A 57,671-nucleotide genomic window follows, 5' to 3' on the forward strand; every position below is an offset into this window, starting at 1 on the left:
AGACCTCTTATAAGATCTCACGAATCATAGTCAAGAGACTTTGGTTTGCAAAATCTTCACGTAAAAAATCCAGTCGTTAAGGTTCTATTTTCATAGTTAAGACTTTTCTATCTGCAAGATTACCTTTATTCCCCAATTACACAACTTTTTTTGAAATATTTTAATGATTTATGCCACAAAACATATTTTAATAGAAATTTTGGTGCGGTTGCCCTGCTTTTTGTCTCCAAAAATAAGGCGTATCATGAAATTAACACTATTATTTACGCTGTTATGCATATTGCACATCTCTGCTAATACCTATGCACAAACCACTCAAGTATCGGTAGACGTACAAAATGGTACTTTCTATGATGTGGTGAAACAAATTGAAAAACAGTCGGAATATCTTTTTTTCTACAATAGTAAAGATATCCCGAATGATTTGCCGGTTAGTCTCCAAGAGACTAAATCCAATATCACTGTGATATTGGATCATCTGGTAAAGGAATATAATTTATCGTATAAGATAAATGACAGGCATATATTCCTTACCAGAAATACAGCAGTTCAACAACAGCAACAACAAGGAAAGCGAATAACGGGAACAGTAAAAGATCCGAATGGCGAACCGGTTATCGGTGCCAACGTCATGGAGAAAGGGACAACGAACGGAACGATAACGGATGTCGAAGGGAGGTTCTCCCTTAATGTAGCATCAAGTGATGCTACATTAATAATTACCTATATAGGATATGCTTCAACTGAAATTAGCAGTAAGAATGAATCTGTTATCAATGTGACGTTGAAGGAAGACAGTAAAGCTTTGGAAGAAGTGGTGGTTGTGGGATATGGAACACAGAAAAAAGCGACATTGACTGGCGCTGTTAGTAATATTGGTGGCGAAGAGTTAGTAAAAACTCGTAATGAGAATGTGAAGAATATGCTTTCTGGTAAAATACCGGGTGTCCGTGTCGTTCAGAAATCAGGGGAGCCGGGAAGTTATAACTCGGATTTGCAGATTCGTGGTATGGGGGCTCCATTGATTATTATTGATGGTGTTCCTCGTTCCAATATGGATCGTCTGGATCCGAATGAAATAGAATCATTCTCTGTTTTGAAAGATGCTTCGGCTGCTATTTATGGTGTGAAGGCAGCCAACGGTGTAATTATTATTACAACGAAACGAGGAAAAACGTCTAAACTGACTTTGGATTACAATGGATCGGTAGGATGGCAACAAGCATCCAATATTCCGGAGACATTGAATGCGGCTGAATGGATGGAACTGACCAACGAAAACTCCATCAACAAAGGTGGTAGTTTGATGTTCTCGGCTGAAGAGATTGATGCGTATCGTAAAGGTTTGAAGCCGGAGACCAAATGGTCGGATGTCGGATTTGACAAGATTGCACCTCAAACACAACACAGTATCAGCGCACAAGGTAAGTCTGAAAAGATTGATTATTTCATGAACTTTGGTTATCTGAAACAGGATGGTTTCTATTCCAGTGGCGATTTGAATTATGATCGTTACAATGTGCGTACGAATATCAATGGACAGATAACGAAAAACCTGAAAGTCGGTATGCAATTGAATGCTATGATGGGTACGAAGAATGAACCTATCATGGATGCTTGGGAAGTGTACAAAGCGGCATGGATGCATATTCCGACATTACCGGTTTATGCCAATAATAATCCGGCTTATTTGCAACAATTGCCGGGGGCTTATCATCCGATAGCTTTGACAACAGCTGATATTAGTGGATTTAGGAAAAATAAGCAATATTTATTTCAAGGTACATTTTCTGTAGATTATTCAGTGCCTTTCATTAAAGGGTTAAGTGCTGGTGCTATGTATAGCTATGATTACGATAACGCAGATAATCGTTATTCTAGAAAAGAGTATAGCTTGTATGAATATGAAGCAGCCTCTGATTCTTATCAAGCATTTAAGGCATATTCTCCTTCTTTAATTAGTCGTAGTTACGCCAAAAATGAAAAGACATTGTTACAGTTAAAATTGAATTATGAACGTACATTTAATGAAATTCATAATTTGAAAATATTGGCATTATACGAAGAGACAACCAATAAGGGTGACAATTTCGCCGCACAGAGGGAGTTGCCGATGGATGCCGTAAGTGAGATTTTTGCAGGAGCTACCAAAAATCAGCAAGCAACGTCCAATGCCGGAGGCTTGTATGATTTGGCAAATAAGGCATTCGTGGGACGTGTAAATTATGACTTCAAGTCGAAATATTTAGCAGAGTTCAGTTTTCGTTATGACGGTTCTTCTATGTTCGCTAAAGGTGCTCAATGGGGATTCTTCCCTTCTTTCTTAGGTGCATGGCGTATTTCAGAGGAAGATTTCTTTAAGAATTGCTCGGCATTGTCGTTTGTCAATAATTTGAAGATTCGAGGTACGTATGGTATCTTGGGAGATGATGCCGCTTCATCTTATCAGTTCTTATCTGGATATACCTATCCCAGTGGAGGGTATATGTTAGGTAGTTCTTTTATCAGCGGTTTAGGTTTCCGTGGCATGGCGAATCCGAACATCACTTGGTATGAAGCTCGTATGGCTGACTTAGGTTTGGATATCGATATGTGGAACGGGCTGTTGAGTTTCCAAGGAGATATCTTCGGACGTTACAGGACAAATCTGTTGTCTACACGAGTATTATCTGTTCCCGGTACATTAGGTGCTGCGTTGCCTCAGGAAAATTTGAATGGTGATTTGACGCGCGGTTTTGAAATCGGATTGTCTCATACGAATACAATTGGTGATTTCCATTATACAGTTTCCGGTAATGTCTCTTATACCCGATCGATGAACAAATACATTGAGCGTGCAGAGTCGAATAATTCTTATCGGAATTGGCGTGACAATTATAATGATCGTTATAGCGATTTCTATTGGGGATATGATTTCGTGGATTATTTCTATTCCATGGATCAGATCTGGAATGCCCCTGTTCAAGACAACAAAGGTAATTCAATCCTTCGTCCGGGTGATTATCAGTATGAAGACTGGAATGAAGATGGTATTATTGACGATAATGATGCCCGCCCGATTGATTTGTCAGGAGCTCCGCGCATTAACTTCGGTTTTACATTGGCAGGAACGTATAAAGGTTTTGATGTGAATTTATTATTCCAGGGAGCAGCCAAAGGTACTGTTATTAATCAAGTACAGATGGAAAGACCTTTGACTTGGGATAGAGGTGGACTTTCTATGTTTATGGATCGTTGGCATACAGCCGAGATGGGCGCAGATCCGAAAGATCCGAATACGATATGGGTACCGGGGTATTATCCATCTACGAATAATGGAGGTGAAACAACGAACTATTGGACCTCTTCCCGTAGTATCCAGAATGTCAATTACCTGCGTTTGAAAAGTGCAGAAGTAGGGTATACCATCCCGAAGCAATTGATTCAGAAAGTGGGTATTGAAAATTTGCGCGTTTACTTTAATGCCTATAATCTATTTACTCTTACAGGATTGAAATACATCGATCCGGAGCATCCAAGTGATTCATATAGTTGTTTGTATCCTATTACAAAGACCTATAATGTAGGAGTCAATGTCACATTTTAATCGGTAAATATCATGAAAAAGTTAATATCAATATTATTTAGTAGTATTCTGTTGGGAACCAGTTGTAATACATTGGATGTTCCCCCAATTAATATCATCCAGGATAAGGATATTTTTACATCCGAATCGGGTGTTACGGCGTATATATCGTCGCTATACAACGATATGCCCATACAAGACTTGCAAGCTACTGCCTGGGGATTTAAAAATTTTTGGAATTCTTGGCCACAAGGCGGTCACATGTCCGGTGAATTGGTAAATAATATGTTGTTTTTTGTCTGGGATTCACCCTCTGGGGGTATGTTCCAGTTTTGGGCGTATGACCGGGTAAGGAAAATAAACTATTTAATTGAGAATTTGCCTCAATATGCACCAAACTTCCCTGAAAGTTTGGTGAATACTTGGTTGGGAGAAGCCTATTTCTGTCGTGCTTATTACTATTTTGCCATGGTGAACCGATACGGTGCTGTCCCATTGGTGAAGGAGGTGAAGAATTACCCGGAAACCAGTATTGAGGAATTGCAAATTCCACGAAATACCCAGCAAGAGGGATGGGAATTTGTCGCTGAAGATTTGGATAAAGCGATTGAATTGTTACCAGAAACCAGTTTGGAACGTGGACGTATCAATAAGTATGTCGCTTATGGTTTAAAATCAAGAGCCATGCTTTATGCAGCATCTCTTTGTCAGTTTGATACTCCGGCCAGTGGATATGAAGAACTTTTAGGTATGCCAGCCTCTAAAGCTCAAAGTTATTATCAGGCAGCATACGATGCTGCTTCTAAATTGGAGGGTAAATACTCATTGTATAACAAGTACACGGATAAATTTGAAAACTATTGGAATTTGTTTTTGGATGAAGACAATCCGGAGGTGGTGTTTGCTGAATACTATCAATATCCGGAAAAGACTCATAGTTGGGATGTCCATCAAATACCATTTCAAATAAGAGGACCGGAAGGATATTCGGGTATTTTGAATCCGACTTTGGAAATCGTGGAACTGTTTGACGATGTAGAGGGTAATCCATTTATATTAAAGACGGTCGATGAAAAAGGTGAACCGATTCGTTATGACGATCCGTTCGACATCTTTAAAGGCGTGGAACCGCGTTTAAGAGCCAGTGTCATCTTACCGAACGATGAGTATAAAGGAGAAACGATTGAAATCCGAAAAGGTATTTGGACCAGCTATCCGGATGGCGAGTTGAAAACGACTTCTGACTTTTCAGTGATGTATAAGGATATGCCAGTGATGGGTAAAAGTGGAATGGGACATAATGAAACGACTACTACAGGATTTTTGGTTCGGAAGTATCAGAATCCGAATATGCCTAACAGTCAGGTTATCCATGGACGTTCTACCACTCAGTTTATCGAAATGCGCTATGCGGAAATTTTGTTGAACAGGGCAGAGGCCGCTTTCTATTTAGGTAAAAAGCAAGAGGCATTAGATTTGATTAATCAGGTCAGAGAGAGAGCCGGTGCTAAATTGTATACGTTGAACCAATTGACAGAAGACAATCTTCGTAAGGAAAGACGTATGGAGTTGGTGTTTGAAAATCATAGTTTTTGGGATTTGCGTAGATGGAGAATCGCGGATAAATTGATGAATAATAAGAAATATACCGCTTTGTATCCTTATTATGTGTATGATGAAGGCAAGTATATCTTTACAAAAGAAGAAGTAGGTACTACGTACACGTATGATGTCAAAGTCAATTATGCGAAAGTGCCGGCAGGTGAAATCTCCAAGAATCCGAATTTGTTACCAGACAATCCAGGTTATTAATTTAATAGTTATAACAAGATGAAAAAGAGAAGTATATTAGCGTGTATGTTGTTTGCTTTGGGCATGATCTCCTGTGGTGATATCGATAATATGGATGGTCCCAATGCTGCAATTGCAGGTAGTTTGATAGATGAAACAACGAATAAGCCTATCATATCTGAACAGCCGAATGGTTTCCGGATAAAGATGGTGGAGACGAGTTGGAGTGAATCGGCTACACCAGAATATTTCTGGGGAAAAGCGGATGGTACATTTAAGAACACGAAGATATTCAGTGCTACTTATGATGTACAACCGGTAGAAGGGGCTTTCTTTCCGGTAGAACCTGTATCTGTAACAATCAAGAAGTCTGAAAATATAGACTTTAAGGTTACTCCTTATTTATCGATTCACCCTAAAAAGGTAGAGATTATAGGAGATGCCATTGAGGTTGAATGGAATATTTCCCGAACTAAGGTTGGAGATAAAATTTTGGATACCCGTGTATTTGTTGTTCATGATAATCCGAATGTAGGTACGAATTATTTTACAACGGCACTGAGCCCGATGGTCGATTTGAGTAGTGTACCGGATGAGGTAGTTTTATCAACAACCTATAAACAGACGATAACAGGGCTGACTAAAGGAAAGACTTATTATGTGAAGATTGGTGCGCGAACGAATAATTCGAGCAAACGTTATAACTTTGCGGAAACGGTTAAGTTGGAATATTAATTGTTGTTTGCTCTAAGATAACGTGTGTATATTCAATTGTAACAACAGTTATTGACACAATGATAGCCAATAACTGTTGTTATTGTTTTAAAACGATAAATTAATATCATGAGAAAAATTCTGTATCTTATTCTAGTATCCAGCTTGTGTTGTAATATGTTGCAAGCAAGAGAGTATCATGTATCTCCCAAGGGGAGTGATAATAATGCCGGGACGGTGGAGGCTCCTTTCAAAACTATCAATCGGGCAGCTCGAAAGGCATTACCCGGCGATGTGGTGACGGTGCATGAAGGGGTGTATCGGGAATGGATAAAACCGATGTATGGCGGAACCAGCGACAATCGGCGGATTGTTTATCAGGCAGCCGAAGGGGAAAAGGTGGAGATTAAAGGTTCTGAAGTGATCAAAGGGTGGAAGAAAGAGGGAAAAGGCATTTGGAAGGTGGTGATTCCTAACACGCTATTCGGTGATTTCAATCCTTATAAAGAACTGTTTGATGGCGACTGGATTATCAATGATGGGCGTGTCACTCATTTGGGGGAAGTCTACTTGAATGGAGAGGCGTTCTATGAAGTAGATTCTTTGAGTAAATTACAAAATCCGAAGCCGCATATATGCAAGGCGGATTCGGAGGGAACGACCGACTTTTGGTATTGTGAAACGGATGACAAAAACACGACCATCTGGCTCGTTTCGGTACCGCAGACCCCAATAAGGAATGTGTCGAGGTGGTAGCCCGTCCGACCTGTTTCTATCCGGATAAGCAGCAATTGGATTATATCACCATCAAAGGGTTTGAAATGAGCCAGGCCGGAACGAAGTGGGCTTCGCCGACGAATGAACAGGTGGGGGTAATCGCTACGCACTGGTGTAAAGGTTGGATTATAGAAAATAATATCATCCACGATGCCAAGAGTACAGGCATTACGTTGGGCAAGGAGCGTACAACCGGCGACGGAGTACTTCCTGCTGATGATGCCGACGGCGTGAAGGATGGACATATCTCTTATATAGAAGTCGTATTCAACACGACACGCCATGGCTGGAACAAAGAAACGATAGGTTCTCACATTGTCCGTAACAATACGATCTATAATTGCGAACAAACGGCCATTTGTGGAACGATGGCTGCCTTTAGCGAAGTTTATGGCAATCATATCTACAATATTCACGTAAAGGATCAGTATAACGGGTATGAGATTGCCGGGATCAAGTTCCATGGGGCGATTGATGCCGTGATAAGGAACAACCGTATCCATGATTGTCCGTTGGGGATGTGGTTGGATTGGATGACGCAAGGAACACACGTGTCGAGCAATTTGATGTATAATAATGGAAATGATTTGTTCATAGAAGTGTCCCATGGCCCGTATATTGTGGACAATAACCTGTTCCTTTCCTCTCATTCACTTATGCAATCAACGGATGGGGGAGCTTACTTGAATAATCTTTTTGGGGGAAAGTTGACCTTGCAAGCAGACTATACCCGTTTTACCCCTTATCACTTGAACCATTCTACCGAGCTTAAAGGTGTAAGTCCGATAAAACATGGCGACCTGCGTTTTTATAACAATATTTTTGTAGGAAGGGGTGATAAAAAGTTGTATGGCTTGGATTTCTTGAATGAAGTGAAAGGACCTATTTATGCCGAAGACAATCTGTTCTGTAATGGTGCTTGTCCCATGAAGGAGAAAGAACAGGGTGTGGTAGAAGATGCGTTCAACCCCTCTTTCAAAGTGGAAGAGGTTGGGGATGAAGTGTATATAACATTCGAAGGGGAAACTAAATTGTCTCGGTTGAAAGGTAAACCGGTCAATACGGAACGTTTGGGAGTAGCCAAGTTGACAAGATACCCGTTCGAGAATCTCGATGGCACTCCGTTTGTATTGGATAAGGATTTCTTAGGGAAAGAACGGTCAACTGTTGCGCCTTCTATAGGCCCGTTTGAAACATTATCAGGTAATCGTATCAAAGTTTGGTGATGGTTGGCAAGCAATAATAATCCACTAAATAAGCAGCTATTTGCTATTTTTCATAGTGATAGCTGCTTTTATATTTGTAACTTGAAATGAAATATTCATGCCATGAAAAAATAAATCTATGTATATGAAGCGAATTGTATTATTTCTCCTGATTGCGTTGGGAGGATTTTTTCAACTCAAAGGACAGGAAGTAAATACCTCTGTCGAGAGAGTGTATGTTGTTTTCAAAACACATTTGGATGTCGGTTTTACCGATTTGAGTTCCGTGGTAACCCAGCGTTATATAACGGAATTTATACCGAAAGCATTGGACGTGTCGGAAAAGCTACGTGCAGAGAATGCTAGTGAAAAATATGTTTGGACAACAGGGGCGTGGCTGATCTGGAAATATCTCCATACGGTATCACCCCAGGATGTGAAACGCCTGGAAGCTGCTATCCGGCGAGGAGATATCGTTTGGAATTCGGTTCCCTATACGGTCGAATCGGAATCGATGAACCTGGATTTGTTTGAAACCTGCCTGCTATTGTCACATAAGCTGGATGAAAAATACGGAAAGAAAACGATTGCTGCTAAAATGACGGATGTGCCTGGACATACACGCAGTATTGTGGCCCCGATGAGCCGTGCCGGTATCCGTTTCCTGCATATAGGCGTGAATCCGGCTTGCCCGATTCCTTCCGTACCAGAATTTTGCCGTTGGAGGGATACGGATGGCAGTGAACTGATTTTGGTTTATCAGCAGGATTATGGCTCTGAGAATGTACTACCGGATGGAAAATCGGTAATCTCGATCAATTTTACCGGAGACAATCACGGTCCTCACTCCTATGAAAAGGTGAAGGCTATTTATGCCGATTTACATAAACGCTATCCGAAGGCTCGTCTGATAGCCTGCTCTTTCAATGAAATAGCGGAGGAACTAGTCGCCATGCAGGATCAGTTGCCGGTTGTTACTTCCGAGATAGGGGATACCTGGATTTACGGCTATGGAAGTGCCCCGGTGCGGATGGCGAAATTCAGGGCGTTGTCGGAACTCTATTCCCGGTGGTTGCGTGAAAAGAAAATAGATAAAAACAGTGATGCAGCACTCGATTTTGCATTGGAGCTGGGATTGATAGCCGAACATACGCAGGGGGTCGATGTGAAAACCCACCTTCAGAATTGGGACAAGTATGATATGGATCTTTTCCTTCCGGCACGCTCTACCGCGCCTTTCCAAAAGGCGGAGGCATCGTGGAAAGAATTGGATGACTATATTTATAACGCGATCCAGTATCTGCCTCAAAATTTGCAAGATGAGGCATTGGCTGAAATGAAAAAGATTGACTGGGTGGAAGCTCCTTCGTTCACGAAGAAAGCGAAAGCGACCTCTTCTACTCCTTGGCAGGCATCGGTTTTGAAAAACGGTGCGTTGAAGATCGAAGGATTGTCTTACCAGATGTGTGATGCCAATGATTATAAAAACTATCTGGACAACTACTTGCGTGCTCATTACGGATGGGCTTTGGCAGATATAGGCAAGCCGGGACTGGATAAATCGAAAGCCGTAAGCGTTTCTCTTCCCGCGCAGACTATCAAACAGGAGATCTGTAAAGATAAAAAAGGGATACGGACAGTCAGCGAACTTGTTTTCCCAGAGCATTCGGGTGTCGACCGGCGGGTATATCCGGAGAAGATGTATGTGGACGTATTGGAGTATAAGAACGGGAAAAAGGCAGAAGTCGCATTGACTATCCAAGGGAAACCCGCTGTCCGTTTGCCGGAAGCCTATTGGTTGTCTTTCAATACGGATGATATCCTTTCCATCGTGGCGGAAAAAGTCGGTGGGCGTGTCGATTTATTCGATGTGGTGGAAAAGGGGAATCGCCAGCAGCACGGAATCGACCGTTATGTGGATCTGGTGACTTCATCCGGAACCGTCCGTATATGGAGTGAAGCCGCTTTTCTTGTCAATGTAGGCGAAGCAAAGGGGATAAACTACTCATTGAAATATCCTGCCAAAGAGGGAGGCATTCATTTTAATCTGAGTAATAATCTTTGGAATACAAATTTCTGCATGTGGAACGAGGGTTCGTTGACTTATCGTTTCACAATCGAACAAATCGATTGATAATTGTCTTGTACTAGCTCCACCTGTTCCTTTTCGTTGAGGAACGTGTGGAGTTAAATTGAAAATATATAAACTTATGAAACTTGTAAAGAGGATAGAAATACTTTTTTTGTGTGTGATAAGTAGTTTAACCGGTTTTTCTCAAACGAAACCTGTTTATCAGGATGCAACCCGGCCGATGGAAGAACGTATCGAGGATGCTTTATCCCGTATGACGGTAGAGGAGAAGGTGAGACTGTTGCATGCCAATGGCGGATATCGTTCTTGGGGTGTTCCCCGTTTGGGAATACCGGATAATAACCCCACGGACGGACCGGTCGGATTGCGTCCGGAAATGGAGTGGAGCAACTGGAACAATGCCCATGCAAACAACGATTCCTGTACGGCTTTCCCTTCTACGATTTGCTTGGCTGCGACTTGGAATCCGGAAATGGGGGTATTGTTTGGCAAGGCATATAGCGAGGAAGCGTTATACCGGAACAAGAATATCATCTTGGGGCCGGGCGTGAATATTTTCCGTACGCCGATGAATGGCCGGAATTTCGAGTATATGGGAGAAGATCCTTATCTGGCTTCCAAGATGGGCGTTTCCTATATCCAGGGCGTTCAGTCGAACCATGTGGCTGCCTGTGTGAAGCATTTTGCGGTGAATAATCAGGAAACCAATCGCAATAGCATCAATACGCTTGTCGATGAAAGAGCGTTGCATGAAATCTATCTGCCTGCATTTAAGGCGGCGGTTCAGGAAGGAAAAGTCTGGACGGTGATGGGGGCTTACAACCAGTATAATGGGCAGCATTGTTGCCATAACAAATATCTGTTGGAGGACATTCTTCGTAAGGAATGGGGGTTTGATGGCGTGCTGTTGTCTGATTTTGGTGGGACGCATAATACGGAGGAAGCCATTTTCAATGGGTTGGATCTGGAGTATGGGACACGTTTGGGTTCTGCCGAAGCGTTTAACAAGTATTATTTGGCCGATCCTTATCTGAAACTGATCCGTGAGGGGAAAGTGGGAGAGAAGGAGCTGAATGAGAAAGTCAGACGTATCCTGCGCATGATGTACCGGACCAATATGTCGGCCGACCGTCCTTGGGGATCGTTGGCTTCGGCAGAGCATATCGAGGCGGCCCGTCGGATAGCCGAAGAGGGAATTGTCTTGTTGCAGAATAAAAAGAATATGCTTCCGTTAAATCCGGCGAACTTGAAGAAGATACTGGTTGTTGGCGAGAATGCCGTTCGGACAACTGCCAATGGCGGTGGTTCGTCTGAAGTGCAGGCTAAATATGAAGTAGTACCCTTGGAAGGTATTCGTAATTGGGTGGGCCGGCAAACGGAAATTGTGTATCAAGCTGGTTATTCTTCCCGGAAAGGGGTGTCGGCAGACAGCTTGAAGAGGGAAGCCGTTCAGGCGGCCAAAGAGGCTGATGCGGTCGTGTTTGTGGGTGGTCTGGCGAAAGAGGAAGGATTGGATAGCGAAGGGGCTGACCGGAAATCGTATGAACTACCTTATGGTCAAAATGACTTGATATCGGCATTGGCCGACGCTAATCCGAGGTTGGTGGCCGTAATGATTAGCGGGAATGCCTATGCAATGCCTTGGCTCAAGGAGGTACCGGCTATTCTTCAGGCTTGGTACGGTGGTACGGAGAGTGGTAATGCCATCGCTTCGGTTCTTTTTGGAAAGACGAATCCTTCCGGTAAATTACCTTTTACTTTCCCGGCTCGTTTGGAAGATAATGCCGCTCATGCCATGGGGGCTTATCCCGGGGATGGAAAGACGGTCGAGTATAAAGAGGGTATTTGGGTCGGTTATCGGTGGACTGAAAAAGAAAAGATCCAACCGCTTTTCGCGTTTGGCCATGGGTTGAGCTATACAACGTTCAAGTATGGGAAAATATCTCTAAGCAAGGAGGTTATGAATGAGTCTGACCAGCTGGTCGTGACAATTCCTGTGACCAATACCGGTTCTTGTGAGGGAGCGGAAACCGTTCAATTGTATATCAACGATCAAAAGGCATCCTTGCCTCGTCCGGTAAAAGAATTGAAAGGGTTTCGGAAAGTCAGGTTAACACCCGGTGAAACTTGTAATGTCTCTTTTGTCGTGGATAAGGAATCGTTGAGCTATTATGATCCGGTAAAACATGGCTGGGTGGCTGAACCGGGGAAATTCCAGGCATTGGTCGGTTCGGCTTCGGATGATATAAAAGCTAAAGTTATCTTTGAATTGAAATAGATATGAATGTAAAAAGCACATACGTAATGTTGTGTTGTATGCTTCCTTTTTGGGTGAAAAGTCAGCCTATGGAAGAATATAATACAAAGGTAAGAGAGGTCATTGTGATTTGTAAGACCCATTTTGATATTGGTTACACGCATCGGGTGAATGATGTGGTCAATTATTATCAGACAGAGATGATTGACAGGGCCTTTAAGGTGATGGATGCTTCCGGTGATTTGCCGAAAGAACAGCAATTTGCCTGGACACTTCCCGGGTGGGTTTTGTCAAAGACGATGGAGGATTGGAAGGGGCAAACCCCGGAACGCAGGCAAAAACTGGATAATAAACTAAAGTCCGGGCAGATTGTGCCTCATGCATTACCATTTACCATGATCTCTGATTTTTGTGGTCTAGAGGAAATGGCACGTGGATTGAATTTTTCATCGGCTTTATGTCGTAAATATAATTTGCCGTTATCCCATTCCGGCAAGATGACGGATGAACCTTCACACACGGGAGCCTTGGCGACAGTATTGGCTCATGCGGGTGTAAAGTTTTTACATATCGGTTGTAACTGGCCCAGCGGATTTGTGAAAACGCCGGGATTGTTCTGGTGGGAGGGACCAGACGGTTCAAGGGTCTTGACCTTGTATTCGGCCAGTTACGGAACAAACTGTGCAGTGTGTCCTAAAGGATGGCAAGGACCGAATGATCCGATGATGGGAGTAAACCTGATGCCGGCAAAAGATTGGCCTTATGCGGTTTGGCCGGCTATCTTGGTGACAGGTGATAACTCGGGACCTCCTACGGCAGAACGGATTAAAGAACTGTTTCAGGAGATAAAAGAGAAAATGCCGGATGTGAATGTGCATATGGGAACGATGGATGACTTTTATGAAGCCCTAATGAAAGATAATCCGCAATTGCCTGTCGTTAAATCCGCCATGCCGGATACATGGATACACGGTATAATGAGTGATCCGGGAGGAGTCCGTTTGTCGCGGGAAGTGCATCCGCTTATCAGTTCGGCTGAAGTATTGAATACTCAATTGGGTGTTTGGGGTGTTCCGGTTGCTTCTGTGTCGAAAGATATTGCAACGGCTTATGAGAAAATGGCGTTGTATGGGGAGCATACGTGGGGCGGCTCAAAATCCGTGAAGGCTTATGGCGAGGCTTTCGAAAAGTTACCTGCAGATGAATATAAGGATCTCGAAGCATCCTGGGAGGATAAGACCGGGTATATTCGTGATGCGTCGGATATCGTTCAGGGAATAACCCAGTCGAACCTGTATTCTTTAGCAACGAATGTTACATGTAAAAAGAATTCTTTTGTCGTGTATAATCCGTTACCGTGGAAACGTCGGGAGTGGTAGAAATAGATGGTAGGAAAATATATGTGAAGAACATCCCTTCCAGCGGTTATCAGGTTATTCCTGTAAAATCAATGGATAAGGGAGGGCATGGGCAATCGGGAAATTCGATAGAGAATGATTATTATAAAATAACTTTTGATCCTGCAAAAGGTTGTATAGTTTCTTTGTTTGATAAAAAGACGGGTCGGGAATGGGTTGACAAAAAGGCTGATCTTGGTTTCGGACAATATCTGAATGAACGATTTACATTTGAGCAGGCATTGGATTATACGCTGGCTTATCAGCAGGGACGTGCGGGGGATTGGCCTCATCCGGGAATACACAAGCCCGGAATGATATCGGAAAAAGAGGTCCCTTATCGTGCTGCGTCTCCGAAAGATGGTAATCTGAAAATATCGGGGGATAGTTATGTCCAAATGGCAGAATTATTGATGCCGTCAGATAAATCCCGTCATCTTCCGGCTTCTATACTTCGTATATCTTTATATAAAGATCAGCCTTACATGGATATGGAAGTTGTTATACAGGGAAAAGAAAAAGATAACTGGCCGGAGGCGGATTGGCTTTGTTTGCCTTTCCGGATCGATCGTCCGGAATTCAATGTGTACCGGCAGTTAGGTGTGATGAATCCGGCAACCGATATTCTTCCGGGAGCAAATCACCATTTATATACAGCAGAACATGGTGTAACCATTACCGGTACGGATGGAGCCGGTATTGCCGTATGTCCGCTAGATCATCCGTTGATCAGTTTGGGTGTTCCCGGATGCTGGAAATGTTCAGACGATTACGTACCGGAACAGCCGGTTGTTTATCTTAATTTATATAATAATCAGTGGAATACTAATTTTCGCTATTGGTATCCCGGCACGTGGAGTTCACGTGTTCGTATCTGGACGGTTGAAAAAGGCACTACTCCGGAAGAAAGATCCCGATTGTTTATGACTTCGGCATTGGAAGCACGTAATCCGTTACAAGCTATACCTGTAAAGGAAAAGAGAGGAAATCTGCCTGCTGTTCAATCGGGACTGGAAGTATCTCGCCCGGGAGTGACTGTCACTGCTTTTGGTGCGGATCCGGACGGGAATACTGGAACGTTGTTACGCGTTTGGGAACAGGCCGGAGTTTCGGGGAAACTGATGATAACATTGCCAAAAGGAATGAATACTTCAGTAGCAGTACCGGTAAATTTACGTGGGGAAAAGAAAGGAGAACCTATTCCCGTTAAATCCGGAAAGTTTGAATTGGAATTGGGTGCTTATGCGCCAGCCAGTTTTATATTGGAATAATGTTTCTGCGGCAGAGGCGGTTTTGTAACAGTCCATGCCAATAGTTTTACAGCCTGAAATTCTGCCTCCTGAACTCCAACGGCGAAAGCCCCATTACATTGGAGAATGTGCGGGAGAAATATTGGGACTCTTTAAAACCGAGCTTGTGAGCGATCTGATTCACCTTCATGTCTGTCTGGATCAGTAACTTGCAGGCTTTGTTTATTTTCATACGTGTGAAATAATCCATAGGGGAGTGGCCTGTCTCCTTAACGAATTTGCGGTAGAAGTATGATTCCGAATATCCGCAGAAATTAGCGAAATCGGCCAGCTTGAGGTTGTTTTCGATATTATCGTTCATGAAATGTACGACACGGTTCATCACATTTTCAGAATACTCTTTTGGGCGGAAGTTATTCCGGTAGACATCGATGAACAGGAAAGAACCCAGGAAATGGGCAAAACACAGATTGGCGTAATGCATATGATCCATAGAGGTACTTTCGTTCAGCGTAAAGAAAATCTCCTCAAACAGGTCGAGCCGTTCTTCAATGCGTGACTGGGCAGAAGGAGAGACCGTCGTCGGCTTATCGAAACGGCTGGAGAAAAGAGGGGCTTTGCTTCCCCGGAAATGAATCCAGTAGATCGTCCAGGGACTGGTCTCATCGGCTCCGTAAGCATGCGGGATATTCCGGGGCAGGATAATGAACTGGTTAGCCTCCAGATTTTGCCGTTTCCCGTACAGCTCTATCCAGCCGCATCCTTCCTTACAATAGATGAAAAGAAACTCATCGCACCCGGTTGGCCGGTTGATATAATGATGGGAAGCCCTTGAGAAGTATCCCATCGAATAAAGATACAAGTCACCTGTCAGTGGACTATCTTCCATCAGATTGATCATCGGGATAGGAAGATAGATGAAACGTTCACCGGAAAATCCTAGTTCTACTTTTGCCATTTTTCATGTATTTCGCTATTCACAGCCTAAAATAAGCAATAATAATCCACAAATAAGACAAGATTTTGCTATTTTTTATAGGTTGGTAGGACTTTACATTTGCGATTTACTTAAAGTGTGACCTACAATAAGGGGGGATCGTATTAGGCAACACTGAAGTAAATCCGATCAGAGAGGGGATATAGATAGGAGTGATACAATGTTTTTATGCTAGGAACGTGTAGCAAGAAATATTTTGTTTATCTTTATCATTTATTAGTGTATTATTATGAAGGAGAGCACCGAGATACAGACGTTTAACCATTTGTTTACTAACTACAAAGGGCGATTCACACACTTTGCGAGGACGTATGTGGATGATGAAATGACGGCGGAAGATATTGCTGTCGAGAGTTTAATGTATTACTGGGAAAACAGGAAGACATTGGATGATCATTCGAATATTCTGGCTTATATCCTGACGGTAGTTAAACACAAATGTCTGGATCATTTGCGCAGGATGCGTACCCGGGAGGATTTTGTAGAATACCTGCAGGAATATGAAACCCGCAGGCTGAATTTACGTATTGCTACCCTGGAAGCCTGCAATCCGGAAAGGATATTTTCCGACGAACTCCAGAGTCTTGTCGATAAGGCGCTGGCTTCACTTCCCGAACAGACACGCGATGTTTTTATCAGAAGCCGCTATAATAATCAAAGTCATAAAGAAATTGCCGAAGCGTTGGGTATCTCTACAAAAACAGTCGAGTTTCATATCACCAAGGCTTTGAAAGTACTGCGTGTCGCCTTGAAAGATTATCTGCCCGTATTTTTGTATTTACTGATGAAATAAAAGACTAATCAGGTTTATTTGAAGTATTTTGCAAAATAAATCACTTTTCCACTAGGGATATCTTCCAGCTAAACGCTTAATAAATAGAAAGGCGAAAAAATGGAGAAAAAAACATTATATAGATATTTTGAAGGTATAGCTTCCCGTGAAGAAGAGGAGGCTGTCTACCGCTGGTTGGATGCCACTCCTGCCAATGAGAAGGAATTACTCAGGGAACGTGAGTTCTTTGATGCAATGATTCTGGCAGGAAGTGCTGAAGACGTTAAAGGAAAGGAGGAAGGGGAACAGAAACGAAAACGTTCCGGATTCCGGATACATTCTTTCGTGCGTGAAATGTTGAAGGTGGCTGCTGTGGTAGCCATAACGGTCGCTTGCGGGCTGTATTTCTATGTATCTGAAAAGAAAGGACTGCTGGCTGCTATGAATACGATAACTGTTCCGGCGGGACAACGGGTGAATTTGACATTATCGGATGGAACGACAGTTTGGTTGAATGCCCGTTCGGAGATGGTTTATCCGGCCATTTTCTCCGGAGCGAAACGTGAAGTGAAGTTGGATGGAGAAGGTTACTTTGAAGTGAAGCATGACAAGACATCTCCTTTCGTGGTCCATACCCGGAAATGTGATATAGAAGTATTAGGTACAAAGTTCAACGTGGAGGCCTATTCGGATACGGAGGAATTTTCAACATCCTTGATGGAAGGTTCCGTGAAAGTTACGGATAATTCAGCCGTTTCGGTTCCTGTCCTTTTGAAACCGAACCAGGAAGTTCATCTGAAAGACGGCCGGTTGTTGGTTTCATCTATCGATGATTACGACCACTTCCGTTGGCGTGACGGATTGGTTTGTTTTACCGATATCGCTTTTCATGAGTTGATGAAACGTTTCGAAAAATGTTACGGTATATCCATTATGGTTGAAAATAAGAATCTGGAAGAATATTCGTGCAGCGGTAAATTCCGTATTTCCGACGGTTTGGATAATGCATTGCGTATTTTACAACGAAATGCTAAATATACTTTTGAAAGGAATGAGGACAACACGATTGTCTATATAAAATAAGTCTAACTAAAAAATGAAACAGCCTATGAAACAAACATGAAAAGCAAAGTTAATCTTAAATGAAATGCCGATAAGTGTCCCCACACTCACCGGCATCCAATTAACACAATTAAAAATAACTGTATTAATCAATTAGCAACAACAAAGATATGAATAAAAAATTCTTATCGTGGGTTTTCTATGACAAAACCCAACGGTGTAAACACTTTTTTAGAATCATGAAGCTAACCACAGTGTGTTCATTTGCATTGGCGTTCAGTCTGTATGCAGGAAATTCCAATTCCCAGAATATCAAGGTTACTGTAAAACAAAATAATGCAGAACTGCGGGATGTCTTGAATACCATCGAAAAACAGACTGATTATTTATTTGTATATGACAAATATGTAGATGTAAACCGTAAAGTATCGGTCAATTCCAAAAAACGTCCCTTGGAAGAGGTTTTAGGAGAGTTGTTTGGTGAAACTGGTATTAAGTATACGGTGGACGGGGCTTATATTGTTTTGTCATCAAAAGAGAAATTAGCCAACGTCATGAATCCGGTAATCCAGCAAGAAAAAAAGATCACAGGTGTTGTGAAGGACATCAATGGAGACCCGGTTATTGGGGCGAATGTTGTGGATAAAGGCAACAATACTAATGGGGTTATAACTGATATTGATGGACAATTTTCCATCAATGTTGCACCGGGTGCAACATTGATGATATCCTATATAGGATATGTTCCGGTAGAAGTATCGATAAAAAATAAAAACTCCGTAGAGGTTACATTGATGGAGAATAGTGAATTATTGAATGAGGTTGTGGTAGTCGGGTATGGTACACAAAAGAAGGTGAACCTGACTGCTGCGGTAGCTACGGTTGATACAAAGGCTTTGGAAAACCGTCCTTCAATTTCATTGAACAAGTCTCTTCAAGGGGTTGTTCCGGGTTTGAATATCACATCGGGCAATGGTAAGTTGAACTCCAATCCGTCTATGAACATTCGCGGCATGGGATCCATCAACTCGGGTGCCGAACCGCTTATTTTAGTGGATGGCGCTGCTATAGATGCTGCGGATTTGGCTAATATGAACCAGCAAGATGTAGAGTCTATCTCTGTATTGAAAGATGCTTCGGCTGCTTCCATTTATGGAGCCCGTGCAGCATTTGGTGTTGTTTTGATTACAACAAAAAGAGGTAAGGAAGGTGCATTAAACATTAATTATAATAACAATTTCGAGTTTGATATGCCTATCAGGTGGTATGATCAATTGAATAGTTATGATTTTGTGAATTACCGAAATGAAGTATCGCTGCGTAATGGTGGAAATATTGAGTATGGTGCGGAACAAGTAGAGCGTATTCGCCAATTTGTGAATGGTGAGTTACCTTTATCTCCGTCCGGTCATCCGGATACGACTGTACCGCAGGATCTGTTGATAAAATGGACGAACAATCCTTCCATAACATGGCAAAATGCTTACACAGCGGCAGGTGTTGGTAATACCAACTGGTATAGGGAGATTTATAAAAGCCATTCCTTCTCGCAAACGCATAACATCAGTGTCAGTGGCGGTTCTGATAAATTTAAGTTATATGCTTCCGGAGCGTACAAGAAAAATGATGGACTTATTGCATTTGGTGAAGATAAGATGAACAAATATAATACCAGTGTCCGTATGGATGCCCAGATTACCGATTGGATGTCTTTCTCATTCGGTACACGTTGGCAACGTCAGGATTATGACCGCCCGACAGAATTAGAGATAAATTCGGCTGGAGGTATTTTTGGTTCTATGGCTACTTATGAAGTTGCTCCCAATTTCCCGATTTATGACCGTAATGGTTATCTGATTGCATGGCCATCTTCTCCATTAGGATTGGCAGAAGGAGGAACAACCCGGTCGGTTGTCGATAACCTTTATCAACATGGGGAAATGATTATTACGCCATTGAAAGGTTGGAGGGTTGTCGGTAATTTTACGTATGCAACGGATATGTATAATAGTAATGAAGAAGGTAAGGTGGTTTATAACCATGATTTCGATGGAAAGCCGTGGGCTTATACACGTTACCGTTCGAATTCTTATATCCAAGAGGTTAATTCGAAGACTAACTTCATGACCACCAACTTGTATACGGACTATGAGAATACGATCCAAAAGCATCATTTTAAAATATTAGCCGGTGTACAGACTGAAAATAAAAGATTGAGAAGCTATAATGCCTATCGTAATGGCATTTTGGTTGATGGTTATAGGGTTTTGGACACAACGACTGGTGTAGGGTTGAATGGATCTGTTATTCCTCCATCTGTCAGTGGTAATCTGAATGCATGGTCTACTGCCGGTTTCTTTGGTCGTGTGAACTACGATTTTGATAGCCGTTATTTGTTTGAAGTGAGTATGCGTTATGATGGATCTTCCCGTTTCCGTAAAGGTAGCAGATGGTGTTTCTCTCCTTCATTTTCTGCCGGTTGGAATGTATCAAATGAAAAATTCTGGGAACCACTGGCTGATTATGTGAATACTTTCAAACTGAGGGCTTCTTATGGACAGTTGGGTAATCAGAATGTGACAGATGATAATGGAAATCCCATTTATTATCCTACTTATGTGAATTTACCGATAGGTATAAATAATGGTATGATTGTTAACGGATTGAGAGTAAATACGGTCGGAATGCCGGGACTAGTATCTTCCTCTTTGACATGGGAAACAGTTAAATCGGTAAATGGTGCGTTTGATTTTGGCATATTGGACAATCGTTTAACTGGTTCGTTTGATTATTTCGTTCGAAATACGGAAGATATGCGAGGACCGGCTCAAGAATTGCCTAATATATTAGGAACAGCAAATCCAAAAGAAAATAATACATCTTTGCGTACAAAAGGATTTGAATTGAGTATTAACTGGAGAGATCGTTTGGAATGCGGGCTTTCTTACGGCGTAGGTTTGGTTTTATCCAATTCGAAGACGAAGATAACAAGCTATCCTAACTTGACCGGAAGTTTAGGAACTTATATCACCGGTGAATACGTTGGGGATCTTTACGGTTATGAAACAAAAGGTATCGCCCAGTCAGACCAAGAGATGCAAGAGCATTTGTCGAAAGTGGACCAGTCACGTATCGGTAGCGGATGGCAGGCAGGAGATATTATGTATGCGGATTTGGATGGTGATGGCGTGATCACAACTGGTAAAAATACCTTGAAGGATCATGGAGACTTAAAGAAAATCGGTAATGATAGAGCCAAATTTCCGTTTGGTATCCGTTTGAATGCAGATTATAAAGGATTCGATCTGAGCTGTTTCTTCCAAGGTGTAATGCATCGTGATTTTTGGCCAGCAGATGCGCATACTTTCTTCGGTTACTGGTGGGGGGGGGTGCCGGTTGGCAAGGTTGTATGGATTATTGGCGTCCTGAAGGTAGCTTCTTCGGAGCCAATTCGGATGCCTATCTTCCTTATCCAACAGGTGACGGTCGAAACTATCAGAAGCAAACACGGTATTTACAGAATGCTGCCTATATCCGTTTGAAAAATCTTCAGGTGGGCTATACGTTACCGGTTAAGTTGACGAAGAAAATAGATATACAAAGGCTTCGTTTTTATTTGTCATGCGAGAATTTGTTTACAATAGATGGATTGAAAACAGATATGTTTGATCCGGAAACATTGAAAACAAGTGACTACCCGATTAATAAGGCGGTTTCATTCGGTTTAAGTGTAACACTTTAATTTATAAAACAATGAAAAAATCTATTATAGCAATTTTGATGGGAGGAGTTATCGGTTTTACATCCTGTGATTCTTTTTTGGATGAGGCTCCTCAGTCTTCAATCACCCCGGAAGGTTATTTTAACGATGCAGATCAGTTGGGGTATTATACGATGAATTATTATAATTTTGATGGCGTCAATTATTATGATAATGATGGGGGGACCGATAGTCAATACGGTAGTTATTCCAATAAATTTGCTAGTAACCAGGCACAGGTGTTCGTCGGCGTGGATCAGGGTGGCGAATGGGATTTTGGAACTATCCGAGCTTGTAACTATTTTTTTGAACAGGTTGATCTGCGTTTGGAGCAAAATGCAGTTACGGGTGAAAAGAGCATGATCAATCATTGTATCGGTGAGATGTATATGATACGTGCCAATGCTTATTTCGGTAAATTGCAGACATTTGGTGATTTCCCTATTGTGACAACAGTGCTTCCCAATGATTTGCAGATATTGACAGATTCATCTCGTCGTGCTCCGCGTAATGAAGTGGCTCGTTTCATTTTGAGTGATTTGCAGAAAGCAGCAGAATTGATGTTAGACAAATCGCCTGATGGAAATAATCTGAGATTATCTTCTTATTGTGCTAAACTTTTGGCTTCTCGGGTCGCTCTTTATGAGGCTACGTGGTTACAAAATTTTAAAGGAACACCATTTGTTCCTGGTGGTCAAGGTTGGCCGGGAGAGGTAATGTATAAAGGATATCAGTATCCGGCAGGAAGTTTGGAAAAAGAGGTAGAATATTTTTTGGATGTAGCCATGAAAAATGCCAAAGAGGTTGCTGACCATTTCCCGTTAACAACCAATAAGATGGCATCGATGATCGGTATGGATGCTGCTGCAGACGAGGAGGCTCATCAGCTTTTGCAAAAGCTTGTTACGAAAACGATTATGTCAATATGTATTCGGCAATTGATAAATCAGCGTATCCCGAAGTTTTGATGTGGAAGGTTTATTCCAGAGCTTTAGGAGTGACTAATGAGGCTTTTCGCAGAATAGAAGGATCGGCAAATGTATGTTATACTCGTAGTGGTGTGGATTGTTATTTAATGAAAAACGGTCTTCCTATTTATGCCTCTAACTCAGGGTATAAAGGTGATAAAACTCTTTCTGATACTCGTTTTGACCGAGATGGACGTATTTGGTTGTTCTTAAAAGAGGAAGGGCAACTTAATGATTTGGATCAAGCAACGACAGGTCCTTCGGGAGAGTATGCGATTATAGTTGAACCCAAACCGCAACTTTTTAATGCGAATAATAATTTACGTAATCCGACAGGTTATGCTTCGAGAAAAGGAGCTTCTTTTGATGCGGCAGAAAAATTAGAAAAAGGACAGGCGGCTAAGATTATGTTCCGTGCAACGGAAGCTTATTTGAACTATATCGAAGCTTGTTATTTGAGATCGGGAACTCTTGACGGAAGTGCAACAATGTATTGGAAATCTATTCGTGAAAGAGCTGGTGTGAATCCGGATTTGGATCTTACAGATCAAAATACAAATATTGCAAAAGAAGCGGAAACCGATTGGGCGGCATATACTGCAGGCGAATTATTATCTGATACTCGTTTGTTTAATATTCGCCGCGAAAGAAGATGCGAGTTTATGGGAGAAGGTTTCCGTTGGATGGATTTGAAGCGTTGGAGAGCGTTGGATCAACTGAAGAGTAAACCGTATTTTATGGAAGGTTTCAATTTCTGGGATTCCAATTATGCCATGTATGATCCTTCTGAAATTATTGCGGACAAAAGTGGTAGTGCTACTATGTCTCCTAAATCAGAAAGTAAATATTATCGATTTATGAATAGGACAGATGTAAGTAATATATTTAAAGATGGTATGCGTTGGATGATGGCTTATTATCTGGATCCTATTCCACAGAAAGTATTTACTGTTGCATCTTCCGATGGAGAAGGTACTGATTGCCCAATCTATCAGAATCCTTATTGGGAGAAGACGGGAAATACTCCTGCACAAAATTAGGAGATAACAACAATTTGTATTTACTTATGTAGAGGTTGTGTCAAAATCCTGTTTTGTCATGGTGGACTTGATCCGTCATCTTATTCTAAATGTTGATTATCAGTCTAGGATGCGATCCCAGATCAAGTCCGGGATGACAGAATAGTGTATTTTGACACAGCTCCTTTTTAATTTCTAAATAGGTTTGCACTATTAAGTTATGATAAAGGTGGAAAGTGGATAAGTGGACTAGTTTTATTGGATGAAACAAAGTAAAATAGTAATGAAATGAAGAAGTTGATATGTCTTTTGTTATGTTTATCCGGAGGAATAACAGCCCAAACCCTTCCTGGAGGATATAATAAGAAATTAAAAAGCGCATCTGTTGCAGTGACGGATGATACCTTGACTGTTTCGACCGGGAAGATCGAACGTAAATGGTGTTGGAATGAAACCGGATTGAAAACAATCTCTATCAAAGACCTGTTGTTGAACCGAGAATGGGAAAAGGAGAGACCTGAGATTACTTGCGACTGGAATCTGCCGGGAGCTATCAATCCCAATTCGCAGGCAACCTTTGTGTCTTTGGAAGCGCGTAAGAGTGATGATGAAGGTTTTATCAATCCCCATTTGGAATTGATTACCTACCTGCGTTATGATTCGGCACGATTGGAGGTACAGCATGTTGTATGGGTTTTCCCGGATGCGCCGGGGATTCGTACACAATTGCGTGTGAAGGCGATGGATGGTTTTAATCCGGAAGGTCTGCCGGAAAAGGAAACGACGCGGAATTATTACGGGCATACCCTGTCGGTTCCCAGCGGTCAGACGGAATATGTACCGTTGGATTTCTCGGTCAAGAACGAACGCCTCTATTGGGGCTATTACAATAACCCGGGGGCACGCCACGACCAAAGCCGGGATATGCTGAAAGAGGAACGGGTAGTGGGTTATCCGGTCTTTCAGGACGAAGATATAAATTGGGCGAGTGGTGTCGGTGTCGATTACGACGGGAACGGTGTTTGTGTAGTGAAAGAATCCCATAAATGTGTCAATCAGCAAGGACATAATACCGGAAGTTTCTATGCCGGTCCGAAAGGGCTTTCGGTAACGGGATGGGGCTTGCAGCCGAAAGAGATCGTGACGGATCGTTTCCGTGAGTGTTGGGCGACGTGGACGATTGTCTATGAAGGTGGAAACGATGGTATGCAGCTTGCCTTGAAACGTTTCGACCGTGCTCGTTATCCGGTCTTTCCGGAGCGTGACATCATGATCATCAATGATACTTGGGGACCGGCCGATCCGGGTGGCGCGCAGTTCGCGAAAGAGGATTATCTACTGAAAGAAATACCTCTCTTGGCAGATTTGGGCGTAGACGTGTTGCGCATCGACGATGGTTGGCAGATCAATCCGTGGGGCGGTGAAAAGGAGGTCTTTCTTCCCAGCTATCCGGATCAATGGAAAAACATCAAGGCGGCTTGTGAAAAGAATAAGGTGGATCTGGGATTGTGGATCGCCATCCGACGTGCGAAGCAAAAAGACCTGTTATGGAATCTGGAAGATGCGAATGTGGTGACTTGGAAAGTCGATTTCGACCATCTGAATAACCGGGAGGCCTTCGAGAACCGTTTTAAGAACATTCGTGAGATCATGAAGCGTCGTTGGATGAAAACACAGTTCTCTTTCTGTCCGGAATATGACGATCCCCGTTATGGCTGGTATTATGCGAAGGAATATGGCAGTATCTATTTCCAGAACATACAGGAGGCACTCCCCGAACATTTGATCATGGTGCCCTATCATGTGTTGCGTCAACATTGGCTGATGAGTAAATATTTTAACAGTAACAAGTTGCAGGTATTACTCCAAAATCCGAAGCGGGTCGATACACGGTATAGCGATGCCGACAAGCACGGGCATGGGTATTGTTTTGCCATGGGATTGCCGTTTATCCCGGTCTTTTTCCAGAGTGCACAATACTTGGACGAAGCTGGCCGTCAGGAGTTGAAGTCGCTGATAGCTCTTTATAAGGAACACCGCAAGGAGATGTTCGATTGTTATAGTTTCCCGATCGGGGAGACCCCGACGAATGAGGCTTGGGCCGGTTTCCAGTTCATCAATGACAAACAGGATGGTGGATACTTCCTGCTGTTCCGTGAGTTGCACAACCAGCAGCCAGCCCATGAAATCCGTTTGAAGTTTTTGGCAGGAAAGAAATTGGGCATAACAGATATTCGGACAGGAAAGACATTTACCAAACAGGTATCACCGGATGGCATGTTGGAGTTTGAAATCGGGAATCCGGCAGACTATTCATACTTGAAGTATAATGTATTAGAATAGAAGGGTGGGAAAAGTTTTTTTAATATCTACAATATCTACAACTATGCTTTTAGGGATATGAAAAACAATTCGGTTGTAGATGGTTGTAGATAGGAAAGTATCTACAATTATTTAGCTGTATCTACCACTATATGTGGATATTTTATTTTCCTATTTTACTTTTGGGTGCGTTCTTGAAAAGCTATGGATAAAGGAATAAGGTAGTGAAAATAGTTTTCTGCCTAGGAAACTAAAGTTTTGTCAGCAAGAAACTTTAGTTTTCCAAGCGCAAAACAAAAGTTTCCTTAGGGGAAAACTACTTGGGCGTATGGTAGTAGGAGGACGGACTTGGTAGATGGAAGATGATTTGTTTTACAAAAAATGGCTGAAAAGTGGCAAATAGTGGTAGATAAGGCGGAAATATGGTAGATGCTTTTTTATCTACAACTGTTTACAACTATATTATAAACTGTTTATTATGGTGATGATTGTAGATGTTGTAGATAAATGAATTAAATAATAGTTTGGATAAAATAGTAATGGAAGAGTTATGAGATCGTGTATTAATTTGATTTTGTTGGCAGGAATGAATGTCATGTTGGCCAACGCCCAATCTTTAAAACCGGTGTCCGGGGATATTATCCCGTTCATTAGTAGTTATGAGGGAACACAGGTGAAGAATAAAACCTCGTTATCTCTTCAAACGCAAGAGAATATACAGACAGGTAGCCATGCGGGTTGGAAAATGACTGTGCATAAGAAGTCTGTCCCCAACGAACCCGATGCAACCGACTATGAACTCACTTGGAAATTAGAAAAAGGCCATGCGGATGATATTGTCGTGGGGGTTGACTTTGCTTTCCAAGACTGGTCGGCCGATAATTATGTGTTTGTTCCCGCTATCGTCTATGATGGAAACCGTTTCGATGTCAAGAACATCGGCTATCCTCCTTACTGGTATGACAAGAGCGAGTGGCGGAAAGATATGCCGACAACGACCACGGTTCAGCCAACCTTGGGCAAGAAGGGAAGCGGTGCCGCCCAAATAGAGCTGACAACCGGGAATGCCTCCACCCCCTTGATGGCCTTTTATGCACCGGACAAGAAAAAGGCTTGGATGGTACAAACAACCCAAGGAAATAACAATGGCAACCACGGTTTGACGATTGCTGAAAACGACACGAAGACGGAAAGTGTCTTTACAATCACCTCGCCTGCTGTGCGTGAGAAACGGGCTGTTGGAGCCGGATTTGCTGCATCGGGGGATGAAGCGGCAGATTACAAGCAGGGGGATGCCGTCTCTATCCGTTTCCGGGTATATACCTTTCCGGCAAAGAGCTTGAACGACCTGTACCAGCGTTTCTTGAAAGAGCGCAAAGGGTATAATCCGGTAGACCGTCGGGAAGAGCTTCCGTTCAGTGAGGCTTGGAAGCTGGTGAATAACCTCTACCAAACGGAACGTTGGGATGAAGGGATCGACATGTATTGGTTGAGTAAAGTCGGTGCCAACACCAGTTGGAACTTCATCTGGCAATTGGGCTGGTGCGGCGGAGGCCAGAATACCTTACCGATCATGATGAAAGGCGGCGAACAGGGCAAAGAGCGTGCCAAGAAGAATATTGAGGTCATTGTTTCCAAAAGCCAGGCACGTTCGGGATTGTTTAATGCCTACGGGAATGGAAAAGAGTTTGTCAGCTTTGGGTTCGGTTCTCCTTTGAAAAATAACGAATCGTTGGTTCGTTCACAAGGCGACTGGTTGTATATGGCGCTTCGCCAGTTCGACTATTTGGAGTCGGAAGGGGAGGTTGTTCCGGCACACTGGAAGTCGGCTATGCAGAAACAGGCAGATGCGTTTACCCGGATGTGGGACCGTGAAGGGCAGTTCGGCCATTTTGTAGATGTAGAGACCGGAGATATCTGTATCGGTAATTCAACGGCAGGCGCGATTGTTTGTGGCGGCCTGGCTTTGGCGTCGCAGAGGTATTCGAATCCGAAATACTTGGAAGTTGCCAAACAGGCAGGACATAAATACTATACCGATTATGTCCGGAAAGGATATACCACCGGAGGACCGGGCGAGATATTGTCTACACCGGATAGCGAGTCCGCCTTCGGACTGTTTGAAGCCTATATGGCACTCTATGAAGTGACCGGCGACAAGGAATGGCTCATCTATTGTTCGGAGCTATTGCCTATTTGCGCCAGCTGGACGGTCTCTTATGATTTTGTATTTCCGGTTCAATCGCCAATGGGCAAGATCGATGCCCGTTCTTGCGGTGCTGTTTGGGCAAGTGTGGCGAACAAACACGGAGCTCCAGGAATTTGTACTTGGTCGGGTGATTGTTTGCTGAAATATTACCGGGCGACAGGTAATAGGTATGCATTGGAATTATTGACAGATATAGCCCATGGTGTTTCTCAGTATATCAGCCGTGAAGACCGGTCAATAGGCAATATGCCACTGGGAGGATCTTGTGAGCGTGTCAACTTGAGTGATTGGGAAGGTAAGGAGAATATCGGTGGCAATATTTTCGCCTCTTGCTCTTGGGTAGAAGCGGCGATAGCCTTGACAATGGCACAGTTACCCGGTATCTATGTGCAACCGGATAAAGATGTATTGGCGGTATTCGACAATATCCAGGCAGAAAGAGTTAAATCGGAAAAAGGACGCTATGTACTCAAACTGACGAACCCTACCCGTTTCCCGGCAGAAGTGACGATTTTCAGTGAAACGGGTAAGGAGGCAAAAAAGACGTTGTCAGGCTTTTTCGGAAAAGAAAAGCGAACAGTCTCTTTGTCTCCGGGGGAAGTGCAGGAGGTGGTGCTTTTGTAATAATAGTATACCGATTTAGCAATAATATGCTATTTTTTGATAAAGACAATGATGTTAATTTTGCATCAGACATTAATTGGGGATATCATGAAAAATTATTTAATAGTCGGAGGAGTGGCGGTAATGTCGCTACTCCTTTCGTGTCAAAAGGGGCCGCTGATATTGGCCGATCAGGGACAGAGTGAGTATGTGATTGTTGTTTCGCCAAAGGCAACCGAGAGTGAGCAACATGCCGCCCATGAGTTTAGCCGGCTGTTGGCATTGAGCAGCGGTGTTACCCTCCCGGTGGTTTTGGATACGGAAGCCGGAAGAAGACATGAAATCCTTATTGGTGCTTCGCAACGAACGGACATAGATACGGCTACGCTTGGAGAGGACGGTTTTACGATTCGGACGGAGGGATCGCGATTGGTGATTGTCGGTGGCAAGGACAAAGGTACACTTTATGGGGTTTATTCGTTTTTCGATCAATATCTCGGCTATCGTTGTCTGTCGTCGAAGGTGTTGGATTATCCGAAACTGAAAGAAGTGGAGGTCGGAAAAATAGATGATACGCAAGTGCCTGTTAATCAATTTCGGGATACGCATTACCGTGATGCGTTTGATCCATTCTATTCGGATTGGCATAAAATAGATCACTGTACGTTGGACGGGGTGACAGATGGCGAATGGGGATATATGGTCCATACGTTTGAACTGCTGGTGCCGCCTTCGCAGTATTTTAAAACTCATCCGGAATATTACGCATTGATTGACGGGAAACGGAATACTTCGCAGTTGTGTCTTTCCAATCCGGATGTGTTTGATGTCCTGGTAAGGAATCTGGAAGAAGCGATGGGCCGGTTCCCGAATGCCTCTTATTGGTCGGTCAGTCAAAATGACAATTACGGGTATTGCCAGTGTGAGAAGTGTGCGGCGATGGATGAACAGGAAGGGAGCCATAGCGGTTCGATCCTGGCTTTTGTCAATCGGGTAGCCGAACGTTTTCCTGACAAGATGATCTCGACATTGGCTTATCAGTATAGCCGCAAGCCGCCTCGCACGATTGTGCCGCGTGAAAATGTACAGATCATGCTTTGTGATATTGAGTCGGAACGCCAGAAGCCGATCGCAACGAATCCGGATGACAATTTCGGGGAAGACCTTCGTGCATGGGGCAAATTGACCCGGAATATCATGATTTGGGATTATGTGGTGCAATTCCGGAATCTGGTCAGCCCGTTTCCAAACTTACGCGTCTTGCAGCCCAATATCCAGTTTTTTGTAGAGAACGGTACCAATGCGCATTTCCAGCAGGGCAATCGTGAAATAGGTGGTGAGTTTTACGAATTGCGCCAGTATTTGATCTCCCGCTTGCTTTGGAATCCGGATTGTGACGTGGAGGCGGAGATGGATGATTTCCTGAAGCATTACTACCGGGAGGCAGCTCCTTATATACGCCAGTATATAGATATCATACATGATGAATCGGAGGCTTCCGGCGAAAAGCTGGGGATTTTTATGAACCCGGAAGATTATAGCGAGAAAGGTTTTCTGCGTGATGAGTTGATGGAGCGTTATGAAGCTCTTTTTCAACAGGCAATGGAGGCTGTTAGCGGACAACCCGACATCTTGTTGCGGGTGAAAGTTGCCCATATGCCATTGACTTATGCCTTGTTCAATATAGCCAAGAAGCGGGGAACGTCCGAAGGCCGTTGTTTTGAGCAGGTAAATGGCAAGTGGCAGGTGCGTCCGGAGATGATCACTCGCCTGGATGAGTTCGTAGAGCTTTGCCGGAAGACTGGCGTGACCCGCCTTTCCGAATGGCATACGACTCCGGATGAATATGATGTGCAGATGCATGAGTTTTTTCAGACCATTCATTAAAAACAGATATGAAAACAAATAGCAAAACGTTACAGGTATTATTATGGATTGTCTGTAGTCTTTTTATGACCGGCTGCAGGAATATGAAGGTAAAATATGAAGGTTTCTCATCCTCACCCTCTGCTTCTATGCGATTGGTAGAAAGTGATTTGAGAAAGTACATGGCAGAGGTTCCCGGTGCCGCGAATCGGGATTACCTGTTCTGTCTGGATCAGACCATCACGGATGGCTCCTTCGGTTTCAATTGAAAGACAATCAGGTCAGGATGTTCGGTGGTGACGAGATCGGTGTGACACATGCTTTTTATACCTTGCTGGAAGAGTTGGGCTATACGTTCGATGTGACAGGGGTATCTGTACCGGCTGTGAAGAAAGACCTATCGTTGTTGACTGATAAAAGCATTACTCCTAAAGTACGTTGGCGAGGTATCCGCCAGCATGTGAATTTCCCGATGGATATATCTTCTTACTCCATTGACGATGCGAAAGAATATATCAATTCCTTGTTGCGTATGCGTTTCAATAAAATCGCATTCCATAGCTATCCCGGACAATGGTATGAAACACAGGTGGGTGATAGTCTGGCATTAGCCGGAAACTTCTTTTATGGCGATACTCATTTTATGTATGACAGCGAATTTTTGAAGAAGCATATCTCCACGAACGACAGTGTCTTTTGTATTCCGGAAGCGGAGCCGATATTTACTGATCCCGGCAAGCGTAGCCGGTTTGCCGTTGCTTGGATGCAGGAATTGGTCAATTATGCGGCTGATCTGGGATTTTATGTTCAAATGTCTTTCGAACCACGTTTGGCAAGTGTAGAGCAGGCTGTGCAGACTGCCGAAGATATCCGGAAAACCTATCCCCGTATAAACGCACTTGAAATGATTACGGAAGAAACCGGTGGTTGGGGACCACGATGTACGGCAGAGGAGGTAAAGAACACCTTGAAAACTTATTTTCCCAATGAAATCGCGAATGACTCGATCGTTTGTGCCCCGATACAGCCCCAGCAAACCGACTTGAATGCGTTATACACACAGGTGGGCATTATTACCCAGGCAATTGGACAGTTGCAGGCGAAAGAGGCTTTCGGACCGGAATTGAAATTGGGTATTTATTCCACGATCACACGATACACAAACGGTGCTTACCGCCTGGCTCGTCTGACATTGCCGGAAACGCAAATCTGCCTGATGGCTTCGCACGGAAGTGGTGGTACGGCAACAGCAGTTGCCGACCTTATCCGGACAGCGGACGATATGCGTCACACCGAAATTTATTCGTGGATCGAGTTTGACGGACTCATGTATCTCTATCAGAACTCGATTGATGGGAATGCACGCCTGATGGAGCATATCGGGAAGCTGTTGCCTGAGGAACAACAAGGTTCTATCTTATACAATCATTGGCGGACAGCAGAAAACCGGACTTCAGCCCGTTATGCCATGACTTCTACTTTGGAAGGGGAAACGATTCCGGATGTCTTTTACGAACAGTATGCCGGAAGGTTGGCTATCAAGGATGTGGAGAAATATAAGAAGATACTGACATTACTCCAGCAAGCCAATGATCACTCCCGGACGTATCTGGGTAATATTGGCTTCTGTTGGATGGGAGCCTGGCGGTCGGGAGGTTCTTTCCCTTGGATGAATAAGGAGCATGTACAAACAGCCCGCACGTATTATTTTGAAGCGGGACAGTTATTGGCTGAACTGATCGCACAGGTAGATAAAACGAGCCCGGCTTATGATTACCTCGCTTTTATGGGGAACCGTGTTCTTTGTTCGGTGATTTATATGGATGCGTTCTTGGAGGCAGCCGAGATCCGGACCATTCGTAAAGAGGCTGATGGCAGTGTCTCTGAATCGGAGAAACTGCGTGCACAGGAGATATGCAACCGGGCTTTGTTGTTATTCGACCAATATATGGAAACACATGCACAGATGATGCCCGACCGGGGGTGCGAAGGGACTTTGGTCAGTATCTGGAATGCACCGATCCGTGGCTTAAAAGTGTATCGTTCTCAATTGGGAGGAGTGGCTCCGGAGGAACTGCCTCATAGCGATACGCCTGTCGATGCTCCGCCGTTGCCTATTTTTTATAATGACTGATTTATAGCATGTATCATGATTAAGTTTTGTACAAGATGAAACGCATTGTTAATAGTTTGATTTTTAGTTTACTGGCTTTATTATTAGTTGGTTGTACCGGAGAGAGTAAGTATGTGCTGCAATCTCCCGATGGCAGTCTGTCCGTAAAGGTCGGGCAGTCGGATAAAGGTGATCTTATCTACCGTTTTTACGCAGGGGATGTCATGGTGATCGATTCATCCCGTTTGGGGTACCGTCTGAAAGATGGGAATGAATTTCCGGCAAGCGGTTGGACTGTTACGAAAGAGGAAAAGACAAGTAGGATGGTGAATGGCATCCCGTTTGGGGAAAACGCTCTGTAGTTCCGGATAAATATAACCAGCTCACGCTTCTGTTGGAAAATAAGGGCAGTCAATCCGGTATTAATAAACTGACAGTCGAATTTCGCCTTTACGACGATGGGCTGGCTTTTCGTTATCTGATCCCGGAAGGGGTGGATGAAGCTGCCGAGTGTGAATTGACACAATATAATTATGTAGCAGATCCTACGGCTTGGTTTTATAATGGTGAAAATGCAAACTATGGACCAGTCAAGTTGAGCGAAGTGGATGCGGTTCGTCCGTCAAATGTGACTTTGCAGGTGGCAGGCGATTTGTTCCTGAATGTGCATGAGGCTTGCTTGACGGAGGGCGATCCGTTGCGACTGGCTTCGCGCAAAGGGGAGCATACGCTTTCTGTCGCCTCTTCTCCGGGTGTGTTCGGACAGTTGAAGGGTGGTTTTACTTCTGCTTGGCGGGTGGTCATGGCGGGTAAGACTCCTGGTGCGCTGGTGGATAGCCATTTGTTGGAATTGCTGAACCCTGATCCTGATCCGGAGATAGATTTCTCATGGGTGAAACCGAGTGTCGCTGTTTGGGATTGGCGTATCGACGGGGCAGAATGGGACGGCTTTACCTATTCGATGTCCTATCCTTCGTGGATAAAAATGGTTGATTTTGCAGCAGAGCAGGGATTCAAATATTTGGTGCTGGATGCCAATTGGTACGGTCCCGAGTTTGAATCGGATTCCCATCCGGTGGAAGGAGATAAGGCGAAAGATGTGCAAAACCTGATCGCTTACGGTAAAGAGAAAGGGGTTGGCATCTGGCTATACCTGAATGACGTGGGCGGACGGAAATATCCGATCGAACAAACATTGAAACAGTATGGCGACTGGGGGGCTGCCGGGGTGAAATACGGTTTCATGCGTGGCAGCCAGGAAGAGAAGAACTTGTGGACACAAAAGATTACCCGGCTTTGTGCAGAGAATCATCTGTTGGTCGACTATCACGATGGGCCGGTACATCCTTACGGGCAGATGCGTACCTGGCCGAATGCCGTGACACGCGAATTTTGCCATGCTCAGTTGGATGCCCATCGGGTATTTACTCCGACTACTTTCTGTACGACGGTATTCGTCAATATGGTGGCTGGCCCTATAGATATGAATAATGGTATGTTTGATCTTCGCCAGGGTAATACGACCCGTGTCGACGAAAAACAACCGGTACCTTCTACTTTGGTTTCAGAGGCGGCCCGTACGTTAATCGTGTTTTCCGGAGCAACCATCTTACCGGACATTCCGGAGTATTATAAAAAATATCCGGCATTGCTCGACTTCCTCTCTGCACAGAAAATGCCCTGGAAAGAAAGCCGTACGCTACAGGGGGAAATAGGTGAAGATATTGTAATGATGAGACAGACAGACGATGCTTATTTAGTTGGTGCAGCGACAAATGAATTGGGACGTATAATCGAGTTGGCTTTGGATTTTTTGGGGGAAGGTAGTTATGAAGCAAAAATTATGGAAGATGGCGATAATGGCCATTATCTGACTAACAGGGAAACATTGAAAGTGACTGAAAAGCAAGTTGACAAACACGATGTTTTGAAGTTGACATTGGTACCTGGGGGAGGAGCTTGTCTGATTTTTATGAAGAAATAGAACTACAAGAATCAGAAGATAATGCAAATAAACCGTTAAAAAGTCTATTGATCGGGAAATAAAAGATAGGTTTATTTGTATGCTAAACTAATTGTTGGCAATGAATGTCGTTGATTTTAAATTGAATACAATGAAAAAGAAAATAGCTTATTGTTTGTTTGCATCTGTATTGTCTTCTGTGATTTATGCAGATGTTGTTCCATCTTCAGTCGATTATGTGGTGCGTCCTCTCTACGGTTACAGGGCGGACGGAACTCCCGGGCGTATTGTAACGGTTAAATTGAAAGGAAAGGAACTGAAAGGAGAGCTTTCCGTAGATGTGATAGCCAAAGGAAAAACAGAAAAGAACCATTTTGCATTGAATGCGAAAGATTCGACGGAGGTCGAAATTCTGTTACCTTCCACAGTACCTACAGGGAAGAAGTCGGAAGTCACCTTTGTTCTTCGTGGGGCGGATAAGGTGTATAAGCAAAAAGTCAGTGTTACGCCTATGCGTCATTGGAATGTTTATTTGTACAACCATGCTCACGTAGATATAGGATATACCAATACGCATAAGAACGTAGAACAGCTTCACAAGAATAATATCATTGAAGGGATAAAACTTGCAGAAGAGACGAAGAACCATCCGGAGGGTGCCCGCTATGTGTGGAACCCGGAAATAGGATGGCCGCTCGAACGCTTATGGCAATCCAATCCGGAGATGCGGGATGGGGTCATAGATGCAATCAAGAAGGGACAAGTGTGTGTGGATGCCAGTTATCTGAACCTGAATACTAGCATTTGTACAGATGAAGAGATGTTCCACATTTTTAAATTTACACGGGAAATGCAACGGTTAAGCGGACAACCCGCAGACGTTTTCCAACAGTTCGATATTCCGGGCATATCGTGGGGACTTGTTCCGGTAATGGCACAGGAGGGAGTTCGGTATATCATTTCTTGGCCTAATTCCGACCGGGCGGGAAATGCCCATGCCAATATGGATGGTAAGCCTTTTTGGTGGTTGGGGCCGGATGGAAAGTCGAAAGTTTTGTTTTTCCAACCTGGCAGTTATGCCAATAGCGGGAGTATGGGAAAAGGCGGAGAGACGGGACGTCCGTGGTTCGGCCAGCGTGATCCGGAAAAGGTTCCGAAAGTAATACGTACCGGATATGCGAATGTAGACTTTACCAAGCAGTTGGAGTCTATGGAGAAAGATAATTACCCCTACGATTTTGCCTTGTTTTCCTGGTCCTTGTGGGACAACAATCCCTTGGATGCCGATATCCCTTTTGCGGTGAAGGAGTGGAATGAAAAATATGCCTACCCGAAGATTCGTATTTGTGGTGGCCACGAAATCATGTCGATGATAGAGGATAAATATGGAGACCAGTTGCCGGTCGTATCTGGCGACTATACGGAATATTGGACGGACGGCTTAGGTACGGCAGCCGGGCTGACCGCCAAAAACCGAAATGCCAAAGAGCGGTTGACGCAGGCGGAAACAATCTGGTCCATGCTGGCAGATGGCGGGAAAGCTCCACGTGAAGATTTCGATGAGGCTTGGCGTTATATCCTTTTAGGTTCGGAACATACCTGGTGCTTCGAGAACCCGACCGAACCTTATTTCCAGGATGCCATCTGGAAAGTGAAGCAGTCTTACTTCCATGAAGCCGAAGACCGCTCGATCGATATGCTGGATGAATCGCTGGCTCCTGCCACAGATAAGTCGAATGGGGCACTGGGTCCTAAGGAAGGTCCGGCAAATGGAGGTATCGCTGTCTTTAATACGCATTCATGGCCGCAGAGCGGTGTGATCCGGTTGACGGCAAAGGAGAGTTTGAAAGGGGATAAAGTGGTCGATCAGCATGGTAAAGAGGTACTTTCCCAACGCCTTTCTACCGGTGAACTGTTGTTCTATGTTCCGGAAGTACCAGCATTGAGTTCCCGTCATTTTCGGGTAGTGGAAGGCAAATGTTCTTTGTCGGGTAGTTGCAAAATAGAGGGAACGACACTGGAAAACGATTGTCTGACGGTGCATGTGGACCGGGTAACCGGTAATATTGTTTCTTTATTGAAGAAAGGTGCTGAATATAACTATATCGGCGAGGGAGCCAATACATTCTCCTGGTTGCCGGCGAATGTGGATGCTCCTCAGGCGGATACGGTATTATCTGTTTCTGTAGTGGAAGAAGGTCCTTTGGCTGTAGAACTGCGCGTGGTATCGAAAGCAACCGGTTGCCGGAGTGTCTCCCGTTCTGTCCGTTTGTTGGCAGGCCAGCCATGGGTGGAAATTTCCAATGTCGTGGATAAATTGCCTTTGGTGGAGAAAGACGGCATTCATTTTGGCTTTGCCTTCAATCTGCCGAACTCAAAGACCCGTGTCGATATTCCCTGGGGAGTGATGGAAGTGGAAAAGGACCAGTGGCCGCAGGGTAACCGTAACTGGCTTGCGATGCAGCGTTGGTTGGACGTTTCAAACGAGACTCATGGCGTAACCTGGTGCTCGTTGGATGCTCCTCTCTTTGAGTATGGCAACCGTACGGCAAACATCGCACTCGGTTGGGGAGACAAGGGAAATTGGTTGGAGAAGCTCGAACCGAGTTCAACCGTTTATTCATGGGTGATGAATAACCACTGGCATACGAACTTCCCGTTGACCCAAGATGGTCCTGTCCAATTCCGTTACCGTTTGTATCCGCATGAAGCTTACGATGTGGTGGAAGCGAACCGTTTCGGAATGGAACAATCGCAACCGCTGGTATACGTTACGGCAGATAAAGATCCGCAGGTTCAGCCATTGATAGCTGTCGACAACCGGAAAGTGTACTCGACGATTATCAAATCACTGGAAAGCGACCGTGCTTTGATCGTCCGCCTTCGTTCCTTGTCCGACAAAGAGGAAAGCGTAAAACTGTCTTTTCCTAAAAAGGTCCCGGTGCGTGTTTCTGTCTGTGACCGGGAAGAGATAGCCGGAGAGAGAACCGACGGCAATCTGGTGATGGCTCCGTACGGACAAATAACATTGAGATTGGAATACTAAGAAGCGTTATTTGGGATAGTATAGTAGTGCTAGCAGGGGTAGCACAGTAGTGTTACTCTATTTAGGACAGTAGTGTGGGGAGACCTAACACTACTGTCCTGTTTTTTTTCTGAAAGTATTTATTTTATTCTCGTGCTGTATGAATCATGGAGAACAGATTTTCGGGAGGAGTTGTAGAAGGAATGGCACAACCTGCATTCAGTATAAATCGGGGATTGTTCTTGAATACTTCTATTAATTCGATTGTTTTTTCTCTGACCAATGCAGGTGTTCCAAATGCCAATACTCCGGCAGGATCAATATTGCCTGCAAAAACAGTTTTACCATGCATCTTTTCTTCAGCCCGATTGATGTTTGTTTTGTAATCCAGTTCCAATACATCTGTTCCGCATGTAATCATTTGGTCGATAATAATATCTGTATTACCACAGATGTGTAATAGATACGGAACTCCTAATTGATGAGCATAATCGCAAACTTTCTTTTCATAAGGGAGTGCAAACTTCTCATACATATCCGGTGACAACATGGATGGCCCCGCCGGACTATCTCCGTTGGATACCATATCTGCACCGGCTTCTGCCATCATTTTGATAAATTGGGAAGTGGCTTCGTAACAATGATCCAGAAATTCGAAAACCCTGTTTTCTTCTTCCAAGCATAAGTCCATCATCATATTTTCTACACCACGGATCATTGTGGCGAGTGAGAATGGTGCCTGATCACAATTTCCCCGGATATAAATCTCGTTTTTGAAATAATCTTTTAGCAGGCTGACAGCTTCGCACCAGATTGTGGCGTATGGATAGCTTTGTACATTGACCGGTTTTAACTGGTCCAGCTCAGTTAAAGAGGATAAAATACCGGTATGAGAGCGGGCCGGTTCTGTTTCCGGGAAATCGACTTTTACCCCGCATGCACCGGCAAGTGTAACTGTATCAATGTCTACAACAATGCCATCATACTGATATTTTTCTACTGCGCGTATAAAACATTCGGCTATAACCTTCGGATTGTTGCGGTATTGTTTCATGGTGTATCCTGCCTCATTGACGGCCATCATGAAATTGTGCAGCATAATAGGTGTTTTATCCGGCATTTTGCCGGCAAGAGCTGTTTGTATTCTTTCGTATCCTGTCATATTGTATCCTTTTATGAATTTTCTAATTCTATTTCTTCTAATGATTTATTAGTTGTTTCAAACAAGTATTTCTTAAAGAAAAAGTATCCTGTAAGTGTCGTGATCGCAAAAAAAGCGAAACAATATCCTCCGCCATAGGGAAGTGCCCCGGTTGCGATGGGAAACAAGAAGGAAATACTTCCGTTTATTATCCAGTTGGATAATGAGCCGATGGACATACACTGTGAACGGATATTGTTGGGGAATATTTCTCCTAACAAAACCCATGAAACCGCTCCCATAGAAGAAGCAAAGAGAGCTACGAAGGAGACTAACGCCATCAATAAAACCCATGCCGGAAAACCAGTACTGAAATAAGAGGCAGCCAATACAGCCAACGTTACGGACATTCCTGCTGTACCGAAAAGAAGCAACTTTCTTCTTCCGACTTTATCGATCAATGACTTTGCCAATAAAGTGAAAGCAAGGTTGGTTATCCCGATAATAACAGTTTGCCCTATGGCTGCGTTGGTAGAGAATCCTGCCGCCCTGAATATGTCTGTCGCATAATACATGACGATTGCAATTCCTGATAGTTGACTGAAAATACCGACTGCAATGCCTATTAGCATGAATCGCAGATAGGGCTTTTTGAATAGTGGAGGACAATCTTGCTTATTGTTTTGTTTATGGAGTGATGCTTGTATCTCCCGGACCAACTTTATACTGTTTTCCTGCGAATTATATTCCTGTAGAGCTATATTTGCTTCCGATATGTATCCTCGTTGAATGAGCCATCGTGGACTACGTTTGGCTTGCAGTAAGAATGTAAAGAAAAAGAGAGACGGAAGAGCCATTGACAGGAACATATATCGCCAGTTGTATTCGCCTGTATCGATTAGCAGGTAATCAACAAAGAAAGCGGCCAATATGCCGACTACAACTCCCAGTTGGAAATTGATGGTCGAGCTTCCTCGATGTTTAGCAGGGGTAATCTCTGAAAGGTAAATCGGCATGATGACAGAAACAGCTCCTACGGCAATACCTCCTAATATCCGGGCAATGATAAACATCGTAAAGTTATAGGCAAATCCTGTTCCCAGGGCGGATACCAAGAATAACAAAGCTGCTATTTTCATGCCATCCCGTCGTCCGAACCTATCTGCCGGCCAACTGGCAAATGAGGCTCCTAAGATACAACCGACAAGACCGGAACTGACTGACCAGCCGACCATTGCATCCGAAAGATTGAAATAGGATGTAAAAAAGGGCATGGCCCCATTTATTACCGCTGTATCGTAGCCGAAAAGCATTCCGCCCAAGGTGGCTATCCAAAAGTATAAGATATGCGTTTTCATGGAATTATTTTTTCACAAAGATAACTCCGTTAAATAGGTTTACGTTTAAATTCGGTATTATAGCACTATTTTGAAATAATATTTATTGGGAGGTACTTTTCTTTTTGTATGAAGTGGGAGAATAACCGTTGTATTGTTTGAATACGGTGGAGAAATAGGCCGGTGAAGAAAATCCCAGATCATAGGCGATATCTTTGATAGAGAACTTGTCTTCTTTCATCATTTCTTGTGCTTTCTCCATTTTCCTGCGGATTATATATTCAGATGGTGGTATACCGGTCTCTTCTTTAAACGAATGTTTGAATCTGGATACGGAAAGGTTACATTTATCTGCAAGGGTTTCTAAGTCAAATACTTCAAAAAGGTTCTCATCTATATAATGGACAATCTTAGTTATGCGATCACTGTATGTCCTGCCGGAGTTTTTTTCACCGGCATGTATGATATGAAGTAAAAGGGACACAAGCAAATTGTTCAACTCCATTTTGGTTAGCGGCTCTTTGTTTTGAAAGTAGATAGATATGATTTTCAGGAGTAAACGTTCACATTCACTACCTCCTTTAAAGAGGCGCTTAGGTAATAGCAGTAGCCTGGAAAAAAGCTCACAGGCATCCGAATAGTTTAGTCCCAGGTATTCTGTACCCTCTTGAGGCTTTTTCAGAACCATCCAATATAAAACCCCTTTTTCTTCCGGAACCTCGCCTGTACCATGTATCTCGTTAGGAAAAGTAATGAATACATCTCCACCGTATAATCTGAAAATACTGTCGCCAACAAAGTATTCCTGACTTCCTTTAGCCAAATAACAGATTTCGATCATATCTGGATGGGTATGGGTGGGAAGTATGGTTTGTGTATTTACATAATTGTATCTTCCGAATTCATCGAAAACGTCAATGCCATGTCTTTTCATATTTAAAATGAGGCGGCTGATTTCTCTGTTTCTCATCTGTATTTATAGATTTTATTAGGTTTGTAGTAACGGCAAATATATAAAGAATGTGCAAGTATTATTATCTTTTTATCAAAAACATTCAAAATAGTGCTATAATATTTATTTGAATCTGTAAGTCGCTTAGTAACTCTACATTTGCAAATGTTAAATCTAGTTATACCATGAAACGAAGAGATTTTTTAAAAAGTACTGGTTTGATAGCTTCTTCAACGGCTATCTTTGGACAGGCAGAATTATTGAATGCCGCACAAGCTGGTTCGATAACAGACATACCGGCCGTTGCGGACGATCTGGATGCCAAATTAAAGAAACCATTGACCGCTATTATTATCGGTGCCGGCGGGCGAGGGAATGTTTATGCCCAATACGCAGAAAAGTATCCGGGTTCTCTTCAGATCGTAGGTGTCTCCGACATCAACGAGTTTCGCAGGAAACGGATGTCTGACCGCTTTTCTGTGAAAGAATCATGTCGCCTGGGAGACTGGAGTGAAGTCTTTAAGAAGCCGAAGTTTGCGGATATTGTCTTCATAACTACTCCCGATCATTTGCATTATGCCCCTTGTATGAAAGCTTTAGAGATGGGGTATCATGTATTATTGGAAAAACCAGCTGCTCAAACGGAAAAGGAATGTACTAACATTTTGAAACAATCACAAAAGTATAACCGTATCGTAGCTATTTGCCATGTACTGAGATATGCACCCTATTTTAAAGCACTCAAAGAAACTGTCGATTCAGGAAAAATCGGAGAGTTAGTAAGCATCCAGCACCTGGAACCGATCGAACGCATCCACTTCTCCCATTCGTATGTGCGGGGTAATTGGAATAATTCTAAAAAGAGTACTCCTGCCGTCATTTCCAAATCGTGCCATGATTTGGATATTCTGCGGTGGATTGTGGGAAAACCGTGCAAAGAAGTGACAGCTTTCGGTGACCTCTCTTATTTCAAGGCATCCAAGGCTCCGCAGAAGGCCGCAAAGCGTTGTTTGGACTGCCCGATTGAACGTGAATGTGCCTTTTCTGCCAAACGGGTTTATTTTGATAACCGGGCGTGGTTGCATGTGTTCGACTTAAGTGGCGACAAACAACAGCAGGGCGAACAGATCTTGTCTTATCTGCGGACGACTGATTACGGCCGTTGTGTCTTCCATTCGGATAATGACCAGCCGGATCATTTCATTATGAATATGAAATTTGAAGATGGTGCGACTGTTGCTTTTTCGATGGAAGCTCTGACCTCTTACGGTGGACGACGGACACGGATTATGGGTACCAAAGGGGATATTGTAGGTGATATGCAATCATTTACAGTGACAGATTTCTTGACCGGAAAACAACAAAAATGGGGTACTGATATAAACGACGGGCATGGCGGAGGTGACCTTCGTCTGATCAGAGACCTGTTGTGGGCGGTCGATAAAAAGGATGAATCTTTGTTAACCAGTAGTATAGCTGCCTCTATCGAAAGTCATGTGATGGGGTTCAGGGGCGAACAGTCAAGACTGAAAGGGACAATAGAGAGGTTTTAGGCACTAAAGAATTGTGGCTTGGTCGAAATTGTAAAGCCTTGTTTTTATAACCAAAAGAATGATCATTCTTTTGTTACACAGATATCTGTGTAACAAAAGGTCATTATATAAAAATATTAATCAATAAATCATTTACCATGCAAAACAAATTAAAAGGATGGATCGCACCGAACAGCGTCACCAAGGACCCGAATGACAAGATTCTGATCCTTGACCCTGCCGGACATGTGGGGCTGGAAGAAATTTACAAAGAAATGAGGGAAGAAGATACCGGCTTGCGTCCGGAAACTTTGACGCATGTCGTAACTCTTTATGAACGGATTGTTGCCCGTTTTTTAATGAATGGATATTATGTGAATACAGGTTTGTTTTATGCTGTGCCCCGTTTTTTGGGACTTATTGAAAAGGGATGTTGGAATCCGGAAAAGAACAGTATTTATGTCGCATTTTCACAAGACAAAGTTTTGCGTGAAGAGATTGCCAAGACCGATATTGTCATTCAGGGTGAAAAGAACGATGTCATGTATATCTTGGAAACGGAAGACCGGAAAACGGGCTTGACCGATGGCAGGATGTCGCCGGGACGTAACTTGGTTGTCCGTGGCGCATACATCAAGGTGGTGGGCGACGATCCTTCCGTAGGTATTTATTTCCGTAACAAGGCTGATGACACGGTTGTCAAAGTGGAGGAAGAAATGTATAGTACCAATAACCCGTCGGAGCTGATTTTTATTGTTCCTACTGAATTGAGCGATGGCGAGTATGAATTGACGGTTACTACGCAATATACGAAAAACAAAGGTGTGTTTCTGAAATCCCCCCGTTCGGTATCCGTGCCGGTATATGTGGGAGAAAAGAAAAATGAAGAAGGCGACCGTCCGGAGATAGAGTAGGACGGCCGCCTGCACTTACTCCGTACTTTCCCTGCCGGTAACTCCGATGGGGAGTTAATGGTAAGGAATGTGCGGAGTAAGTACTAGGGAATCGGCGGAGTGTAAAGTATGTAATGTTTAACTAAAAGAATAATATTATGAAATATCAACCTAATTTTGATTTTCGGATAAAGTCGAGGTATATGTTGAAATTATATTCGGCTTTTATGTTGACGGCTTTTAGCGCCGTGCCGGTTTTTGCTGAAGATTATCCCAATGTGGGAATCATGAAGCTTCAGCAATCTGAACAAAAAATTACAGGAACCGTTGTTGATGCAAATAACGAACCTGTCATAGGTGCAAATGTGTTGGTGAAGGGTACGACCAACGGAGTCATAACGGATGTGGACGGAAAGTTCACATTGACTGTTCCCCGGGGAGCGGTGTTGCAAATATCTTATATCGGGTATGTTACGCAGGAGGTAAAAGTAACCAACGAAAGTATTTATAACATTTTGCTGCGTGAAGATTCGGAAGCGTTGGAAGAAGTCGTGGTCGTTGGTTTCGGTACGCAGAAAAAGGCAAGTGTGGTTGGGGCGGTTCAAACGATCAAAGCTAAAGACTTAAAGGTTCCATCTAGTAATTTGAGTAATGCTTTTGCCGGACGTATTGCAGGTGTAACCTCTTTTCAGCGTTCAGGAGAGCCGGGAGCCGATGGAGCTACATTTTATATTCGTGGTATTTCTACATTTGCCGGTCCTACAAATCCTTTAATATTCATTGATGGAGTTGAAGTGTCTGCCGCAGATATGAATGCATTAGCTCCTGAAGTTATTGAAGGTTTTTCTGTATTAAAGGATGCTACAGCCACAGCATTGTATGGTGCTAGAGGTGCAAACGGTGTAATGCTTATCACAACCAAACAAGGGCAGGAAATGGAAAGAGCGAAAATTAATATTCGTGTAGAAAATTCCTTTTCTCAGCCTACGAAAATGATCAAATTGGCAGATGGAGTAGATTATATGACGGCAAATAATGAGGCTTTGCTTACTCGAGGTATTACAACCCCAAGATTTTCGCAAGAAAAAATTGATGCGACCCGTCAAGGATTGGATCCCATTATTTATCCTAACGTGGATTGGTATGATTTGCTGTTTAGGGATTTTTCTGTAAACCAAAGTGCTAATTTGAATGTAACTGGTGGTACTAAAAAAATCACCTACTTTTTAAGTGCATCAGTCAACAATGATAATGGTATGCTGAAAAAAGACCCGCAAAACAACTTTGATAATAATATTAACCAGTTGCGTTTTAGTTTTCAAGGTAATATTTCTGCTAAATTGACAAATACTACAAAAGTAGGACTTCGTATCAATTCGCAAATAATAGATTATAAGGGAACTTCAACTGGAACAGGTAACCTGTATACATCTATATTTTATGCTCCTCCAACACTTTTTCCAGCCTATTATCCGTCAACCGAAGGCCATACGGCATTTGGTAACCTTATGGGGGGACCCTTAGGTATTGGTTTGTATTATAATCCTTATGCAGAGATGGTACGAGGATACAAGGATAACAATCAATCAAGTGTGATTACTTCTTTTGATGTAGATCAGGATTTGTCTTTTTTGACAGAGGGATTGAAAGTGAAAGGTTTGATCTCATTTAAAAACTGGACAAGCACTGATGTTGTCCGGAGTTTTACCCCGTTTTTTTATGAGTTAAATGCCGACAATCCATTGAATGCCGATAACACCTATAATTATGAGGTTATATCGAAAGGTACTACTTATTTGGGAACTTCAACTGCGTCAAGAGGAGATCGATTGTTGAATCTACAATTAAGTTTGGATTATAATCGTAGTTTTGGTAAACATGATGTATCCGGTATGCTTGTTTATCTGCAACGAGATTATAACAATAATGCACCTGATGGATTTTATGCATCTTTACCGACTAGAAATCAGGGTTTTGCAGGACGTATTACATATGGATATGATAACCGTTATATGGTTGAGGCTAATTTTGGATATAATGGTTCTGAAAACTTTGCTGATGGTAATCGTTTTGGCTTTTTCCCATCAATAGCTGTAGGTTATAATATATCCAATGAAAAATACTTTGAGCCTCTTAAAAATGTTATTTCAAATTTAAAGTTAAGGGCATCTTATGGTATTGTCGGTAACTCTTTTACAGATCCACGATTCCCATATATAACGGATGTAAATTTGTCTGGTAAAGGATATGTTTTTGGTGATAACTGGCAAACAAGTATGAGCGGAGCAGTTGTCAATAAATATGGTACTAATAATGCAAAGTGGGAAACCGGTAAGAAAATAAATATTGGTCTCGATTTGAATCTGTTTAATAGTTTGAATGTTATTTTAGATGCTTTCAGTGAAACTCGTAGTGGTATTTTTATGCAAAGACAGGTTATATCTGCCGAGTCCGGGGTAGTAGGTAATAATCCGTATGCTAATTTAGGAAAAGTAAGAAATGAGGGAATTGATTTATCTTTAGATTATAATAAAGCGTTTACAAAAGATCTGATTGTAAATCTTAGAGGTACATTGACCTATAATCAAAATGAGTTACTTGAACGTGATGAACCTCAATTGCCATATGATTACTTGTCGGCTATAGGAAAACCACTTAACCGTCATACTGGTTTGATTGCTGAAGGACTTTATACAGAAGAAGATATCCAAAAAGGAGTGATTTCTACTTATACTCCCCATTTGATTAAAGCAGGTGATATCAAGTATAAAGATTTGAATAATGATGGTAAAATCGATAATAACGATATGACACAGATTGGGAATCCGACTGTTCCGCAATTGATATATGGTTTTGGGGGATCTTTGCAATATAAGCAATTTGATTTCGGTGTATTCTTTCAAGGTGTAGGTAAGGTTAGCTTGATGATGGCAAATCTTCATCCTTATACGGCAGACGAAAGTGTTTTGTTCGATTGGATTGCCAAAGGACGTTGGACGGAAGAAAACCCTGACCCCAATGCAATTTATCCTAGATTAATATCAAAAGCGCCGGAAGGATTCAATAATTATCAGAATTCAACTTACTGGTTACGCAATGCAGCTTTCTTGCGTTTGAAAAATATAGAGCTGGGATATACCTATAAAATGGCACGTCTTTATATCAGTGGTCAAAATTTATTAACCTTTAGTCCTTTTAAATACTGGGATCCAGAACAAGGTGGAGGTAACGGTTTAGGATATCCTCCTTCAAAAATTGTGAATATCGGATTACAGTTAAATTTCTAATAAGTCATAAATATGAAAACAAAAATAACAAAATATATAGCTGTCTTTTTGATTGCTTTATTTTTACCAATAGTAAATGGTTGTAGTTATCTGGATATAGTACCGGACGATAAGCCGACACTTGACGATGCATTTAAAAATGAGCAAACGGCAGAAGCTTTTCTTTTTTCTTGTTATGGTTATATACCTCAGGCGAATCATTTTAGAACCAATTTTGCATGGGTAATGTCAAACGAGTTGGTGGCAACCTATCATTGGGGTGCACAATATTTTAGTTTTCTACAAATACAACAAGGAATGCATAGTCCGGCTAATCCTGTATTGGATGTATGGCAGGAAATGTATAAAGGTATTCGTCAATGTTATATGTTTTTGGACAATATACATTCGGTGCAACCGGTTGCCATTTCTCAGTCTGAATTTGAAACCAAGAAAAAGTGTTTTATAGCAGAAGCTAAATTTTTGATTGCCTATTTCCATTATGTTCTTTTGCAGAATTATGGACCGATTGTACTAATTGATAAAACGATCCCATTAGATGGTTCTGAAAGCGATATGTTTAGAAAGCGAAGTAACTATGATGATTGTGTAAAAGGTATTGCAAAAATGTTTGATGAAGCAATCGTTGATCTTCCAACATCTTGGTCAAAGTCTGATTTAGGTCGTCCGACAAAAGTTGTAGCCCAATCTTTGAAATCAAGAATGTATTTGTATGCGGCCAGTCCTCAATTTAATGGGAATAAAGATTATGCAGATTTTAAGAATAAAGATGGAGAGGTTCTCATCAGTCAATCTTATGACAAAGAAAAATGGAAAAAAGCTATGGATGAAACTCGTAAAGCGATAGAAATGGCGCATGCTGCTGGGTATAAACTATATGAATATAATAAACCAGATGCACCCACGGATCCGTTTGAAAAAGCGGTTGCTACTGCGCGGTATACTATGGTTGAAACAGCTGATAATCCTGAAATGATTTGGCAATATACGGGAAAAAAAGAACAAGCTGGATCTTATAGTGATGCTTTTCAATCGCATGTGATACCCAATGGGTTCAGAAAAGATGAATGGCCGGTAGGTGCTTTGTGTCCTACTTTAACCACGGTTGAATTGTTTTATGATAAAAAAGGAAAACCATTAGAAGAAAATTCTGAATTATGGGAAAGACGTTTTAAAATCGCAGATGGTGATTCAACTATTCAACTTCATCGTAATCGTGAACCAAGATTTTATGCAGCTATAGCATTTGATAGGGGAGGGTATCAGATAGGTCCGGATATAAAAACTTTAAAAGTCCGATTTGGAGAAACTAACGGATGTAAAGATATTAATCAGAACCATTTGTATAGTGGATATGCTTTACTTAAAGGGGTTCATCCTAATATGAGTATTACTCCTAATTTATTTTCAATAACACCTTATCCATTTCCTTTAATGCGTTTAGGTGAATTGTATCTAAACTATGCAGAGGCTTGTGCGAATTATACAGGTTCATTAGATCCGTTAGGAACAGAATGTTTTAATAAAATCAGGTCGAAAGCTTTGTTACCGACTCTTGCTGAGTCTTTTGGAAATAAAACAGGAAGTGATTTGATTAAGATAATTAAGCGTGAACGTATGATAGAATTTATGTTCGAAGCTCATTGGCTTTATGATTTGAAGCGTTGGAAAGATGCTGTTGATTGGTTTGCAAAAGATAGAGAAGGTATGTGGGGATTGAATTCACAAGGAGTTACGGCAGAAGATTTTTATCAAAAAACTCGTTTAGAGAATCGTCCATATATTTTTGATTTCAAGCATTATTTTTATCCTATAAAACAAACCTATATTAATGTCAATCATAATCTGGTGCAAAATCCGGGATGGTAAAACAGAATAAAACGGAAAGGAAAATGTAGAAAAAGCATTGGGAACTCAATTTGGAGGGATTGATGAAGTGAATGAAGTTATGTGGATATTAAAATAAGTATTAACGAATGCGCCTGTGTTATTATAGGCGCATTTATTTATATAAGTGGTTAAAATGAGAGTTTTTATTGTATTTCTTCTGTTATGTGCGCAATTAGTAGAAATTTCTGCAAAAGAAATCAAGTTATTGACACTTAACGTACTTAATTCGGTTGAACATGGCGGATGGAATGAGTATAATTGGAGTAAAAGCGATGGTAGAACGCGTGGCCAGAAAGTCGTGGAAGTTATATTAAAGTCTGAAGCCGATATTGTTTGCATTCAAGAATATATCCATAATAATGAGTGGATTAAAGATGAATTGGAACGGACTACAGGAGAAGATTGGTATATTCGGATATTGCCAAGAAATTGTGCAATTGTTTCAAAATACCCTATTCCTCCGCATGGGAATATGTTTTTAACACCGGTTCTTATATCGGAAAAGAGTCATATTAATGTTATTAGTTCTCATCAATTTGTATACACGTATTTACCTTATGCTATTAATAATGGAAAAACGGCTAAGGAGGCATGTGAAGATGCTGTTCGTTTGAATCATACAGGTTATTGGAATGCAATGATTGAAGAAATAACAGTTGCGTGTAAAAAAGGTGAAATAGTTATTCTAGCAGGAGATTTCAACGAACCTTCTCATGTGGATTATTCTGCTAAAGCAATGAAATTAGGATTGGTTGAATCTGATCAACTGTCAGGATTGATGTCTAATGTACTATTAGATACACTGAAGATGAAAGACGTTTGGATAGAAAAGAGATTAAAAGAAAATGCAGATGAATGTACTTTAAGAGGTATTACATGGTCTCCTACCACATGGGATTATAAGGAGGGTATCGATGATCATAGAATTGATTTTATTTATTATACGCCTAAATATTGTACTTTTGTTGATGCTAAATTAGTGGGTGAAATTCCTGTTGTAAATATAGTTGGAGATAAAGTTGATTTGCAAGTTGAAGGATGGCCTTCAGATCATCGGGGAGTTTTGGCTATTTTGAATGTGGACTTAAAATAACATGAACAATGAAGTATTATTTTATTATTTCTTTCCTATTTTTGGTACAAGTCGTATTTGCGACTTCTCCTATCAAAGGCCTTTTGGAACGAATAGACAAAGGGGCATCTTCCAAGTTTGTAATTGAACAAAAAGTTGCTGATACAGACTATTTTGAGCTGGATCAGAAAGGTGACAAAGTGGTTGTTCGTGGAAACAACTATGTAAATATTGCCACCGGCTTGAACTGGTATCTGAAATATTATGCCGGTATCCATCTGTCATGGAATGGCATGACAGCAAAATTACCTTCAACATTACCACCTGTATTAAAAAAGGAGCGTAGGGAAACGACGATGCAGTATCGGTATGATTTCAATTATTGTACCTATTCCTATACGATGGCTTTCTGGGATTGGGAACGTTGGGAGAAGGAAATCGACTGGATGGCGTTGCATGGTATCAACTTGCCGTTGGCGATAACGGGTACCGATGTGGTATGGTTCAACGTGTTGAAAAGATTGGGATATACGAAAGAAGAGATCAACGAGTATATAGCAGGTCCGGGATTCCAAGCTTGGTGGTTGATGAATAACCTGGAAGGTTGGGGCGGACCGAACCCGGATAGCTGGTACACACAACAAGCCGATCTGCAGAAAAAGATCTTGAAACGGATGCGTGAGTTTGGAATAGAACCGGTATTGCCCGGTTATTCAGGGATGGTTCCGCATAATGCGAAAGAGAAGTTGGGATTGAATGTGAAAGATCCCGGTTACTGGTGCTCTTATAATCGACCGGCTTTTTTGTTGCCGACCGATCCTCGGTTTGGTGAAATAGCTTCCATCTATTATGAGGAAATGGACAAATTGTATGGTAAGGCGAATTATTACAGCATGGATCCGTTCCACGAAGGTGGAAACCCGGCAGGGGTAGATCTCTCAATGGCCGGACAAGCTATTATGGATCAAATGAAAAAGAACAATCCAAATGCCAAATGGGTGATTATGGCATGGCAAGTGAATCCGCGGTCGGAATTGATAAAAGATTTGAAGAAAGGGGAATTGATCGTATTGGATCTCTTCTCGGAAAGCCGCCCGCAATGGGGAGATCCCAAATCGACATGGTATCGCAAAAACGGCTTCGACGGGCATGATTGGTTGTATTGCATGTTATTGAATTATGGAGGAAATGTCGGGTTGCACGGTAAAATGCAACATGTGATCAATAGCTTCTTTGAAGCAAAGGAAAGTGCGTTCGGGAATACGTTGAAAGGGGTGGGGATGACTCCGGAAGGAACAGAAAACAACCCTGTCATGTTTGAATTGCTTACCGAGTTGCCTTGGCGTGCTAGCCTTTTCGACAAAGATGAGTGGTTGAAGCAATATACTGTTGCGCGTTATGGCAAAAGTTGCAAGGAGGTGGAAGAGGCATGGATTATCCTCTCGAATTCGATTTATAATGCACCGGCGGCTTCTACCCAGCAGGGGACGCATGAATCGGTCTTTTGTGCACGTCCGTCGTTGAATGCTTATCAAGCATCTTCCTGGTCTGAAATGAAGGATTATTACAATCCGGACGATGTGATCAAGGCTGCAAGGTTAATGGTGTCTGTGGCAGACCGATTCAAAGGGAATAATAATTTTGAATATGATTTGGTGGATATCGTTCGCCAGGCTATTGCCGAGAAAGGGCGTTTGCTTTTGAAGAGTATGAAAACGACCTTTTATGCAGGAGAAAACGGTGTTTATCACCTCCTTACTCAGCGTTTTTTGGATATGATCTTGTTGCAAGATGAATTGTTGAGTACACGTCCGGAATTTAAGGTGGGTACTTGGATTGCCCAGGCTCGTAATAAAGGATATACGCAAGCGGAAAAAGACTTGTATGAATGGAACGCCCGTGTACAAATAACCACTTGGGGCAATCGTACGGCAGCCGAACAAGGCGGTTTGCGTGACTACGCTCATCGTGAATGGAGCGGCCTGTTGAAGGATGTATATTATGTGCGTTGGAAAACATTCTTTGAAAAGGGTGTAAATGAGAAAGTCGATTACTATGCTTTGGATGAGGCGTGGACGAAGAAGACGAATTCATATAGTGTAGGATTTTCCGGTGATTGCGTAGAAACTGTTCAAAAAATTTTTACTATAGTATTCAATTGATTGTTCCCCCAAAATAAGAAACAACAGGGCTATAGTACTGACTGAAGGAAACACTATAGCCCTGTTTGGTAAAGTTCCAAAATCTTAAAGAAAAGTTATAGATCTCTCTTCTTCTTCCCGTATAGATAAAAAATTCAAAATAATGCTATAGTACTTTTCTAAACCTAAGGGTTGCCTAGTTGACCTATCTTTGCAAAGATTAAATTAAAATAATTGTTTGTACCATGAAAGATGTAATCTTGAAATTGTAAAGCCTTGTTTTCTAAATTGACATTGACTACTCTTTTATATATTATTACGGAAGTATAGATAAAAAATACAATAATGAAGAAAATAATAATCAGATTGATTTTGATCTCGTTGTTTGTAACGTCTGAAGCAAAAACGAGAAAAACGATTTTTGTGGTGGTTGACGGCATTCCGGCAGACTATATCGAACGAGTACATCCTAAAACTATTTTTGATATAGCCTCTAAAGGTAATTATGCCAGAGCATTTACAGGAGGAGAGGTTGGGGCTTATTCGCAAACGCCAACTATTTCTGCTATTGGTTATATGAATATCCTTACCGGAACATGGTTGAATAAACATAACGTTACTGGCAATTCCAACCTGAAACCCAATTACAATTATTGGTCTATTTTCAGGATTGCAAAAGAACAGAAAAAAGACTATAAAACGGCTTTGTTTTCAAGTTGGGTAGATAATCGGAGAGTCCTTATTGGAGCCGGAAAAACGGAAACAAATAATCTTAAGATAGATTATGTATATGATGGTTATGATTTGGATAGTACTCGTTTTGCTCCTAAACCCCATCATCTTCAAATATTTGATATAGATTCTGTTGTAGCTATGGAAGCTGCTAATTGTGTCAGATCGGAAGCTCCGGATTTAAGTTGGGTATATCTTTGGTATACAGATTCAGGATTCCATCTCTTCGGTGATGGTACTTTTATGGATAAATATGTCAATAAGACGGATGGGTTAATCAAGCCGATTTGGGATGCCGTTCGTTATAGGGAGAAAAATTTTGATGAGGAATGGATGGTTGTAATTACTACAGATCACGGGCGAGATGAAAGTGGACATCACCATGGCGGTCAGGCACAAAGAGAGCGTAGTTGCTGGATTTCTACTAATATAAAAGAAGTGAATTCTCATTTCCATACCTCAGGTTTAGCTCTTACAGATATTAATCCGTCTATTTGTGAATTTATGGGATTTGAGTTACCAGAAAAGATCTCTTTTGAACAGGATGGTGTACCCTTTGTAGGTAAAATAGATATTGATAATTTGAGAACGGTTCCTTATGATAACAATGTTACATTAGAATGGAACTCTTATTCTTCAAAGGAAAAAGCGGAAATCTATGTTGCAACGACTAATAACTTTAGAGAAGGTGGAGAGGATGATTGGATAAAACTGGCTGAAGTTCCTGCAAAGAGTAATCAATATATAGTTGATTTGAATCGTATCCCTTCTTCTAAATTTTATAAGTTCATAGTTAAAACCTCCAATAATAGTATAGGAAGGTGGTTGAAGAAGTAGAATTAGAGGATAGAATCTATGCTTTTTTTTTAATACATCGCAAAGATTGGAGTCTCTTGACATGTTAAGAGGGCTTGATCTTTTTATTTTGGTAGCCTTTCAACCTGTATTTATGCGTTTGGCGCAAGTCATGGGGAAAGATAGCTGGGTTGGTACAATTTTCCAGTCTCTTTTTACTCATGTTGAATGGGAGGGCTTTCATTTATGGGATCAGATTATGCCTTTATTCCTATTTATGGCGGGAACTTCCATCCCTTATGCTTTGTCGAAGTATAAAAGAGGTGAAGGTAAAATAGGGCAAGTGGTTAGAAGAGTGTCGAAAAGAGTCATTCTGCTTTGGATTTTTGGCGCAATTGTACAAGGTAATTTGCTTGATTTGAATGTGAATACTTTATATCTGTATACTGATACTTTACAGGCGATTGCGATGGGATATCTTTTTTCTGCTATATTATATCTTTTACTCTCAATGCGTATCTTGTTTGTTGTCTTTTTATTATTGCCGATTATTTATACTATAGGTATGTTATTAACGGGTGGTTACCTTCCCGGAGAAAATATAGCGGAGCAGATTGATAGAACTATTTTAGGACGTTTCTTATATGGAGCATCGGTGTCTGAAACAGGACAGATTGTCTTTGCTGATTGGTATCATATTAGTTGGATATATAGTACGCTGAACTTTACGGCTACGGTGTTGAGTAGTACACTGATAGGTTGTTTGCTGAAATCAGATATTCCAGCTAAGCAAAAACTGAGAATTATGGGAATAGCAGGTGGGGCTAGTCTGCTTATTGCAGGAGGACTTTCTTTTGTCGAACCTGTTATAAAACGATTGTGGACGAGTTCGATGATGTTTTTGTCATCTGGTATTTCTATTTTGTTGATGTTTGTTTTTTATTATTGGGTAGATGTATGTAAAAATGGCAAATATTTGAAATGGCTAAAGATTTATGGCATGAATTCTATCTTGGCATATATGCTTTATAATACGTTAGATACTTCTTCTTTAAGGAATTATTGGTTACATGGATTTATAGTTATTTAGGGGAATATTATGGTGTTCTATATGAATTTAGCCATGTATTGATAGTTTTCTTAATTTTGTATTATTGTTATAGGCATAGGATATATTTTAAAGTATAACTTAGTAAAAGTATAAAATGAAACGGATCTTATTATTCAGTTTTTGTTTGCTATCTTTTTCCTTGCAAACCATATTGGGGCAAAAGAGTGCATTGGTAGGGACACGCAAAGTGGTTGAGCGTGTTACGGGACAATCTGATTTACCTGTATCTTTTGTATTGAAACCGGATAAAGGACAACCAAAAGGGAAAAACTATTTTCAGTACCGGGTAGATGATGGGGTGTTGAAGATTGAGGGAAGTAGCCCTGTGGCCTTGTGCCGTGGCTTTTATGATTTTGTGAAGAGTAATCGTGCGGGGCTTTATAGCTGGTCGGGAAGCAATATCCGTTTCCCTCAACAATTGGTAGACGGGATGGAAAAAAGGGTTGTCTCTCCTTTTGAACATCATTATCTGTTCAATGTCTGTACGTATGGTTATTCCATGCCTTACTGGGATTGGGAACGTTGGGAAAAAGAAATAGATTGGATGGCATTGCATGGTATTGACATGCCGTTGGCACTGGTGGGGTATGAGGCAATCATGGCCCGTGTATGGAAAAAGATGGGGCTGACCGATGAAGAGATTAACAACTATTTTGTAGGGCCGGCTCATTTGCCTTGGATGCGTATGGGGAATGTGAGTGGGATAGACGGACCGTTGAATCAGGATTGGCACAAGCAACAGGTTGAACTGCAACATAAAATATTGAAGCGGATGAAGAATTTGGGCATGAAGCCCATCTGTCCAGGATTCCCCGGATTTATCCCGGAGGCGTTCAAACGTATTTATCCTGATTTGCATATTATCCAGACCCATTGGGGCGGCGCGTTCTGTAATTGGATGATTTCTCCGCAGGAAGAACTCTTCACGAAGATAGGAACTACTTTCATCAAAGAGTGGGAAAAAGAGTTTGGAAAGAGTGAGTATTACTTGGTTGACAGCTTTAACGAAATGGATATCCCTTTCCCTGCTAAGGGTTCAAAAGAACGATATGAACTTTTGGCCTCTTATGGCGACAAGGTGTACCAGTCTATCCGGAAGGGAAACCCGAAAGCGACTTGGGTGATGCAAGGTTGGATGTTTGGTTACCAGCGGCATATTTGGGATTATGAAACGCTGGGTGCATTGGTATCTAAAGTGCCAGACGATAAAATGCTTTTATTGGATTTGGCGGTAGATTATAACAAGCATTTTTGGAAATCGGAAGTCAATTGGGAGTTTTATAAAGGCTATTATAATAAATCGTGGGTGTACAGTGTCATTCCGAATATGGGCGGAAAAACCGGTATGACAGGTATTCTTGATTTTTACGCCAACGGCCATCTGGAGGCATTGGCTTCGCCTAACAAGGGGCGTTTGGTTGCGCACGGGATGGCTCCGGAAGGGATAGAAAACAATGAAGTTATTTATGAATTATTGTCTGATGCCGGTTGGTCGGATAAAGAGATTAATATCCATGAGTGGTTGAAAGAGTATTCTTACAATCGTTATGGAGGTTATCCGGCTGCTATTCGTGAATGTTGGGATTTGTTGTTAGAGTCTGTCTATGGAACATTTACTGACCATCCGCGTTATAACTGGCAATTTCGTCCGGGGACAGTACGCAGTGGGTCTATCAATATAACCCCTTCTTTTTTCAAAGCAATAGAATCGTTTATGGAAGTAAGTGGCCAGCAGAAAGGTAACTCTCTTTATTTGGCAGACTTGGCAGAACTGACTACCCTTTATTTAGGGGGGAAGGCTGAACTTTTAATCAAGGCGATCGATTGGCAATATGAGATTGGGGATACGGTACGGGCAGCTAAGTTTGAAAAAGACTTTGAACATATCATGTTGGGGATGGATGCATTGCTATCCGCTCATCCAATCTTACGTTTGGAGCGTTGGATTGATTTTGCCCATAAACAGGCGACGACTTCTGAGCAATATAAGCAATATGAAAGGAATGCGAAACGTATAGTCACGATTTGGGGACCTCCGGTGGATGATTATTCTGCCCGTGTTTGGTCCGGTTTGATCCGAGACTATTATTTGCCGCGTTGGAAACATTATTTTGCAAGTAGAAAAACGGGTATTCGTTTTAACTTTGCCGAATGGGAGAAGAATTGGGTAGAGTCGGAAGGGTGTTCTCCGCAAACACCTCCTGCTGATATCGTAAATACTGCCCGTTCGCTGGTAGATTATGCAGCATTTATAACTCCGGTTTTAATCCCCGATGGTAAAAAAGGTCAGTTGGGGTCATGGACGATCGGTTCTGAAAAAGCAGAAATCATATCATTTCAGGTTCCGGCAGACAGGCTGGATAAACTATCGGCTGTTCGGATAGAAAAGAAAGCTGGGAAAAGTTCGGTCGTTTGTTCCCGTTTGAAACTGGTTGCTGACGGAAAGGTGTTGGTTGACGATGCTTCAGAAAAAATCCTGTATGGCGATAAATTGGGAACTGTTTATACGGTAACTTTACCGGATGATATTCGAGGTAACAATGGAGTAGAGTTACAGCTACAGATAAAAAATATCGGATCGGAAACTGCATCAGGACAAGTTTCTCTTATCGGAGAATAAGAGCTTGGTCATACACAAAGATAGAAATCAAAAAAAGGAGCCTGTTATTTTGGATAGGCTTCTTTTTTACAGGCATAGACAATAATAATCCACAAAATAGGCATTTTTTTGCTATTTTATGTCGGGTAAGGGGTTTCTATATTTGCATCGTTCTAACAAGGAAGCTACAATAACAATCAAAATATCATGAAGAGAAAACAGTTGTTTATTACTTTATTCCTAGCCTGTTGTGTGGCGATGCAGGCAAAAGAATACCATGTTTCTATCAAGGGGAACGATGCAAACGAAGGAACCGAAAAAGCCCCTTTCCGGACTATCGGGAAAGCAGCGGAATATGCTTTTCCGGGTGATATAATTACCGTACATGCGGGAACGTACCGGGAATGGGTAAATCCACCCCGCGGAGGTGAGAGCGATGATAAACGAATTGTCTACCGGGCG

36 protein-coding genes and 1 pseudogene (1 of these 37 running past the window's edge) are annotated in these 57,671 nt (G+C 42.2%); 33 read left to right on the forward strand and 4 right to left on the reverse strand.

Annotated features, from left to right (window positions below; genetic code table 11):
• Positions 1-244 precede the first annotated feature (244 nt).
• The 9 genes from DXA15_RS07250 (at position 245) to DXA15_RS07285 (ending at position 15,069) form a co-directional block, all read left to right on the forward strand.
• Entirely contained in the window at positions 245-3,586 is a 3,342-nt protein-coding gene (locus DXA15_RS07250; RefSeq protein WP_158579642.1) for a TonB-dependent receptor, read from the forward strand.
• A 12-nt stretch (positions 3,587-3,598) separates the two neighbouring features.
• Positions 3,599-5,377, forward strand: coding sequence for a RagB/SusD family nutrient uptake outer membrane protein (locus DXA15_RS07255; RefSeq protein WP_128133597.1), 1,779 nt, complete (start codon positions 3,599-3,601; stop codon positions 5,375-5,377).
• Positions 5,378-5,395: 18 nt separating this feature from the next.
• On the forward strand, positions 5,396-6,091 hold the full coding sequence (locus tag DXA15_RS07260) for a DUF3823 domain-containing protein (protein ID WP_128133598.1): 696 nt from the start codon (positions 5,396-5,398) through the stop codon (positions 6,089-6,091).
• A gap of 108 nt (positions 6,092-6,199) precedes the next feature.
• Entirely contained in the window at positions 6,200-6,826 is a 627-nt protein-coding gene (locus tag DXA15_RS26085) for a DUF1565 domain-containing protein (RefSeq protein WP_233566953.1), read from the forward strand.
• Positions 6,820-8,073: a right-handed parallel beta-helix repeat-containing protein gene (locus DXA15_RS07265; RefSeq protein WP_233566954.1), complete on the forward strand. Its 1,254-nt coding sequence runs from the start codon at positions 6,820-6,822 to the stop codon at positions 8,071-8,073. The genes DXA15_RS26085 and DXA15_RS07265 overlap by 7 nt, the downstream gene beginning before the upstream one ends.
• 124 nt (positions 8,074-8,197) lie before the next feature.
• On the forward strand, positions 8,198-10,186 hold the full coding sequence (locus DXA15_RS07270) for a DUF5054 domain-containing protein (protein ID WP_128133599.1): 1,989 nt from the start codon (positions 8,198-8,200) through the stop codon (positions 10,184-10,186).
• Between the two features lie 76 nt (positions 10,187-10,262).
• The gene (locus tag DXA15_RS07275) at positions 10,263-12,422 is read left to right on the forward strand and encodes a glycoside hydrolase family 3 C-terminal domain-containing protein (RefSeq protein ID WP_128133600.1); all 2,160 of its coding nucleotides are present in this window, start codon (positions 10,263-10,265) and stop codon (positions 12,420-12,422) included.
• A 68-nt stretch (positions 12,423-12,490) separates the two neighbouring features.
• A complete protein-coding gene (locus DXA15_RS07280; RefSeq protein ID WP_233566955.1) occupies positions 12,491-13,780 on the forward strand; it encodes a hypothetical protein in 1,290 nt (429 codons plus the stop codon).
• A complete protein-coding gene (locus DXA15_RS07285; protein WP_128133602.1) occupies positions 13,759-15,069 on the forward strand; it encodes a glycoside hydrolase family 38 C-terminal domain-containing protein in 1,311 nt (436 codons plus the stop codon). The genes DXA15_RS07280 and DXA15_RS07285 overlap by 22 nt, the downstream gene beginning before the upstream one ends.
• A 46-nt stretch (positions 15,070-15,115) precedes the next feature.
• Here the strand turns inward: DXA15_RS07285 and DXA15_RS07290 are convergent, their stop codons facing one another.
• Positions 15,116-16,006 (reverse strand): helix-turn-helix domain-containing protein, encoded by an 891-nt coding sequence (locus DXA15_RS07290; protein WP_128133603.1) that lies wholly within the window; start codon positions 16,004-16,006, stop codon positions 15,116-15,118.
• Between the two features lie 268 nt (positions 16,007-16,274).
• Here DXA15_RS07290 and DXA15_RS07295 point away from each other — a divergent pair, with 268 nt between their 5' ends.
• From DXA15_RS07295 to DXA15_RS07350, 14 genes and pseudogenes are all read left to right on the forward strand, one after another.
• The gene (locus DXA15_RS07295; RefSeq protein WP_128133604.1) at positions 16,275-16,838 is read left to right on the forward strand and encodes an RNA polymerase sigma-70 factor; all 564 of its coding nucleotides are present in this window, start codon (positions 16,275-16,277) and stop codon (positions 16,836-16,838) included.
• A 99-nt stretch (positions 16,839-16,937) separates the two neighbouring features.
• Entirely contained in the window at positions 16,938-17,900 is a 963-nt protein-coding gene (locus DXA15_RS07300; protein ID WP_128133605.1) for a FecR family protein, read from the forward strand.
• Positions 17,901-18,118: 218 nt separating this feature from the next.
• Positions 18,119-21,421 carry a TonB-dependent receptor gene (locus DXA15_RS07305; protein WP_158579643.1) on the forward strand — a complete coding sequence of 1,101 codons (3,303 nt, stop codon included), beginning with the start codon at positions 18,119-18,121 and terminating at the stop codon, positions 21,419-21,421.
• A gap of 211 nt (positions 21,422-21,632) precedes the next feature.
• On the forward strand, positions 21,633-22,607 hold the full coding sequence (locus DXA15_RS07310) for a RagB/SusD family nutrient uptake outer membrane protein (protein WP_128133607.1): 975 nt from the start codon (positions 21,633-21,635) through the stop codon (positions 22,605-22,607).
• A complete protein-coding gene (locus DXA15_RS07315) occupies positions 22,565-23,647 on the forward strand; it encodes a RagB/SusD family nutrient uptake outer membrane protein (RefSeq protein ID WP_128133608.1) in 1,083 nt (360 codons plus the stop codon). Before DXA15_RS07310 ends, DXA15_RS07315 begins: the two co-directional genes overlap by 43 nt.
• Before the next feature lie 267 nt (positions 23,648-23,914).
• Positions 23,915-25,969, forward strand: coding sequence for a hypothetical protein (locus tag DXA15_RS07320; protein ID WP_128133609.1), 2,055 nt, complete (start codon positions 23,915-23,917; stop codon positions 25,967-25,969).
• A gap of 529 nt (positions 25,970-26,498) precedes the next feature.
• Positions 26,499-28,781, forward strand: coding sequence for a hypothetical protein (locus DXA15_RS07325; RefSeq protein ID WP_128133610.1), 2,283 nt, complete (start codon positions 26,499-26,501; stop codon positions 28,779-28,781).
• Between the two features lie 87 nt (positions 28,782-28,868).
• Positions 28,869-30,647, forward strand: coding sequence for a DUF4838 domain-containing protein (locus tag DXA15_RS07330; protein ID WP_158579644.1), 1,779 nt, complete (start codon positions 28,869-28,871; stop codon positions 30,645-30,647).
• Between the two features lie 8 nt (positions 30,648-30,655).
• Positions 30,656-30,895 carry a hypothetical protein gene (locus DXA15_RS26090; protein WP_233566956.1) on the forward strand — a complete coding sequence of 80 codons (240 nt, stop codon included), beginning with the start codon at positions 30,656-30,658 and terminating at the stop codon, positions 30,893-30,895.
• Positions 30,892-32,760, forward strand: coding sequence for a hypothetical protein (locus DXA15_RS07335; protein WP_233566957.1), 1,869 nt, complete (start codon positions 30,892-30,894; stop codon positions 32,758-32,760). Before DXA15_RS26090 ends, DXA15_RS07335 begins: the two co-directional genes overlap by 4 nt.
• Positions 32,761-32,795: 35 nt before the next feature.
• Positions 32,796-33,101 carry a glycoside hydrolase family 97 N-terminal domain-containing protein gene (locus DXA15_RS27540; protein ID WP_128133612.1) on the forward strand — a complete coding sequence of 102 codons (306 nt, stop codon included), beginning with the start codon at positions 32,796-32,798 and terminating at the stop codon, positions 33,099-33,101.
• Between the two features lie 23 nt (positions 33,102-33,124).
• Positions 33,125-34,345, forward strand: a pseudogene (locus DXA15_RS07345) (glycoside hydrolase family 97 catalytic domain-containing protein); the annotation flags it as partial.
• 126 nt (positions 34,346-34,471) lie between these two features.
• Positions 34,472-34,723 carry a glycoside hydrolase family 97 C-terminal domain-containing protein gene (locus DXA15_RS26095; RefSeq protein WP_233566964.1) on the forward strand — a complete coding sequence of 84 codons (252 nt, stop codon included), beginning with the start codon at positions 34,472-34,474 and terminating at the stop codon, positions 34,721-34,723.
• A 130-nt stretch (positions 34,724-34,853) separates the two neighbouring features.
• Complete coding sequence (locus tag DXA15_RS07350) at positions 34,854-37,748, forward strand: glycoside hydrolase family 38 C-terminal domain-containing protein (RefSeq protein WP_128133614.1); 2,895 nt, start codon at positions 34,854-34,856, stop codon at positions 37,746-37,748.
• A 124-nt stretch (positions 37,749-37,872) separates the two neighbouring features.
• Here the strand turns inward: DXA15_RS07350 and DXA15_RS07355 are convergent, their stop codons facing one another.
• The 3 genes from DXA15_RS07355 to DXA15_RS07365 all read right to left on the reverse strand — a co-directional run bounded on the left by DXA15_RS07355 (position 37,873) and on the right by DXA15_RS07365 (position 41,175).
• Entirely contained in the window at positions 37,873-38,889 is a 1,017-nt protein-coding gene (locus tag DXA15_RS07355; protein WP_128133615.1) for a uroporphyrinogen decarboxylase family protein, read from the reverse strand.
• An 11-nt stretch (positions 38,890-38,900) separates the two neighbouring features.
• A complete protein-coding gene (locus DXA15_RS07360) occupies positions 38,901-40,226 on the reverse strand; it encodes a sugar porter family MFS transporter (RefSeq protein ID WP_128133616.1) in 1,326 nt (441 codons plus the stop codon).
• Between the two features lie 82 nt (positions 40,227-40,308).
• Entirely contained in the window at positions 40,309-41,175 is an 867-nt protein-coding gene (locus DXA15_RS07365; protein ID WP_128133617.1) for an AraC family transcriptional regulator, read from the reverse strand.
• A 167-nt stretch (positions 41,176-41,342) separates the two neighbouring features.
• Here DXA15_RS07365 and DXA15_RS07370 point away from each other — a divergent pair, with 167 nt between their 5' ends.
• The 10 genes from DXA15_RS07370 to DXA15_RS07415 form a co-directional block, all read left to right on the forward strand.
• Complete coding sequence (locus tag DXA15_RS07370; protein WP_128133618.1) at positions 41,343-42,710, forward strand: Gfo/Idh/MocA family protein; 1,368 nt, start codon at positions 41,343-41,345, stop codon at positions 42,708-42,710.
• 137 nt (positions 42,711-42,847) lie between these two features.
• Positions 42,848-43,603, forward strand: coding sequence for a DNA-binding domain-containing protein (locus tag DXA15_RS07375; RefSeq protein WP_128133619.1), 756 nt, complete (start codon positions 42,848-42,850; stop codon positions 43,601-43,603).
• 182 nt (positions 43,604-43,785) lie between these two features.
• Entirely contained in the window at positions 43,786-46,869 is a 3,084-nt protein-coding gene (locus tag DXA15_RS07380) for a TonB-dependent receptor (RefSeq protein WP_233566959.1), read from the forward strand.
• A 12-nt stretch (positions 46,870-46,881) separates the two neighbouring features.
• Positions 46,882-48,738, forward strand: coding sequence for a RagB/SusD family nutrient uptake outer membrane protein (locus DXA15_RS07385; RefSeq protein WP_128133621.1), 1,857 nt, complete (start codon positions 46,882-46,884; stop codon positions 48,736-48,738).
• Between the two features lie 154 nt (positions 48,739-48,892).
• Positions 48,893-49,852, forward strand: coding sequence for an endonuclease/exonuclease/phosphatase family protein (locus DXA15_RS07390; RefSeq protein ID WP_128133622.1), 960 nt, complete (start codon positions 48,893-48,895; stop codon positions 49,850-49,852).
• Between the two features lie 8 nt (positions 49,853-49,860).
• Positions 49,861-51,993 (forward strand): alpha-N-acetylglucosaminidase, encoded by a 2,133-nt coding sequence (locus DXA15_RS07395; protein WP_128133623.1) that lies wholly within the window; start codon positions 49,861-49,863, stop codon positions 51,991-51,993.
• Between the two features lie 324 nt (positions 51,994-52,317).
• Positions 52,318-53,541, forward strand: coding sequence for an alkaline phosphatase family protein (locus DXA15_RS07400; RefSeq protein ID WP_128133624.1), 1,224 nt, complete (start codon positions 52,318-52,320; stop codon positions 53,539-53,541).
• Between the two features lie 61 nt (positions 53,542-53,602).
• Complete coding sequence (locus DXA15_RS07405) at positions 53,603-54,589, forward strand: DUF5009 domain-containing protein (protein WP_233566961.1); 987 nt, start codon at positions 53,603-53,605, stop codon at positions 54,587-54,589.
• Between the two features lie 115 nt (positions 54,590-54,704).
• On the forward strand, positions 54,705-57,230 hold the full coding sequence (locus DXA15_RS07410) for an alpha-N-acetylglucosaminidase (RefSeq protein ID WP_128133626.1): 2,526 nt from the start codon (positions 54,705-54,707) through the stop codon (positions 57,228-57,230).
• Between the two features lie 186 nt (positions 57,231-57,416).
• Positions 57,417-57,671, forward strand: partial view of a right-handed parallel beta-helix repeat-containing protein gene (locus DXA15_RS07415; RefSeq protein ID WP_128133627.1) — the 5' end (the start) only. Its footprint extends 1,635 nt past the window's final position; only the first 255 of its 1,890 coding nucleotides appear in the window; the start codon lies at positions 57,417-57,419; the stop codon falls past the right edge of the window.

The sequence above is a fragment of the Parabacteroides sp. AM58-2XD genome (genome assembly GCF_003463685.1).
Taxonomy (GTDB): domain Bacteria; phylum Bacteroidota; class Bacteroidia; order Bacteroidales; family Tannerellaceae; genus Parabacteroides; species Parabacteroides segnis.

What these genes read in the sequence shown, in the direction of transcription:
- DXA15_RS07250 (WP_158579642.1), top strand. Translation starts at nt 245, where the DNA reads ATGAAATTAACACTATTATTTACGCTGTTATGCATATTGCACATCTCT.
- DXA15_RS07255 (WP_128133597.1), top strand. Translation starts at nt 3,599, where the DNA reads ATGAAAAAGTTAATATCAATATTATTTAGTAGTATTCTGTTGGGAACC.
- DXA15_RS07260 (WP_128133598.1), top strand. Translation starts at nt 5,396, where the DNA reads ATGAAAAAGAGAAGTATATTAGCGTGTATGTTGTTTGCTTTGGGCATG.
- DXA15_RS26085 (WP_233566953.1), top strand. Translation starts at nt 6,200, where the DNA reads ATGAGAAAAATTCTGTATCTTATTCTAGTATCCAGCTTGTGTTGTAAT.
- DXA15_RS07270 (WP_128133599.1), top strand. Translation starts at nt 8,198, where the DNA reads ATGAAGCGAATTGTATTATTTCTCCTGATTGCGTTGGGAGGATTTTTT.
- DXA15_RS07275 (WP_128133600.1), top strand. Translation starts at nt 10,263, where the DNA reads ATGAAACTTGTAAAGAGGATAGAAATACTTTTTTTGTGTGTGATAAGT.
- DXA15_RS07280 (WP_233566955.1), top strand. Translation starts at nt 12,491, where the DNA reads ATGGAAGAATATAATACAAAGGTAAGAGAGGTCATTGTGATTTGTAAG.
- DXA15_RS07290 (WP_128133603.1), bottom strand. Translation starts at nt 16,006, where the DNA reads ATGGCAAAAGTAGAACTAGGATTTTCCGGTGAACGTTTCATCTATCTT.
- DXA15_RS07295 (WP_128133604.1), top strand. Translation starts at nt 16,275, where the DNA reads ATGAAGGAGAGCACCGAGATACAGACGTTTAACCATTTGTTTACTAAC.
- DXA15_RS07300 (WP_128133605.1), top strand. Translation starts at nt 16,938, where the DNA reads ATGGAGAAAAAAACATTATATAGATATTTTGAAGGTATAGCTTCCCGT.
- DXA15_RS07305 (WP_158579643.1), top strand. Translation starts at nt 18,119, where the DNA reads ATGAAGCTAACCACAGTGTGTTCATTTGCATTGGCGTTCAGTCTGTAT.
- DXA15_RS07310 (WP_128133607.1), top strand. Translation starts at nt 21,633, where the DNA reads ATGAAAAAATCTATTATAGCAATTTTGATGGGAGGAGTTATCGGTTTT.
- DXA15_RS07315 (WP_128133608.1), top strand. Translation starts at nt 22,565, where the DNA reads ATGTATTCGGCAATTGATAAATCAGCGTATCCCGAAGTTTTGATGTGG.
- DXA15_RS07320 (WP_128133609.1), top strand. Translation starts at nt 23,915, where the DNA reads ATGAAGAAGTTGATATGTCTTTTGTTATGTTTATCCGGAGGAATAACA.
- DXA15_RS07325 (WP_128133610.1), top strand. Translation starts at nt 26,499, where the DNA reads ATGAGATCGTGTATTAATTTGATTTTGTTGGCAGGAATGAATGTCATG.
- DXA15_RS07330 (WP_158579644.1), top strand. Translation starts at nt 28,869, where the DNA reads ATGAAAAATTATTTAATAGTCGGAGGAGTGGCGGTAATGTCGCTACTC.
- DXA15_RS26090 (WP_233566956.1), top strand. Translation starts at nt 30,656, where the DNA reads ATGAAAACAAATAGCAAAACGTTACAGGTATTATTATGGATTGTCTGT.
- DXA15_RS27540 (WP_128133612.1), top strand. Translation starts at nt 32,796, where the DNA reads ATGAAACGCATTGTTAATAGTTTGATTTTTAGTTTACTGGCTTTATTA.
- DXA15_RS26095 (WP_233566964.1), top strand. Translation starts at nt 34,472, where the DNA reads ATGAGACAGACAGACGATGCTTATTTAGTTGGTGCAGCGACAAATGAA.
- DXA15_RS07350 (WP_128133614.1), top strand. Translation starts at nt 34,854, where the DNA reads ATGAAAAAGAAAATAGCTTATTGTTTGTTTGCATCTGTATTGTCTTCT.
- DXA15_RS07355 (WP_128133615.1), bottom strand. Translation starts at nt 38,889, where the DNA reads ATGACAGGATACGAAAGAATACAAACAGCTCTTGCCGGCAAAATGCCG.
- DXA15_RS07360 (WP_128133616.1), bottom strand. Translation starts at nt 40,226, where the DNA reads ATGAAAACGCATATCTTATACTTTTGGATAGCCACCTTGGGCGGAATG.
- DXA15_RS07365 (WP_128133617.1), bottom strand. Translation starts at nt 41,175, where the DNA reads ATGAGAAACAGAGAAATCAGCCGCCTCATTTTAAATATGAAAAGACAT.
- DXA15_RS07370 (WP_128133618.1), top strand. Translation starts at nt 41,343, where the DNA reads ATGAAACGAAGAGATTTTTTAAAAAGTACTGGTTTGATAGCTTCTTCA.
- DXA15_RS07375 (WP_128133619.1), top strand. Translation starts at nt 42,848, where the DNA reads ATGCAAAACAAATTAAAAGGATGGATCGCACCGAACAGCGTCACCAAG.
- DXA15_RS07380 (WP_233566959.1), top strand. Translation starts at nt 43,786, where the DNA reads ATGTTGAAATTATATTCGGCTTTTATGTTGACGGCTTTTAGCGCCGTG.
- DXA15_RS07385 (WP_128133621.1), top strand. Translation starts at nt 46,882, where the DNA reads ATGAAAACAAAAATAACAAAATATATAGCTGTCTTTTTGATTGCTTTA.
- DXA15_RS07390 (WP_128133622.1), top strand. Translation starts at nt 48,893, where the DNA reads ATGAGAGTTTTTATTGTATTTCTTCTGTTATGTGCGCAATTAGTAGAA.
- DXA15_RS07395 (WP_128133623.1), top strand. Translation starts at nt 49,861, where the DNA reads ATGAAGTATTATTTTATTATTTCTTTCCTATTTTTGGTACAAGTCGTA.
- DXA15_RS07400 (WP_128133624.1), top strand. Translation starts at nt 52,318, where the DNA reads ATGAAGAAAATAATAATCAGATTGATTTTGATCTCGTTGTTTGTAACG.
- DXA15_RS07405 (WP_233566961.1), top strand. Translation starts at nt 53,603, where the DNA reads ATGTTAAGAGGGCTTGATCTTTTTATTTTGGTAGCCTTTCAACCTGTA.
- DXA15_RS07410 (WP_128133626.1), top strand. Translation starts at nt 54,705, where the DNA reads ATGAAACGGATCTTATTATTCAGTTTTTGTTTGCTATCTTTTTCCTTG.